General features: G+C 48.0%; 60 protein-coding genes and 1 riboswitch (2 of these 61 running past the window's edge). Of the genes, 39 read left to right on the top strand and 21 right to left on the bottom strand.

All coding sequences use genetic code 11. The annotated features are described in order from the left end of the window. The 16 genes from RBH92_RS07590 to pgsA all read left to right on the top strand — a co-directional run. Positions 1-316: the 3' end of an EI24 domain-containing protein gene (locus RBH92_RS07590; RefSeq protein WP_307931519.1), read on the top strand. Its footprint begins 416 nt before the window's first position; only the last 316 of its 732 coding nucleotides appear in the window; the start codon falls outside the window, past its left edge; the stop codon is at positions 314-316. Between the two features lie 21 nt (positions 317-337). Next, positions 338-1,159 carry a DUF3025 domain-containing protein gene (locus tag RBH92_RS07585; protein ID WP_307931518.1) on the top strand — a complete coding sequence of 274 codons (822 nt, stop codon included), beginning with the start codon at positions 338-340 and terminating at the stop codon, positions 1,157-1,159. Positions 1,160-1,192: 33 nt separating this feature from the next. Continuing rightward, complete coding sequence (locus tag RBH92_RS07580) at positions 1,193-1,639, top strand: rhodanese-like domain-containing protein (protein ID WP_307931517.1); 447 nt, start codon at positions 1,193-1,195, stop codon at positions 1,637-1,639. Between the two features lie 138 nt (positions 1,640-1,777). Next, the gene (gene ndk, locus RBH92_RS07575; protein WP_307931516.1) at positions 1,778-2,203 is read left to right on the top strand and encodes a nucleoside-diphosphate kinase; all 426 of its coding nucleotides are present in this window, start codon (positions 1,778-1,780) and stop codon (positions 2,201-2,203) included. A gap of 28 nt (positions 2,204-2,231) precedes the next feature. Continuing rightward, positions 2,232-3,332, top strand: coding sequence for a dual-specificity RNA methyltransferase RlmN (rlmN, locus tag RBH92_RS07570; RefSeq protein ID WP_292925349.1), 1,101 nt, complete (start codon positions 2,232-2,234; stop codon positions 3,330-3,332). 32 nt (positions 3,333-3,364) lie between these two features. Beyond that, positions 3,365-4,114: a type IV pilus biogenesis/stability protein PilW gene (pilW, locus tag RBH92_RS07565; protein WP_307931515.1), complete on the top strand. Its 750-nt coding sequence runs from the start codon at positions 3,365-3,367 to the stop codon at positions 4,112-4,114. Next, positions 4,111-5,271 (top strand): RodZ domain-containing protein, encoded by a 1,161-nt coding sequence (locus RBH92_RS07560; protein ID WP_307931514.1) that lies wholly within the window; start codon positions 4,111-4,113, stop codon positions 5,269-5,271. The genes pilW and RBH92_RS07560 overlap by 4 nt, the downstream gene beginning before the upstream one ends. A 33-nt stretch (positions 5,272-5,304) precedes the next feature. Beyond that, a complete protein-coding gene (gene ispG / locus RBH92_RS07555) occupies positions 5,305-6,543 on the top strand; it encodes a flavodoxin-dependent (E)-4-hydroxy-3-methylbut-2-enyl-diphosphate synthase (protein WP_292925352.1) in 1,239 nt (412 codons plus the stop codon). Further along, the gene (gene hisS / locus RBH92_RS07550; protein WP_307931513.1) at positions 6,543-7,823 is read left to right on the top strand and encodes a histidine--tRNA ligase; all 1,281 of its coding nucleotides are present in this window, start codon (positions 6,543-6,545) and stop codon (positions 7,821-7,823) included. Before ispG ends, hisS begins: the two co-directional genes overlap by 1 nt. A 15-nt stretch (positions 7,824-7,838) precedes the next feature. Beyond that, on the top strand, positions 7,839-8,474 hold the full coding sequence (locus RBH92_RS07545; RefSeq protein WP_307931512.1) for a YfgM family protein: 636 nt from the start codon (positions 7,839-7,841) through the stop codon (positions 8,472-8,474). 8 nt (positions 8,475-8,482) lie between these two features. After that, positions 8,483-9,709 carry an outer membrane protein assembly factor BamB gene (gene bamB / locus RBH92_RS07540; RefSeq protein WP_307931511.1) on the top strand — a complete coding sequence of 409 codons (1,227 nt, stop codon included), beginning with the start codon at positions 8,483-8,485 and terminating at the stop codon, positions 9,707-9,709. Between the two features lie 88 nt (positions 9,710-9,797). Beyond that, on the top strand, positions 9,798-11,195 hold the full coding sequence (gene der, locus RBH92_RS07535; RefSeq protein WP_307931510.1) for a ribosome biogenesis GTPase Der: 1,398 nt from the start codon (positions 9,798-9,800) through the stop codon (positions 11,193-11,195). 163 nt (positions 11,196-11,358) lie between these two features. Then, positions 11,359-12,003, top strand: coding sequence for a uracil-DNA glycosylase (locus tag RBH92_RS07530; RefSeq protein WP_307931509.1), 645 nt, complete (start codon positions 11,359-11,361; stop codon positions 12,001-12,003). Between the two features lie 177 nt (positions 12,004-12,180). Next, positions 12,181-12,369, top strand: a complete 189-nt coding sequence (locus RBH92_RS07525; RefSeq protein ID WP_292925358.1) for a tautomerase family protein — start codon at positions 12,181-12,183, stop codon at positions 12,367-12,369. Between the two features lie 5 nt (positions 12,370-12,374). Continuing rightward, complete coding sequence (uvrC, locus tag RBH92_RS07520; RefSeq protein WP_374049925.1) at positions 12,375-14,192, top strand: excinuclease ABC subunit UvrC; 1,818 nt, start codon at positions 12,375-12,377, stop codon at positions 14,190-14,192. A 30-nt stretch (positions 14,193-14,222) separates the two neighbouring features. Next, on the top strand, positions 14,223-14,801 hold the full coding sequence (pgsA, locus tag RBH92_RS07515; protein ID WP_307931508.1) for a CDP-diacylglycerol--glycerol-3-phosphate 3-phosphatidyltransferase: 579 nt from the start codon (positions 14,223-14,225) through the stop codon (positions 14,799-14,801). Between the two features lie 701 nt (positions 14,802-15,502). On the opposite strand, the gene RBH92_RS07510 is transcribed toward pgsA, so the two are convergent. Beyond that, complete coding sequence (locus RBH92_RS07510; protein WP_307931507.1) at positions 15,503-16,399, bottom strand: hypothetical protein; 897 nt, start codon at positions 16,397-16,399, stop codon at positions 15,503-15,505. 522 nt (positions 16,400-16,921) lie between these two features. Between RBH92_RS07510 and RBH92_RS07505 the strand changes: the two genes are divergently transcribed. The 4 genes from RBH92_RS07505 to RBH92_RS07490 all read left to right on the top strand — a co-directional run bounded on the left by RBH92_RS07505 (position 16,922) and on the right by RBH92_RS07490 (position 20,180). Beyond that, the gene (locus RBH92_RS07505) at positions 16,922-17,530 is read left to right on the top strand and encodes a hypothetical protein (protein WP_307931506.1); all 609 of its coding nucleotides are present in this window, start codon (positions 16,922-16,924) and stop codon (positions 17,528-17,530) included. Between the two features lie 222 nt (positions 17,531-17,752). Next, the gene (locus tag RBH92_RS07500) at positions 17,753-18,976 is read left to right on the top strand and encodes a bifunctional alpha/beta hydrolase/OsmC family protein (protein WP_307931505.1); all 1,224 of its coding nucleotides are present in this window, start codon (positions 17,753-17,755) and stop codon (positions 18,974-18,976) included. A gap of 7 nt (positions 18,977-18,983) precedes the next feature. Then, on the top strand, positions 18,984-19,385 hold the full coding sequence (locus RBH92_RS07495) for an RNA-binding S4 domain-containing protein (protein ID WP_307931504.1): 402 nt from the start codon (positions 18,984-18,986) through the stop codon (positions 19,383-19,385). Between the two features lie 9 nt (positions 19,386-19,394). Further along, positions 19,395-20,180 (top strand): aldolase, encoded by a 786-nt coding sequence (locus RBH92_RS07490; protein WP_292925365.1) that lies wholly within the window; start codon positions 19,395-19,397, stop codon positions 20,178-20,180. A 74-nt stretch (positions 20,181-20,254) separates the two neighbouring features. Here RBH92_RS07490 and RBH92_RS07485 read toward each other — a convergent pair whose 3' ends face one another. Then, complete coding sequence (locus tag RBH92_RS07485; protein WP_307931503.1) at positions 20,255-21,232, bottom strand: isoaspartyl peptidase/L-asparaginase family protein; 978 nt, start codon at positions 21,230-21,232, stop codon at positions 20,255-20,257. Between the two features lie 106 nt (positions 21,233-21,338). Further along, positions 21,339-21,851, bottom strand: a complete 513-nt coding sequence (locus RBH92_RS07480; protein ID WP_307931502.1) for a protein tyrosine phosphatase family protein — start codon at positions 21,849-21,851, stop codon at positions 21,339-21,341. Between the two features lie 139 nt (positions 21,852-21,990). Here RBH92_RS07480 and RBH92_RS07475 point away from each other — a divergent pair, with 139 nt between their 5' ends. Further along, entirely contained in the window at positions 21,991-24,675 is a 2,685-nt protein-coding gene (locus tag RBH92_RS07475; protein ID WP_307931501.1) for a cation-transporting P-type ATPase, read from the top strand. 62 nt (positions 24,676-24,737) lie between these two features. Here the strand turns inward: RBH92_RS07475 and RBH92_RS07470 are convergent, their stop codons facing one another. From RBH92_RS07470 to RBH92_RS07445, 6 genes are all read right to left on the bottom strand, one after another. After that, on the bottom strand, positions 24,738-26,063 hold the full coding sequence (locus RBH92_RS07470; RefSeq protein ID WP_307931500.1) for a cytochrome c peroxidase: 1,326 nt from the start codon (positions 26,061-26,063) through the stop codon (positions 24,738-24,740). A 541-nt stretch (positions 26,064-26,604) separates the two neighbouring features. Continuing rightward, entirely contained in the window at positions 26,605-27,276 is a 672-nt protein-coding gene (gene trmB / locus RBH92_RS07465) for a tRNA (guanosine(46)-N7)-methyltransferase TrmB (protein ID WP_307931499.1), read from the bottom strand. Between the two features lie 30 nt (positions 27,277-27,306). Continuing rightward, the gene (locus tag RBH92_RS07460) at positions 27,307-28,128 is read right to left on the bottom strand and encodes a thiazole synthase (protein WP_307931498.1); all 822 of its coding nucleotides are present in this window, start codon (positions 28,126-28,128) and stop codon (positions 27,307-27,309) included. Between the two features lie 42 nt (positions 28,129-28,170). After that, complete coding sequence (thiS, locus tag RBH92_RS07455) at positions 28,171-28,374, bottom strand: sulfur carrier protein ThiS (RefSeq protein WP_292925372.1); 204 nt, start codon at positions 28,372-28,374, stop codon at positions 28,171-28,173. A 491-nt stretch (positions 28,375-28,865) separates the two neighbouring features. Beyond that, positions 28,866-30,377, bottom strand: coding sequence for a YifB family Mg chelatase-like AAA ATPase (locus RBH92_RS07450; protein ID WP_307931497.1), 1,512 nt, complete (start codon positions 30,375-30,377; stop codon positions 28,866-28,868). Positions 30,378-30,633: 256 nt separating this feature from the next. Then, complete coding sequence (locus tag RBH92_RS07445; protein ID WP_307931496.1) at positions 30,634-30,900, bottom strand: accessory factor UbiK family protein; 267 nt, start codon at positions 30,898-30,900, stop codon at positions 30,634-30,636. A gap of 224 nt (positions 30,901-31,124) precedes the next feature. Between RBH92_RS07445 and RBH92_RS07440 the strand changes: the two genes are divergently transcribed. The 4 genes from RBH92_RS07440 to RBH92_RS07425 are packed head-to-tail and all read left to right on the top strand — an operon-like array spanning position 31,125 to position 34,540. After that, the gene (locus tag RBH92_RS07440; RefSeq protein WP_307931495.1) at positions 31,125-32,129 is read left to right on the top strand and encodes an aminoglycoside phosphotransferase family protein; all 1,005 of its coding nucleotides are present in this window, start codon (positions 31,125-31,127) and stop codon (positions 32,127-32,129) included. Between the two features lie 19 nt (positions 32,130-32,148). After that, complete coding sequence (gene murU / locus RBH92_RS07435) at positions 32,149-32,859, top strand: N-acetylmuramate alpha-1-phosphate uridylyltransferase MurU (RefSeq protein ID WP_307933940.1); 711 nt, start codon at positions 32,149-32,151, stop codon at positions 32,857-32,859. An 8-nt stretch (positions 32,860-32,867) separates the two neighbouring features. Continuing rightward, positions 32,868-34,175 (top strand): Xaa-Pro aminopeptidase, encoded by a 1,308-nt coding sequence (gene pepP, locus RBH92_RS07430; RefSeq protein WP_307931494.1) that lies wholly within the window; start codon positions 32,868-32,870, stop codon positions 34,173-34,175. After that, positions 34,172-34,540 carry a hypothetical protein gene (locus RBH92_RS07425; RefSeq protein ID WP_292925377.1) on the top strand — a complete coding sequence of 123 codons (369 nt, stop codon included), beginning with the start codon at positions 34,172-34,174 and terminating at the stop codon, positions 34,538-34,540. Before pepP ends, RBH92_RS07425 begins: the two co-directional genes overlap by 4 nt. 24 nt (positions 34,541-34,564) lie before the next feature. Here RBH92_RS07425 and lgt read toward each other — a convergent pair whose 3' ends face one another. Beyond that, on the bottom strand, positions 34,565-35,395 hold the full coding sequence (lgt, locus tag RBH92_RS07420) for a prolipoprotein diacylglyceryl transferase (RefSeq protein WP_307931493.1): 831 nt from the start codon (positions 35,393-35,395) through the stop codon (positions 34,565-34,567). Between the two features lie 94 nt (positions 35,396-35,489). On the opposite strand from lgt, the gene ilvD reads away from it, so the two are divergent. The 3 genes from ilvD (at position 35,490) to RBH92_RS07405 (ending at position 38,217) form a co-directional block, all read left to right on the top strand. Further along, positions 35,490-37,163, top strand: coding sequence for a dihydroxy-acid dehydratase (gene ilvD, locus RBH92_RS07415; RefSeq protein ID WP_307931492.1), 1,674 nt, complete (start codon positions 35,490-35,492; stop codon positions 37,161-37,163). A gap of 223 nt (positions 37,164-37,386) precedes the next feature. Beyond that, positions 37,387-37,698, top strand: a complete 312-nt coding sequence (locus RBH92_RS07410) for a c-type cytochrome (protein WP_307931491.1) — start codon at positions 37,387-37,389, stop codon at positions 37,696-37,698. 102 nt (positions 37,699-37,800) lie between these two features. Next, positions 37,801-38,217: an OsmC family protein gene (locus RBH92_RS07405; RefSeq protein WP_307931490.1), complete on the top strand. Its 417-nt coding sequence runs from the start codon at positions 37,801-37,803 to the stop codon at positions 38,215-38,217. Positions 38,218-38,305: 88 nt separating this feature from the next. Here RBH92_RS07405 and RBH92_RS07400 read toward each other — a convergent pair whose 3' ends face one another. The 8 genes from RBH92_RS07400 to RBH92_RS07365 all read right to left on the bottom strand — a co-directional run bounded on the left by RBH92_RS07400 (position 38,306) and on the right by RBH92_RS07365 (position 44,252). Beyond that, entirely contained in the window at positions 38,306-38,668 is a 363-nt protein-coding gene (locus tag RBH92_RS07400) for a hypothetical protein (protein ID WP_307931489.1), read from the bottom strand. Between the two features lie 164 nt (positions 38,669-38,832). Beyond that, positions 38,833-39,780 (bottom strand): lipoyl synthase, encoded by a 948-nt coding sequence (gene lipA, locus RBH92_RS07395; protein WP_307931488.1) that lies wholly within the window; start codon positions 39,778-39,780, stop codon positions 38,833-38,835. Beyond that, positions 39,777-40,385, bottom strand: coding sequence for a lipoyl(octanoyl) transferase LipB (gene lipB, locus RBH92_RS07390; RefSeq protein ID WP_307933939.1), 609 nt, complete (start codon positions 40,383-40,385; stop codon positions 39,777-39,779). The genes lipA and lipB overlap by 4 nt, the downstream gene beginning before the upstream one ends. A gap of 66 nt (positions 40,386-40,451) precedes the next feature. Further along, positions 40,452-40,718 carry an HP0495 family protein gene (locus tag RBH92_RS07385; RefSeq protein ID WP_292925385.1) on the bottom strand — a complete coding sequence of 89 codons (267 nt, stop codon included), beginning with the start codon at positions 40,716-40,718 and terminating at the stop codon, positions 40,452-40,454. A gap of 23 nt (positions 40,719-40,741) precedes the next feature. Further along, complete coding sequence (locus RBH92_RS07380) at positions 40,742-41,608, bottom strand: D-amino acid aminotransferase (RefSeq protein ID WP_307931487.1); 867 nt, start codon at positions 41,606-41,608, stop codon at positions 40,742-40,744. 29 nt (positions 41,609-41,637) lie between these two features. After that, on the bottom strand, positions 41,638-42,759 hold the full coding sequence (locus RBH92_RS07375) for a D-alanyl-D-alanine carboxypeptidase family protein (protein WP_292925387.1): 1,122 nt from the start codon (positions 42,757-42,759) through the stop codon (positions 41,638-41,640). A gap of 92 nt (positions 42,760-42,851) precedes the next feature. Next, complete coding sequence (locus RBH92_RS07370) at positions 42,852-43,397, bottom strand: NUDIX hydrolase (protein WP_307931486.1); 546 nt, start codon at positions 43,395-43,397, stop codon at positions 42,852-42,854. 36 nt (positions 43,398-43,433) lie between these two features. Continuing rightward, positions 43,434-44,252, bottom strand: a complete 819-nt coding sequence (locus tag RBH92_RS07365; protein WP_307931485.1) for a DUF2914 domain-containing protein — start codon at positions 44,250-44,252, stop codon at positions 43,434-43,436. Between the two features lie 120 nt (positions 44,253-44,372). Between RBH92_RS07365 and ligA the strand changes: the two genes are divergently transcribed. Further along, positions 44,373-46,400 carry an NAD-dependent DNA ligase LigA gene (gene ligA, locus RBH92_RS07360; protein ID WP_307931484.1) on the top strand — a complete coding sequence of 676 codons (2,028 nt, stop codon included), beginning with the start codon at positions 44,373-44,375 and terminating at the stop codon, positions 46,398-46,400. 15 nt (positions 46,401-46,415) lie between these two features. On the opposite strand, the gene RBH92_RS07355 is transcribed toward ligA, so the two are convergent. After that, positions 46,416-46,991, bottom strand: a complete 576-nt coding sequence (locus RBH92_RS07355) for a hypothetical protein (RefSeq protein WP_307931483.1) — start codon at positions 46,989-46,991, stop codon at positions 46,416-46,418. Between the two features lie 55 nt (positions 46,992-47,046). Between RBH92_RS07355 and RBH92_RS07350 the strand changes: the two genes are divergently transcribed. The 9 genes from RBH92_RS07350 (at position 47,047) to RBH92_RS07310 (ending at position 55,179) form a co-directional block, all read left to right on the top strand. Further along, positions 47,047-47,619 (top strand): hypoxanthine-guanine phosphoribosyltransferase, encoded by a 573-nt coding sequence (locus RBH92_RS07350; RefSeq protein ID WP_307931482.1) that lies wholly within the window; start codon positions 47,047-47,049, stop codon positions 47,617-47,619. Then, positions 47,613-48,359: an S-methyl-5'-thioinosine phosphorylase gene (locus RBH92_RS07345; protein WP_307931481.1), complete on the top strand. Its 747-nt coding sequence runs from the start codon at positions 47,613-47,615 to the stop codon at positions 48,357-48,359. Before RBH92_RS07350 ends, RBH92_RS07345 begins: the two co-directional genes overlap by 7 nt. Further along, a complete protein-coding gene (gene def / locus RBH92_RS07340) occupies positions 48,349-48,882 on the top strand; it encodes a peptide deformylase (RefSeq protein WP_307931480.1) in 534 nt (177 codons plus the stop codon). The genes RBH92_RS07345 and def overlap by 11 nt, the downstream gene beginning before the upstream one ends. Positions 48,883-49,140: 258 nt before the next feature. Then, positions 49,141-49,241, top strand: a riboswitch (glycine riboswitch). Positions 49,242-49,286: 45 nt separating this feature from the next. Then, positions 49,287-50,378 (top strand): glycine cleavage system aminomethyltransferase GcvT, encoded by a 1,092-nt coding sequence (gene gcvT / locus RBH92_RS07335; protein WP_307931479.1) that lies wholly within the window; start codon positions 49,287-49,289, stop codon positions 50,376-50,378. 33 nt (positions 50,379-50,411) lie between these two features. Next, positions 50,412-50,801: a glycine cleavage system protein GcvH gene (gene gcvH / locus RBH92_RS07330; protein ID WP_292925395.1), complete on the top strand. Its 390-nt coding sequence runs from the start codon at positions 50,412-50,414 to the stop codon at positions 50,799-50,801. 46 nt (positions 50,802-50,847) lie between these two features. Then, positions 50,848-52,200, top strand: a complete 1,353-nt coding sequence (gcvPA, locus tag RBH92_RS07325) for an aminomethyl-transferring glycine dehydrogenase subunit GcvPA (RefSeq protein WP_307931478.1) — start codon at positions 50,848-50,850, stop codon at positions 52,198-52,200. A 30-nt stretch (positions 52,201-52,230) separates the two neighbouring features. Beyond that, a complete protein-coding gene (tpx, locus tag RBH92_RS07320) occupies positions 52,231-52,728 on the top strand; it encodes a thiol peroxidase (RefSeq protein ID WP_307931477.1) in 498 nt (165 codons plus the stop codon). Positions 52,729-52,746: 18 nt separating this feature from the next. Continuing rightward, on the top strand, positions 52,747-54,201 hold the full coding sequence (gcvPB, locus tag RBH92_RS07315) for an aminomethyl-transferring glycine dehydrogenase subunit GcvPB (RefSeq protein ID WP_307931476.1): 1,455 nt from the start codon (positions 52,747-52,749) through the stop codon (positions 54,199-54,201). Positions 54,202-54,243: 42 nt separating this feature from the next. Then, positions 54,244-55,179: a carbohydrate kinase family protein gene (locus RBH92_RS07310; protein WP_307931475.1), complete on the top strand. Its 936-nt coding sequence runs from the start codon at positions 54,244-54,246 to the stop codon at positions 55,177-55,179. A gap of 118 nt (positions 55,180-55,297) precedes the next feature. Here RBH92_RS07310 and RBH92_RS07305 read toward each other — a convergent pair whose 3' ends face one another. Together RBH92_RS07305 and RBH92_RS07300 are read right to left on the bottom strand one after the other, a co-directional pair. Next, positions 55,298-56,146 carry an endonuclease/exonuclease/phosphatase family protein gene (locus tag RBH92_RS07305; protein ID WP_307931474.1) on the bottom strand — a complete coding sequence of 283 codons (849 nt, stop codon included), beginning with the start codon at positions 56,144-56,146 and terminating at the stop codon, positions 55,298-55,300. A 299-nt stretch (positions 56,147-56,445) separates the two neighbouring features. After that, positions 56,446-56,778 carry a hypothetical protein gene (locus RBH92_RS07300; RefSeq protein ID WP_307931473.1) on the bottom strand — a complete coding sequence of 111 codons (333 nt, stop codon included), beginning with the start codon at positions 56,776-56,778 and terminating at the stop codon, positions 56,446-56,448. Between the two features lie 49 nt (positions 56,779-56,827). Between RBH92_RS07300 and RBH92_RS07295 the strand changes: the two genes are divergently transcribed. Then, on the top strand, positions 56,828-56,903 hold the beginning of the coding sequence (locus tag RBH92_RS07295) for an IS30 family transposase (protein WP_307931472.1). The gene runs 920 nt beyond the window's last position; 76 of the gene's 996 nt are visible here — the first part of the coding sequence; its start codon is at positions 56,828-56,830; the stop codon falls past the right edge of the window.

The raw sequence follows: 56,903 nt of genomic DNA, 5'->3' as shown, positions 1-56,903 counted from the left end.
ACTTATATGGCTGGTAACGTTACCATTGTGGGCGGTAGGTGCAGGAATTGTTGTGCCTTTTGTAGCAGCTTCGTTTATGAATCAACAATTGTTTCGATATGATGCGCTATCGGAACATGCGAATAAGCAGGAGTTTAGTAAAATCTGTGCTGAGAATAGATACTCTTTATGGGGTTTAGGATTGTGTACAAGCTTGATACAATTTATACCATTCCTGAATTTGCTTGCTCCGATTTTTACCGCCTTGGCATTTATTCATTTTGGACTAGGCCATTTAAAGATATTACGCGCTGAAAGGAATAAAGCGCTGTGTTGAGTTTTCAGTGGGGCGCTGATTATGCAGTATTGGGATTCAAATTTTGTAAATCGGTCTGCAATCTTTGAACCTTTTTCATTTTTGAGAAAATATCTCACCGACTTTTCATGCTGGCCATCTGTACACGATCTGAATAACTTATGTACTTTGAGAAATCAGATTATCGTTACTCACTCAGGAAAGCCGGTCAATTTTGTTTCCCAGCAATTCGGCAAACAAAACCGGGAACAGAAATACGAATCAAGAATATATTTGTCAGGTCATATACAAACAAGAGCTCAAAATTGGCATGATTTTTTTAATGCTCTAGTGTGGCAAGTGTTTCCGCAATCGAAATCGATACTCAATCAAATTCATTATCGAGCACAACTCACTGAATCAAAGAGTAATATTAATAAACGCTGTGCGATAAGGGATGCCGCCACATCCTTCGATGAATCGGGAGTAATCGTTATAAGCAGTAATCGAACACTGATTCAATTATTAGAGCATTTTCAATGGAAAGAATTATTTTGGCGGCATCGTAAAAGCATTTTGTCATCAATGCGCTTTTTTGTTTATGGTCATGGATTGTATGAAAAGGCATTGAATCCTTATTCGGGAATGACGGGTAAAGGGATTATTTTTAGGGTTGAAAACGATTACTTCTCTAAAACGCTACCGGATCAGCTACTGTCTGCTGATAAAATGCTTGAGTCTTTTTTATCGCAAACTTTGTTATCAAGTTCAACTTTGACACCTATACCGCTATTAGGTTACCCAGGCTGGATTCGTGATAATGAAAATGAAGCTTATTACGACAATAAAGAATATTTCCGAGATCAACGAAGATTCAATGGATAATCATAAAGTTGAAAAATTCTACACAATAAAGAAATGATGACCGGAAAAACAATAGTCAATATATTCGTATCTTGTTTGCTATTTCTGTTAATAAGCATCCAAGCGGGCTTGACTCGGGCAAATGCTGAAGCCCCTGAATTTGTCGCAGGCGCACGTACGATCAATACAGTAACTGCGAAATGGCTTTTCGATAAAGGATATTTTTTTCTGGATGTGAGAGGGCTGGAAGATTTTAAAGCTGGGCATATACCCGGAGCATTCCATCTCCCTATCAAAAGCGATTTTATTGAGCAGAATTTGATTGCCATTGCAAAAAAGGAACAACCTCTCATCATATATTGTAATGGAATTAATTGCTTAGGTAGTTCGGTAGCGGCAAAAAAAGCGGTGGAGTGGGGATGGAATAATATTTTCTATTACCGGGAAGGTATTCCAGCGTGGCGGCAACATGGCTATCCGCTTCGTGCAACGTATCCTTAATTCGCTCTGCAAGTAGTGTTTTTTATTTCTTGGGAAGAATAACTGAATCGAACCTTAAAGATATTTCACGTTTTTGCGGATCGAGAGCAGATTTTGTTAAAATATCGTTTTTAATTTACTAATTTTCTGGAGAATTTAATGGCAATTGAAAGAACGCTGTCGATAATCAAACCTGATGCTGTTGCAAAGAATGTCATCGGCCAAATCTATTCACGGTTTGAATCCAATGGTTTAAAGATAGTCGCAGCACGTATGATGCATTTATCCCAATCCGAAGCCGAGCAATTTTATGCAGTGCATAAAGAGCGTCCTTTTTTTCGCGACCTTGTCAGTTTTATGATATCCGGACCCATTATGGTGCAAGTGCTGGAAGGTGAGAACGCTATTAAAAAAAACCGTGATTTGATGGGCGCAACAGATCCTAAAAAAGCGGAAAAAGGAACGATCCGCGCAGATTTCGCCGACAGCATTGACGCCAATGCAGTTCATGGCTCAGATGCTCCGGAAACAGCAGCGATAGAAATCGCTTGCTTTTTCCCGGTTTTAAATATCTTTTCCCGTTAAGCAATACCCTCGCATTTATCAGTCAATAGTGGCAATCAATCTACTAGACTACGACAGTCAAGCACTCGCTGATTTTTTTATAAAAATTGGCGAGAAACCCTTTCGCGCAAAACAGTTACTTCGATGGATCCATCAATTCGGCGTGGTTGATTTTGCCGTAATGAGCGATTTAGCCAAGGGGTTAAGGGAAAAGCTGTCAACCACTGCAGTCATTGAGTTGCCGCAGATCATTGCGGATCATGTCGCCGAGGATGGAACCCGGAAATGGTTGTTGTCGGTTGGCGCGAATAATGGCATCGAGACAGTTTTCATTCCGGAAGCAAATCGGGGTACTTTGTGCGTCTCAAGCCAAGTGGGATGTGCTCTGGCTTGCACATTTTGTTCGACTGGCAAACAAGGTTTCAACCGGAATTTGACGGTTGCGGAAATCATCGGGCAACTATGGATTGCGAATAAAACACTGGCAACGGCTGATGACAGGGGTTTGTCTCACACCTATAAATCTGTTACCAACGTAGTGATGATGGGCATGGGTGAGCCTTTAGCCAACTTCGAGAATGTTGTGACTGCACTGGATTTAATGTTGGATGATCATGCATATGGACTTTCGCGGCGCCGGGTTACGGTGAGCACTTCGGGGTTGGTGCCCGCGATAGACCGGTTGCGTGATCGCTGTCCGGTTGCGCTGGCTATATCTTTGCACGCACCGAATGATGATTTGCGAGATCAGTTGGTACCTATCAATAAAAAATATCCTTTAAAAGAGTTGCTTGCAGCCTGTCAGCGTTATTTGCCCGCTGCGCCGAGGGATTTTATAACTTTCGAATATGTCATGTTAAATGGGGTGAATGATACGATCGCCCATGCGCGTGAACTGGTTAAATTAGTTCGCGATGTACCCTGTAAATTTAATTTGATTCCTTTTAATTCATTTTCTAATTCTGGTTTCGAGCGTTCAACTTCAGAAGCCGTGCGCGAGTTCCGGGATGTGCTGATGCAGGCCGGATATGTAACAACTATAAGAAAAACACGCGGCGACGACATTGCAGCAGCCTGTGGCCAACTGGCCGGCCAAGTCAAAGACAAAACCAAGCGTACTGTTCGATCAACGATTGAGGCAGCTCGGTGAGGAAAATTTTACTCTGGTTTTTTTCATTTTTAATGATTAAGTGGCTTGGCGGTTGTGTGCAACAACCGATTGAAGGTGGATTACTGGTGCAAGATAACTCAGCCAGAGCTTTTCAAAGTGCAAAAATACATACGGAGCTTGCAGCCGAATACTTTTATCGAGGTCAACTGGATGTTGCGATTGAAGAAATCACTGAAGCCCTCAAAGCGCAATCAAATTATGCGCCTGCTTACAACGTGCTGGGGTTGATCAACATGACACTCAATGACAACAATAGAGCTCTTGAGAGCTTCGAGCGAGCGCTTCGGATTGCACCAAAGAATTCTGAAATCCACAATAATTTTGGTTGGTTTTTGTGTCAGCGTGTATCCGCTCGCATGGATAGCGCCATTAATCATTTTTTGGTCGCTGCAGGGGATCCGCTTTACCTGACACCGGAAATGTCCTATACCAACGCGGGAATTTGCGAACTCAAGCGGCAAAAATATAGCGAGGCAAGGTCTTTTTTTAACAAGGCATTATCGCTTCAGCCCGGCTATCTTCCTGCTGAGATTGGATTAATCGATGTTGATTTACAGTCCGGTTTTTTAGCTGAAGCAAAAGCAAAGCTTTTGCTGATGTTACAAAATAATGGGCCGACTCCTGAAAGTTTGTTGATGGCAATAAAGATCGAGCATGCAATGGGAAATCAACTTGCGGCGGATAGCTATTCTTATCAATTACAAAAGCATTTTCCAGAATCCAAGGAAGCGGCAGCAATTCGAGAGGGTAAGCTACAATGACAAATGCAAGGGATGAAACGTTTAATGCACCAGACCACGATTCTCAAAGTGAAAAGAATCAATCGGCTTTTGAGAAGAATGAATTCGCTCACATTACGGAAGAACCAGCCATGACTGTTAACTCATTATCATCCGATTTGAACAAGGCAATTGAAGTTAACAAACCTTTGGAAACATATCGCTATCAACCGACACAAAATGAACTGGATCATCCGCAATTACCCGCCGGCTATGGCGATATTGCGGATGAAAATTTGCTAAATAGCATTGGGCACCTGCTGCGCAATGCCCGGTTATCAAAAAAATTGAGCGTGGAAGATGTAGCGCGGCAGTTACGTCTTTCCGTTCCCCAGATTGATGCCATTGAAAGAGAAGATTTTGAAAAGTTACCGGGACGAACATTTCTGCGCGGTTTTATCCGGAATTACGCGAATTTGGTTCAACTGGATCCTGCGCCTTTATTAAAAATGCTGCCGGAATCGGCACGTATCATTTCGACGCATGAAAATACGCCTTTCAAGAATAAACAAATATCTTTTTCTTCTCAGCGGAAAAACTCCAAGAATAATTCCTTAGTCATCATCAGCATCGTTTTCTTAGTGATCGCGGGTATTTATTTCTTATCCGGAGATAACTTTCTGAATAAGGAATTCAGCAATCAAAATGTTGTGAGCGACGTTAAAATCGAATCAAAAACGGCTTCCGTTGAGATTCCCTTACCTTTACCCGCGGTTACAAAGAACACCACGGCAATTCCTGTTAAGCAGGCCGCGGAATCGGAAAATAGCGGCAACGGTCAAGCAAATTCCTTAAGCGCCTCTATAGAATCAGAAACGCCAGCTTCAATCGATAACCCTGTTACACAACCGGCACTAACGGTTCAAGAACCCGATAATCCTGTCGTGCCATCCGGAAATAAAGATCATTTGGTGTTTAAATTTACAGCAGACTCGTGGATAAGAGTTGTTGACGGTTCGGGATCTTCATTATTGGAGCAACTCAAAAAGGCCGGAAGTGAGCAAACCGTTACCGGCAAAAAACCTTTCTCGATCGTGATTGGCAATGCATCTGGCGTCAATCTGACCTATAATGATAAAACAATCGATATTTCCACTTATAAAAGACAAGACGGAACAGCGCGGTTTAAGCTCGAATAAGTCTTGCTGATAATAAACTGATTACATTATTCTATGTCTGAAAATAGTTTCTCGATAACCCGCCGGCCCAGTGTGGGAGTGCGGATTGGTAACATCACTGTGGGTGGCGGAGCGCCGGTTGTGGTGCAATCCATGACCAACACCGACACGGTGGATGAAGTTGCAACAACCGAGCAAGTCGCGCAATTAGCACGCGCAGGATCCGAGTTGGTGCGTATCACCGTCAACTCGATGGAAGCCGCAAAGGCGGTTGCGGGTATCCGCATGCGGCTTGATGACATGGGATGCCATGTGCCATTGGTCGGCGACTTTCATTTTAATGGTCATAAATTGCTGACCAGCTATCCGGAATGTGCCAAAGCATTGGCAAAATTCCGGATTAACCCCGGCAATGTCGGTCATGGCAAGAAGCGTGATGAACAATTTGCCACACTGATTGAAACAGCTTGCAAATACGACAAACCGGTGCGTATTGGTGTCAATTGGGGAAGCCTCGACCCTGAAATGTTAGCGAGAATCATGGATGAGAACGCCGCTTCCGACGATCCGCAAGATGCGAAATATGTGATGCGTGAAGCATTGATTACATCTGCGCTTGAAAGTGCAGCAAAAGCGGAAGAAATCGGCTTGACGCGGAATAAAATCATATTGTCATGCAAAGTAAGTGGCGTGCAGGATCTGATCATGGTTTACCGCGAATTGGCTGCGCGTTGCGATTATGCATTGCATTTGGGGCTGACAGAAGCCGGTATGGGTTCCAAAGGCATCGTGGCATCAACGGCGGCTTTGGCAGTGTTATTGCAAGAGGGTATCGGCGATACTATCCGGATCTCATTGACACCGGAACCGGGCGGCACTCGTTCGAGAGAAGTGATCGTTGCCCAGGAAATTCTGCAAACGATGGGGCTACGCGCGTTTGTGCCATTGGTCGCCGCATGTCCCGGTTGCGGCCGGACTACAAGCACTTACTTCCAGGAATTGGCGGAAAGCATTCAGGCTTACGTACGGGATGAAATGGTTACGTGGCGTGAGCAATACGACGGCGTGGAAAATTTGACATTGGCGGTGATGGGATGTGTAGTTAACGGACCGGGGGAAAGCAAGCACGCTAATATCGGCATCAGCTTGCCGGGATCCGGTGAAACCCCGGTGGCTCCGGTTTTTGTCGACGGACAAAAAACAGTCACGCTGAAAGGTGAAAATATCGCCAATGAATTCCGCGCAATTGTCGACAAGTATGTCAGCGAAAAATATCCCAGAAAAGCTGTCTGATGGCTAATGGTATCAAAGCAATCCGCGGGATGAATGATATCCTGCCGCATGAATCCTATCTTTGGTTACATTTTGAATTGAAGGTGCAGCAATGGCTTGCTGCATACGGTTATCGTAATATCCGCACCCCTATCGTCGAGCAAACTGATTTGTTTGTTCGCTCGATCGGTGAAGTCACGGATATTGTCGAAAAGGAAATGTATACTTTTGTCGATCATCTCAATAACGATAGCTTAACGCTGCGTCCGGAAGGAACCGCTTCCTGCGTGCGTGCGGTGATTGAACACAATTTATTATATCCGGGGCCGCAGCGGCTTTATTACACCGGCCCGATGTTCCGGCATGAACGCCCGCAAAAAGGCCGCTACCGGCAATTTCATCAAGTCGGCGTCGAAGCGCTGGGGTTCGCAGGCCCCGATATCGATGCGGAATTAATTATTATGTGCGCACGGTTTTGGCAGCTATTAGGAATTTCCGGATTGCGGCTGGAAATCGGCACTTTGGGAAATGCGGAAACACGCGCATTGTACCGTTCCCGGTTGGTCAAATATTTTGAGCAGCACCGCGAAGCGCTCGATGAAGACTCACAAAGGCGCTTACACGCCAATCCATTGCGCATTTTGGACAGCAAAAATCCATTGATGCACAAGCTAATTGAAAATGCGCCTAAGCTGATCGACGACTTGGATGTTGAGTCTTGCGAACATTTTGAAACCTTGCAAAGCATACTTCGCGAGCAAGGTATTAATTTTGAGATCAACTTGCGGCTGGTGCGCGGGCTTGATTATTATAATCGCACGGTATTTGAATGGGTTACTGACAAATTGGGTGCTCAAGGCACGGTTTGCGCCGGAGGACGTTATGATGGACTCATTGCGCAAGTGGGCGGCAAGCCGGCGCCGGCATGCGGATTCGCCATGGGAATAGAGCGATTGCTTGCTTTAATGCAAGATGCGGATAATTCTGTCGATCAGCCTGCTCCCGATATTTATATCGTTCATCAAGGCGAACAAGTTACATATTATGCATGGAAATGTGCCGAGTTCCTTCGGGATGAGGGTTTTAACGTGGTCTTGCACTGTGGCGGAGGCAGCTTCAAAACCCAAATGAAAAAAGCGGATGCATCGGGCGCGTCTTATGCGGTGATTATCGGCGATGAGGAGCTAAAAACCGAAGAAGTAACGCTTAAACCATTACGCGAGGCCATAGCGCAAGCACGCATCAAACTGGCCATTGTTGGTGAAATTATCAGGAAAGAACATTCAAATTTAACGACCTAGAATCAGGAAAATCAGATGGCAACTTATCACGAGGATCAGGAGCGAATCGAAGGACTCAAGGCATGGTGGGGGCAATACGGCACCATGATAACCATTGTTTTGGCCGTTGCACTGGCGACAGTCGGCGCCAATAAAGCCTGGAATTACTATCAACTGCAACAATCGCAACAAGCGGCGGATTTGTATGAACTATTAAAACAAGTTCAAACGTCGGAAGACGCCGCAAAAATTAACGATGCCGCGCAACTGTTGATGGAAGGTTATGCATCCAGCGGCTATGCCTCTCGTGCAGCGCTTATTGCCGCTTTAGCCGACATTCAAGCTGGCAATTACCCGCGCGCCATAAAAAATCTGCAATGGGTGATCGATCATGCCAAAGAAACCGAGCTCCATGATGTGGCGCGTCTCAGAATGTCAGGAATATTGCTGGACGAAGGAAAATATGACGAAGCCATGCGAATTCTGAATGCCGGACATGGTGAAGCGTTTGCCGGATTGTATTTGGATCGCAAAGGTGATATCCAGGTTGCCGCTCAGAAGATTTCCGAAGCCCGGCTCAGTTATCAAGCTGCGATCGACAAGTTGAGCAAAAGCAATAATTATTACAATGTCGTACAGATGAAATTGGATGCATTGGGTGAATCCGAATAATCAAAACAGTGGCTGCTTCGTTGAATTTCACTAAACGCTGGCTACAATTTTTTTTCTGGTTTCTTTTTGTAGCATTGTCTCCAGGTTGCAGCAGCACGATCAATCCGTTCGATATGCGCATTATCGAGAATTTGAGCACGGGGATATCCGATATGTTTGTCTCCGATGAAGTAATCGTTTATGACAAGGAAGAACTCGCCGCCTTAAAAGCGGCCGACAAAATCCCAGCGAAATGGAAAAATAAAGTCAGTGAAAATGAAATCGCCTCTTTTTATCCGGTTTACGAAAGCGGCATGGTGTATATCGCTGATGAAGGTGGTAAGTTAACGAAATATGATGCGGCCACCGGTAAACAGCTATGGCAAATCAAAACCAAAAGCAAATTTTCTGCGGGTGTCGGTAGCGGTGAAGGTTTGATTTTAGTCGGAACCTCTAAAGGTGAGGTGCTTGCCTATAATGAATCAGGCCATATGCTATGGCAATCGACGGTTACCAGCGAAATTTTAAGCCCGCCGCAGGTACAAAATAACATTGTTGTGGTTCGTGCCGTCGATGGCCGAATCTTCGGGCTTGATGCGATTGATGGCAAACGTAAATGGATCTATCAAGGTGCAACGCCGCCGCTGACGGTGCGCAGCACAGCAGGAATCACTCTGGCGCATGGCGCGGTATTTGCAGGCTTTCCTGGCGGGAAAATGATTGCCATGAGTTTGTTTAATGGCAATATCGGATGGGAAGTAACTGTTTCGCAGCCACGAGGCGTTACAGAGCTGGAACGTATGACGGATATTACCAGTTCGCCAGTAGTTAACAACCGGTTTGTCTGTGCGGTCGCATATCAAGGACGCCTGGCATGTTTTGCCATAAATGACGGCACACAAATCTGGTCCCGGGAATCATCCAGCAGTGCCGGTTTGGTAATGGATAACGATTACGTTTATGTCACAGAAGAGAAGGGAGTCGTTGCCGCGTATGATTTGCTCAGCGGTGCCAGCATGTGGAAGCAAAGCCGCTTAGGCAGTAAGAAATTAACCAAGCCAACGATTAAAGATCAATATATTGTAGTCAGCGATGATCAAGGTTTTGTGAATATCCTGCGCAATTATGATGGTACTTTGGTTGCTCGTTCCGCTACCGATGGCAGCATGATTCATAATGCGGCCGGTTTGTTGCCTGACGGTGTTGTGGTTCAGACAGCAAAAGGCGGCATCTACGCTTTTAGCACACAGTTCTAAGGAATCCACATTGAAAATTTAATTCACAGCGGGCTGTGAATTTTGAAACCGATGCCATGTTGCGTATGATCACGCACAGCAATTAATAATGAAACCTATACTTGTTTTAGTTGGCCGTCCAAATGTCGGAAAATCAACGCTTTTCAATCGTCTGACGCGTACTCGTGACGCCATTGTGGCCGATATTCCCGGTTTGACGCGGGATCGGCATTATGGCACCGGCCGGGTGGGCGATAAACCGTATTTAGTCATGGACACCGGTGGTCTCGAACCTGAGGTGAAAGACGGCATTATGCATGCAATGGCGAAACAGACGCTGCAAGCCATTGACGAAGCCGATAAAGTATTATTCATCGTGGATGGCCGCCAAGGAGTAACGGCGCATGATCGGATGATTGCGGAGCAATTGCGTAAATCCGGTCAAAAAATAGTACTGGTGGTCAATAAAACCGAAGGCATGGCCACTGCCGTTGTCACTGCAGAATTTTATGAATTAGGTTTGGGTGATCCTTGCGCCATATCGGCCATGCATGGCGATCATATCCAAGAGCTGGCGGATTTTGTGCTTAGCGATTTCCCCGATGTCGCCGAAGAACATTCGAAAGATAAACATCCCAAAATCGCCATTGTCGGCCGTCCGAATGTCGGGAAATCAACGCTGATCAACTCATTGCTAGGGGAAGAGCGTGTTATCGCATTCGATCAACCCGGCACAACACGCGATAGCATTTATATCGATTTTATACATCGAGACAAGCAATACACACTCATTGATACGGCCGGAATACGTCGTCGCGGCCAGGTGCATGAAGTTATCGAAAAATTCTCGGTCATTAAAACGTTACAAACGATTGAAGACGCTAATGTCGTGGTTCTGGTCTTGGACGCCCGGCAGGAAATCTCCGACCAAGACGCGCATATTGCAGGGTTTATTCTCGAAACGGGCCGCGCATTGGTTATCGCTGCGAATAAATGGGATGGACTCGATGATTATCAACGCGACAGTATTAAGCGTGAGATCAATCGTAAACTGGCGTTTTTAAGTTTCGCCGAGTTGCACTATATTTCCGCATTGCATGGCACCGGTATCCAAAAATTAATGCCAGCGATCGACAAAGCGTATGCGGCTGCAATGGCCGATTTATCAACACCTAAGCTAACCCGTGCTTTAATTGCAGCGGTTGAGAAGCATCCGCCGCCGCGCGGGGGAATGTCGCGGCCTAAACTGCGCTATGCGCATCAGGGCGGTTCCAATCCACCCTTGGTGATTGTGCATGGCAGTATGCTCGATCACGTTCCTGAAAGTTACCGGCGCTACCTGGCGAATACTTTTCGTGAAGTTTTTCAGTTGCATGGCACACCATTGCGCGTCGACTTTAAAGTGGGAACCAATCCTTACGCCGATAAAAAACCGGCGCCGCCAACACCAGAAGAACTTCGTCGTGCGCATAACCGGCGGCGGCGTAATCGTAAAAAATATGGATAATATTCATTTAAAAATAAGTATCTATAGTACTATTTTAATGTTAATTATCAAGAAATAGGCTTGATTGTCAGGCGATAGTCAATGCCATTTTCTGACTCAGCATTCATCAAACCAGTAAATCTCCGATTAAGAACACGAATTATTTAAGTGTTATCACCATCTGATGGATATTACCGACTGTAAACAATGCACGCGTTTATCCAATTTTTTACAATCGGTTAAGTCCAAATATCCGGATTATCACGCACGCCCTGTCGCAGCTTTCGGAGAGGCAATGGCAAAATTGTTAATTGTCGGTTTGGCGCCTGGGATGCATGGGGCAAATCGCACGGGACGGCCTTTTACCGGAGATTATGCAGGAATTTTATTGTATAAAACCTTACACCAATTCGGTTTCGCAACGGCTTCCGAGTCAGTTTCAGCATCCGATGATTTACGATTGATTGATTGTCGTATTACTAATGCAGTCAAATGCTTACCGCCTGAAAATAAACCAATTCCTCAGGAAATCAAACAGTGCAATCGCTACCTATCCGTTGAGTTACGGCAATTTGCGTACAACGGCGGTTTAGCCGTCTTGGCTTTAGGCACTGTTGCGCATCAGGCGGTGTTGATGGGATTGCAGTTGAAAGCGAAGGATTACCCATTCGCGCATGGCGCGATGCATCCATTGATTCTTGACAATCAGACCGGGCAGAGGCTACGACTTTATGACAGTTATCATTGCAGCCGCTACAATACGCAGACCAAGCGGTTGACCGTAGAAATGTTTGAGCAAGTGTTTTCACGGATTGTCGCTGATTTTTAACTAAGGAAATACTGATTAATTCGGCGAACGAGAGGAAGTATGAGGCGCACGGAACGCAGCAACCGAGACATATCAACAAGATAGGCGAGGATGCGAGTGCCGCGTAACGAAGTGATTCGCTCGTGCAGTTAATTAATTAGCGTTTTCCTAACAATCATTTCAAAGGAGAGCTTACCGATGCCGTACGTCAATATTCGCGTGGCTGGAACACTAACACGCGAACAAAAACAGCAAATTGCGACAGAAATCACCGATACGCTGGAGCGCATCGCAAAGAAACCAAAATCCTACACGTATATCTGTTTTGATGAACTTCCGGATGAGAATTGGGCGGTTGCGGGAAAACTGTTAAGTAGTGAGGACTAAATCGCTTGAGTAATACCGGTTTTGACGCCAAGGAATTTTGCGCAAACCTGCCGCTGCAACCCGGTGTCTATCGCATGATCGATGCCAAAGGGGAAGTGATTTATGTCGGCAAGGCAGTCAGTCTCAAGAAGCGCGTCTCTTCGTATTTTCAGAAAACCAGCCTGGCGCCCCGAACGCAGCTGATGGTATCTCATGTGGCCGCCATCGAAACCACGGTGACGCGCTCGGAAGCCGAGGCGCTGCTGCTGGAAAATAACCTGATTAAAAGCCTCAAGCCGCGTTTCAACATTCTTTTCCGGGACGATAAAACCTATCCGTATGTCATTCTGAGCGGGCATGAATTCCCCCGCCTTGGTTTTTATCGCGGTACACTCGATAAAGCGCATCAATATTACGGGCCGTATCCCAATGCCGGGATCGTGCGTGAAAGTATCCAGTTATTGCAGAAAATTTTCCGGTTACGTACCTGTGAAGATAGCGTATTCAATAACAGAACCCGGCCATGCTTGCTGTTTCAAATTAAACGCTGCAGTGGTCCGTGCATCGGTCAAATCGATCGGCAGTCTTATGAAATCGACGTTAAAAACGCCGCTTTATTTTTACAAGGCAAGCAAACCGAAGTGATGGAAGTAATTCATGACAAAATGCTTCAAGCATCTGAGCGGATGGAATTTGAGCAGGCCGCGATTCTGCGAGATCAAATTCAAGCGCTACGACGGATTCGTGAAAAGCAATTTGTTGATAATGGCAAGGCACTGGATGCGGATGTCGTAGCTTGCGCGGTATCACCGGATGGGACCGGCAAAGTTTGTGTCAATCTGGCAATGATCCGGGGAGGACGGCATTTAGGCGATAAAAGCTTTTTCCCGCAAAATGCCGACGACTACACCGCGAGTCATGTGGTTGAAGCTTTTCTCGCGCAGCATTATTTGAATCGTACCACACCGCCTTTGATCATTTTGAGTGAAAACATCGAGCGGGATGCACTGCAACAATTACTCACTGAACAATGCGGGCATAAAATCATTATGCAATCCAACCCAGTCGGTGAGAAGCGCGCGTGGCTCAGTATGGCAACTGAAAATGCGCAATTGGCACTAAAGCAAATGATGAACCGCCAGGCAAGCCAGGAAAAACGTTTGCTGGCATTGCAACAAGTTCTGCAAATGCCTGGAATCCAGCGCATCGAATGCTTTGATATCAGTCACACGCTGGGAGAAGCAACGGTGGCGTCATGCGTCGTTTATGACAATTGCGCCATGCGCAATAATGAATATCGACGCTACAATATTGAGAACATCACGCCGGGTGACGACTATGCCGCGATGCGCGAGGCATTGACACGGCGGTATCAAAAAATCGTCAGTGGAGAAGGGCAACTGCCAGATCTAATTTTGATTGATGGCGGCAAAGGTCAAGTCACAGCGGCTTTAGAAGCACTGCACGAGCTGGGTATATCCGATGCCAATCTGGTCGGAGTCGCCAAAGGTGAAGAGCGGAAACCCGGATTGGAACAACTGATTTCTCCAGCATTTGAAAAGCCGTTACAATTACCCATTGAACATGCTGCTTTACATTTGATTCAGCAAATCCGGGATGAAGCGCATCGCTTTGCAATTCAAGGGCACCGCGGACGGCGAGGGAAAGCCAGAACCAGTTCCAGTTTGGAAAATATCGAAGGCGTTGGAGCCAAGCGCCGGCAAAAATTGCTAGGCCGCTTCGGCGGATTAAAAGGTATTCTGACCGCGAGTATTGAAGAATTACAGCAAACGGACGGCATCAGCCGCAAATTGGCCGAAAAAATCTATCGAGAATTGCATTGACTTCATTTATCCAATTTAAAGTCTCAACTCATGCCTTATAACTTGCCTAATTTACTGACTCTATTGCGTATTCTTGCCATTCCGCTGTTTGTCGGTATTTACTATGTACCGCATACTTGGTTAACTCCTAGTCAACAAAATCTTGTTGCAACCCTGATTTTCGCCGGAGCAGCGGTTACCGACTGGCTTGATGGGTATCTGGCGCGTGTTTTGAATCAAACTTCCGCATTTGGAGCATTTCTGGACCCGGTTGCCGACAAACTAATGGTATCCGCAGCACTCATCGTATTAGTTTATTTGGGCAGACTGGACGCGCCGATTGCGCTTATCATCATCGGGCGGGAAATTACCGTTTCAGCTTTACGTGAGTGGATGGCGCAAATCGGGCAATCTAAAAGCGTTGCCGTTTCATTCCTAGGAAAAATCAAAACCACATCGCAAATGATTGCAATCCCATTGTTGTTGTATCATGAAAATATTGGAGAACATTTTGATCCGCAAGAAATCGGCACATGGCTAATTTATATTGCAGCTTTGTTAACACTTTGGTCGATGTTTTATTACCTAAAAGCTGCAATGCCGCAAGTGTTCAAGAGTCAAAAGAAATAAAGAATGGCGGATTCGAGTAGCAAGGGGGGATGTAAATAATTGAGTGGCGTGATACCGTGAAGCTGGAAGGAAATTTCTTGAAGGAAATCGATCCATTAATCGATGGAACTCGATAGCGAAAGAGATCGCAGTTCATTACGCACCGGTATGATGCGAGCATTACGCAACGTCCGTGCAAACCAAAACCCGGCCTGCTTATGAAGTGTGAATGGCCGGGAAGCCCAGGATGATCGGAAAGTTCTCTGCTGCTTAATTTTCAAGGTTTAATTTTTTAAGGGTTATTTTTCTAAGTGCGGCAATTTGTCACATTGCTTATCGCCGTGAATTCTCTGACAATTATGAAATTAATAGCGTGTGAGCCTAAAGTTTGGCATTAAATTTTCTATCAATATTTCATGAATATTAATAGTTTAGACGTATTATTATAATCCGGTTGGCTTTCGGAGCATTCGTTTGATCTGAAATGCCCTGGCGCTGATTAAACAACAAATTTCCCTCCTGAAAATTGCCCAGGCGATACCTAACACGTCATCCGGGCAATTTTTTTTCAGCAATTTAGAGGGGGAGCGGTTGCACAAACGATTCGATTGCCGGCATTGTGTAAGCGCTTTTCGAGAAAGCCTGTAACAGTAGCTTGAAAACTGATTAATCCCGGTGTTAATCGTGAATCCGAGGTTAAAAGGATAATGAGTGTTAGCGGGTTATCGCATCCGGTGTTGAAAGTAATCTTCAAAATATGAACGGATATCGATCGGTTGCCGCAGCGTCGTATGGATTAACTGCAATAATGCAAAATCCCGTAGATTGATCAATTGATGTTGTTCAATCATTTTTAAAGTATGCGGTCCTTCTCCGGAAATATCACCGAGCTCTCCTTTTGCAATTTTACGGCCTAACGCATGGTGGTGCGAGTTTTCACTGGTAGCCGTGGTGATGAGATCGCCTAGCCCTGATAATCGATAGGGACTATCGGGTTGTCCTCCCATCTGTACGACGATCCGTTGCAGTTCATGCAGCGCTGCGGTCACCAGATAACCGCGCACATTAGCACCCAGCTTCAATTCATCGGCCATGCCGAATGCCATCGCATAAACATTTTTCAGAATCACTGCCCAGCTGATGCCTTCGATATCATCCGTCGGTTCCAGATATAACCTGGTGTGCGCAAAACAGGTTTGTAATGTCTTGAGTGATGCAGAATCTCGGCTTCCTAATTGAGCGAAAGCATAGCCGCCGGCAAGGATTTCTTCAGCGATCATGGGGCCGTACAGTAAAGCAAAGGGCTGATTCTTCGGCAAATTCTCGGAAAAGATCTGCGCTGCGGTTTTCCCCGTCTCATCCAATCCTTTGGCGACACTGACGCAGATGCAGTTCTTTTTCAGATAAGGCGCGATCAATTGAATGATTTCCCGGTGCGGATTGACGGGGAGGCAAAACAATATTACATCGGCTTGCGGTACCGAATGCTCTAATTCCACTGGTATAAATTTTACGGGAGGATACTTATCCCAAATGGCAAGCGAATGATGCTTCTTAAGCAAAAATTCCATGGCATGGCCGATTTCACCATAGCCTAAGATAAGAATATTAATAGGCATTATGAATCGAGCAGCGGTAATCAATGCAAAACGGCATTTTTATCAGAAAAAAGTTTAATTCCATCTCAGAGATGTTGGATAATTAGTAAATTAGTTTAACAATCAATTGTAACTATCTGTAAATATATGGATATAATACATGCGACAATTTGTCGCATTGCAAACAAGAATCATTAACTCTATGATAGTGGCTTATAAAGATATAGGCTTGTTACATAACTGCCAGTGAATCAGCAAAACCGATATTATCCGGAAGGAAAACATTCAATGCCACATTCAACCCGATATCAAATCGCTATTCTTCAGTTAATTCTGGTGATGTTCAAGGCATCTCCCGGTGCAGATAATTTAAAGATTCTCGCATCGCAACTGCGGATAAATCAATCGCTGACGAACCTGGCACAAAGACTGGCAAATAGCGCGTTGTTTTTAGATAATAATTATAGGGACTTGAATTCCGAAGTGTTTGCATACAGATTTGTGGATAATTTGTTTGGAGACCATGTTGCAAATGCCAACAAAATGCTTATTTGCGATTTTATTGTAAATCAAACGGCAGCCGGTGTACCGCAGGACCAATTAATTTCCGAAGTAACTAACGCTTTGTCGGCAATTCCGGCATCCGATCGTAATTGGGGGCAAGCTGTCATACAACATAACATCAATGGTATTAATAAAATTCTGGAATATTTATTAGCCGATACCTTCACACCTAACAACCGGTCCATTGTGAAGGATCATATGATCATGCAAGTCGCAAGCGGTAAAACTTTGGGTGAAACAATCATTTGGGCGATCGATACGGTGGCAAGCGTTGATCTTGATAATGTCGTGTGGGGCGGTGCTGCCAGATTATTTAGGAACCGGGTGGAAGTTTCAAAATATTATTCGATGGATATGGCTGGCACCTCGATCGATTTTTTGACTACTCAAGAGATTCTCGCGGCAGTTTCCGATGATCGCGAAACGGTACTTTCAGCCAAGGCAATCATAGATTCCCGGCTGAAAAACAGTGCAACTTCTTTTACGCCGATCGATTTTCAACTCTATCAAACAATCAGGAAAATCAGTGACAGTCCATTGTCAACGACGCATAAAAACTCAATTCCGACCGAATTAATGGCTGGCTAAGATGCAATCGCCGGTTATGCGCAAGTGCTGGAAATCCTAAAGCCGTATATTAAAAATATTGATTGAATTTGATCGGTAGAATTGATTAATCGGTTGTAATACTCCAACTTCTTGAAGATATTCCTGATCCTGTTAGCAATGTCAGAAAATCATACGCTTTAAGTTATTTTTGATACCATTCACAGTATCCTCAATTTTGTGATTGGTTATTAATCGAAGCTCATGCCGCGTATCGAAGCAAAGTTCCAAAATTCACAAGGCGAACTGCTATCAGGTTCGCTGGAATTGCCCGTTGGCGTCGTACAGTCCTACGCAGTGTTCGCGCATTGCTTTACTTGCTCAAAAAACAATCTTGCAGCGGCACGGATTGCCCTGGCACTCGCAGATCATGGGATTGCAGTATTGCGTTTTGACTTTACAGGTTTAGGTAGTAGTGAAGGGGATTTCGCCAATTCTAATTTTTCCTCCAATTTACAGGATTTGATAGCGGCTGCAGGTTTTCTGGAAAAGCACTATGCAGCCCCAACCTTGCTGATTGGGCATAGCTTAGGCGGTGCTGCGGTTTTAGCGGTTGCGCGCGATATTGCTTCGATTAAAGCCGTAATCACCATCGGTGCACCGGCTACGGCAACGCACATTAAGCATTTGTTCGGAGATTCGTATGAACAATTCAGCAAGGAATCAATCGTTTCAGTCCAATTATCAGGAAGAAGCTTTAACATAAAACGCCAATTCATTGATGATTTAGAGAAATATAATTCTTTAGAACATATTGGAGCGCTAAAAAAAGCCTTGCTGATTCTCCATTCACCGGTGGATACAGTGGTTTCTATTGACGAAGCCGCTAGAATTTACAGTGCCGCCAAACACCCTAAAAGTTTTATATCCCTCGATCGCGCCGATCATCTTTTGTCCAATCCTTTAGACTCGCGCTATGTTGCGGAAGTCATATCGGTCTGGGCAAAACGCTATTTCACCAGCGAGTCATTACCGGGCGAGTCGAAAGAACAATCCATTGCGGAAGGCGTGGTTGTTGTCCGGGAACGCGATCGGAAATTTACTCGTGAGATTCTGACGCACCGCCATTGCATAATCAGCGATGAACCAATCACATTGGGCGGTTCGGATCTGGGGTTGAATCCTTATGAACTTTTACTGGCAGCTTTAGGCAGTTGTACTTCGATGACGCTGCGCATGTACGCCAATCATAAGCAAATCGATCTTCAGGATATCCGGGTTGAATTACATCACAGCCGGGTTCACGCGGATGATTGCGCGGATTGCGAACAACAAAAAGCTTTCATCGACGTGATGACACGCTTGATACACCTGACAGGAAATCTGACTGACCAACAGCGCAGCCGGTTGCTGGAGATTGCCAATCAGTGTCCGGTCCATAAAACACTGCAAGGAAAAATCCGGATCGATACCAATCTATTAGATTAAGAAGATCATGCAATCATCAGATAATGTTGAGAAATATCGTATCGATAAGTGGCTGTTTGCAGCCCGTTTTTTTAAAACACGCTCGTTAGCTGCAGAAGCCATCGACCGGGGGCGAGTGACGGTCAACGGTCAGCGGGTTAAGCCGGCCAAAGTGCTTGCGGTAGGGGATCGGTTGATAATTCGCAATAATAATTATCAATTTGAAATTGAAGTGTTGGATCTATCGAACAAAAGAGGATCCGCAACGATTGCGCAGCAATTTTACCGGGAAACCGAGGAAAGCCGTCAACAGCGAGAAGTGTTGGTCGCCCGTCTGAAAACCCAGCCGCAGCCGTTTTACACCAAAGGCCGTCCGACTAAGCGTGACCGCCGCGAAATCGAGCGTTTTATCTCCAATCATCATGAATGATCGACAATTATGACCAATGATACTTTCAATTTAAGCAAAGAACAGCTGATTCAACAATCGTTCGTGCAAATGGATCAACATTTGCAAAGCGCTGATTACTCGAAAGCGCAGAAACTGGCGCTGACTTGCCGAATTTTATTCGATAACGGCCACGATTCCGGATTGGCGGGACAAATCACGGCGCGTGGGGATACCCCGGGAACTTACTTGACGCAACGTTTGGGATTCGGTTTTGACGAAATTTGCGCAAGCAATCTGTTACTCGTGAATGAGGATCTGGAAGTTTTGCAGGGCGATGGCATGGCAAATCCAGCCAACCGGTTTCATTCATGGCTGTATCGTGCCAGACCCGATGTGCAGTGCATTATCCATACGCATGCAGTCCATACTGCGGCACTCAGTATGCTGGAAGTGCCTTTGGAAATCTCGCATATGGATAATTGTGTCTTGTATGACGATATCGCTTTTTTGCCCAAGTGGCCGGGTATCCCGGTCGGCAATGAAGAAGGGGAACTGATTTCCAAAGCCATCGGCAACAAGCATGCTTTGATGTTAGCGCATCACGGGTTGCTGATTGCCAGTTCGAGTATTGAAGAAGCCTGCATATTAGCGCTTGCTTTCGAACGCGCAGCGCGTATGCATTTGCTTGCAGCCTCGGCGGGTAAGATCCAGCCGATTGATCCCGGCCTCGGACGGGAAGCGCGCGACTGGATTTTGCGCGGTCAACGCAGCGCGGTTGCTTTTGCCTATTATGCGCGGCGTACCTTGCGTAAAGGCGTTGATTGTTTGCAATAACCTCAGATAGGACTCGAACAACGGGCTGCTGGCTTACTGCCGGCAGGTTAGTGTTTCATAAATGAATTGATGTTTTAGATATCGGGTTCGCCAGGAAAAATACCGGTCCATGCGATGCCATCATTACTGATGGTGCCTCGATGCATGCCGCTGGTATTGAATTGCATTGCATAGTCGCCCTTCACGTTCAGCAGAATTAAACCGCCGTCACCGCCGATCTTTGAAACTTCCGCTAACGTATTGTCGGCAGCTTCGCGAAGCGGTTTGCGCAGCATCATGACTTGCGCAGCTGTTTGGTAGGCTGCGGCGGCGCGAATGAACATTTCCCCGGTACCGGTTGCTGATACCGCCACCGAGCGATTGTCGGCATAGGTGCCAGCCCCGATAATCGAGGAGTCACCCACACGTCCCCGCCGTTTGTTGGTCAACCCGCCGGTTGATGTACCGGCGGCGATATTGCCATGCCGATCCAGTGCGACTGCACCGACGGTTCCATGCTTTTCATCAGTGCTAACAAATGGAATATTGGAGTCGGCATCGTGGTCGCGCAGCACTTGTTCTTTTGTAAGTGCTTTTTGCAATTGTTCCCAACGATGCGGAGTATGAAAATAATCGGGATCGACGATCTCCAGGCCTTGCTCTGCAGCAAATGTGTCCGCACCGCGGCCAATCAGCATGGCATGCGGGCTTTTCATCATAATCGCATGTGCCGCACGTATAGGGTTGCGAACTGTCGTGATGCCGGCAACGGCGCCTGCTAAACGCGTAGCGCCTTCCATGATCGAGGCTTCCAATTCGTTTTGCCCCTCATGGTTAAAAACTGAACCTTTGCCGGCATTAAAAAGAGGCGAATCTTCCATGACCACGATGGCTGCGATTACGGCGTCGATACAGCTACCGCCGCCGCTAAGCACCGCATAACCGGCGTTCAATGATTGTGTCAGTACCTGGCGGTAAACGGCTTCACGTTCGGCAGTCAACCGGCTGCGATTGATGGCTCCAGCACCGCCATGGATTACCAGCCGAAATGGAACATCATCGGGAGCAGTCATGGGTGGCCGGCTTCAATTCAGAGAGTTGAAGTAACACACACTGGCAACCAATAGCAGCAGGGTAATTGCGATGTGAATTGTAATGATCCGTTGTTATCGATGTACTTTAATTACTCAGGGACTCTCTAAGTTTCTCCTCCATCGGCGGCCGCAATCCCGATTTACGCGCAGCTTCAATGGCGGTTTCCGGGTCCATTCCTTGACTGATTTGATATCTGGCCCACATGGCGCTGGCACGATTGCCCGATCCGCAGTGAATGAGCACTGGCCGTTGTGCCATTTCAATGGCTTTGGTAAAGGTAGTCAATTGCTCGTTGCTAATACCGGCAACGGTCATTGGAATGTTAATGTAGTTCATGCCGGCGCGATCAACGAGTGATTTTTCTTCCGCAGTTCCTTCATTGGCGGTGCGCATGTCGATGACGGTCTTAAAACCTGTCGCAGCCAACGCTGGAACGCCTCCCTCACTGATAAGTCCGGATATGGCGATTTGATCGTTAATGCGGCTGTAATTTTGTACTGCGCTGACTTGGTGACCAAAAGGCGTGCGCCCGGAAGCCTGCGTGGTTCCGGCAAACGATAGGGCAATTAATGCCATCAACGTGATAAAGTATTTCATGAAAAACCTCATTGCAATGTTAAGGAAAAAATCACTACTCCTCAGAATTGTAGCTGCACTCAATATCTGAGTACAAATTATTCGAATCCTTGGTTAATCGATTACAAAATTGTAGGTCCATGCGGAAATTATTTTATAAATGATCAATTGGCATAGTCTCTCAGCGCAGCAGGTTTTACAGACATTAGACACTAATGAGGCGGGACTATCGCAAGCGGAAGCGGAGCAGCGCATTGAGCGATATGGTGTAAATCGCTTGCGATCACCCAGTTCGCCAGGTTTTTTCATTCGTTTTCTTCTGCAGTTTCATAATGTTCTCATCTATATTCTGTTAATTGCTGCAGCAGTTACTGCGTTTATCGGACACTGGACTGATAGTTGCGTGATTCTGGCGGTGGTCATTATTAATGCGGTGATTGGTGTGATTCAGGAGGGTAAGGCCGAGAGAGCGCTGGCTGGTATTCGCAGCATGCTGTCAATCAATGCGTCTGTGTTGAGAGACAATCACCGCAGACAAATTTCAGCAGAAGCGCTGGTGCCTGGTGACATCGTATTGCTGCAATCGGGTGACAAAGTCCCTGCCGACATGCGGTTGTTCAGTTGTAAGAATTTGCGGGTCGATGAAGCAATTTTGACCGGTGAATCACAAGCCGTTGAAAAGGGAATTGAATCAGTTTTGGAATCGGTTGCAATCGGCAATCGCGATTGTATGGTGTATTCCGGTACGCTGGTGGTTTTTGGACAGGCTACCGGGGTTGTGGTCGGAACCGGTCATCACACCGAGATCGGGCGTATCAGCACGATGCTGGAGCAAGTCAATAAACTGTCGACACCGTTACTTAGAAAAATTGCGGAGTTCGGATTTCGATTGGCTGCTGTCACGCTCGTGTTGGTTCTGACTGTTATTCTGTATGGTTTGCTAGCACACGATTATGGCATTGATGAGCTGTTTATGGCGGCGGTGGGTATTGCGGTTGCCGTTATTCCGGAAGAACTTCCGCCGATTATGACCATTACGCTTGCGCTTGGTGTGCAACGCATGGCGCGCCATAACGCCATTATCCGGCATTTACCCGCAGTCGAAACGCTTGGATCGGTAACGGTCATTTGTACCGATAAGACCGGTACATTAACGCGGAATGAGATGACCGTGCAGCAAATCTTTACCGCAGATGATCGGTTACAGGTAAGCGGAGTAGGTTATGCACCGGAAGGGAGCTTCAGTTCGGATGGACGGGGAATTTTGATTGCAGAGCATGCAGATTGTATGGATCTATTGCGAGCCGGTTTATTATGCAGTGATGCAAAACTGCAGTTACAGGAAGATCAATGGATTGTCGACGGCGATCCGACGGAAGGCGCGGTGATTGCGGCAGCAATGAAAGCAGCGCTAAATCCGGTTCATGTGAGCGAATCATTACCCCGCACGGATGTTATTCCTTTCGAATCCGAACACCGCTTGATGGCGACCTTGCATCATTCGCATGACAACCAGGGTGTTATCTTTGTCAAAGGCGCTCCCGAAACGATACTGGCTTTGTGCAGCCGGCAACGAAGTCAGGGAAACAATTGTGCGCTTGATCTGGCGTATTGGAACAACACCATTCAGGAAGCTGCATGTTCTGGGCTACGGATGTTGGCGATCGCACAGCGCGCGGCGGAGCGGGATCAACAGATACTCCGGTTTTCCGATGTTCGGTCAAACTTTACATTACTGGGAATGGTCGGCATGACCGATCCGCCGCGTGAAGAAGCGGTTGCGGCTGTGAATCAATGTCATTATGCCGGTATTCGCGTCAAGATGATTACCGGAGATCATCAGGCGACAGCCAGTTCGATTGGCGCAAAACTCAATCTCGGTGATGGTCGTACAGTTCTAACCGGTGTTGCGCTGGATACGATGGATGATAAGGCATTGCGGCAAGCGGTTACGAACATCGATGTTTTTGCGCGTACCAATCCGGAGCACAAATTGCGTCTCGTTGCAGCATTGCAAGCGAATGGAGAAATCGTGGCGATGACGGGTGATGGTGTGAATGATGCGCCAGCTCTGAAACGGGCCGATGTGGGTGTTGCCATGGGACAAAAGGGAACTGAAGTAGCCAAGCAAGCCGCAGAAATGGTGCTCGCGGATGATAACTTTGTATCAATCGTGCACGCGGTGGAGGAAGGCCGTACTGTCTACGATAATATCAAAAAGACTATGGTCTATGTGCTTCCTACGAATGGCGGTGAAGCCGGTCTCATCATTCTGGCTATTTTTTTGGGCATAACGCTGCCTATTACTCCTGTCCAAATATTATGGATCAACATGGTTACGACTGTGACACTGGCTATTGCACTATCCTTTGAACCTCCGGAGGCGGATGTCATGCATCGGCCTCCACGCGATCCTGATGCTCCTCTGTTATCCGGTTTCTTGGTTTGGCGTATTGTTTTTGTTACATTATTGATGATCGGCGGCGGGTTTGGACTCACGATGTGGGAAACAATGCAAGGCTCCAGCATCGAATTCAGCCGGACGGTTTTAGTAAATTTGTTTGTCGTTTGTGAAATTTTATATTTGTTTAATTGCCGTTATCTGCTGGCTTCGGCGATGTCGATCGAAGGTTTTCTCGGCAATCGTTATGTTCTGATATCTGTCGGTATATTGATATTACTTCAAATTCTTTTTACTTACCTGCCTGTTTTTCAGTTAATTTTTGGAACAGTTGCGCTTGATGCCGATGCTTGGACAAGGATTCTTTCTGTCGGCTTAGTGTTATTCTTAATTATTGAATTTGAGAAATATTTATTACGACGCGGTGGCATGAAAGAATTATAGGGGCAATCGGCTCGGATTTCATCGAGTGATTGCCCCCATTAATTAGAGAGAAAGCGTTGGTTTTATAAAGCTGCAAGGAACGCGATCAGATCGGCTTTCTCGCTTTCGGTTAGCCCGATATTGAAGCGCGTATTGTAAAACTCGACAACTTCATGCAAATCTGCGGCAGAACCATCATGGAAGTAAGGCGGGCGTGATGCGACTGAGCGCAGGATGGGCCCTTTGAAACGGCCGATATCTTTCCACTTGCCGGTGATCAGGGCTCGACCGGGGTCGGTTGTTTTGATGATTTCGTTGGTTGTTTTATTTTTCAGCGTATACAAAGGCATATCCGGTGTACGGCGCGATTCGTCCGCGACACCGATATCCAATGGCATCGGTGTTGAATGATTCCCTGAATTAGGCGTGTTATGGCAGGTTGTGCAAGTACCAGGTAATACATTGATGTTTAAATCATCGTTAATCCCTTTAACGCCGCTGATTAAAATTGGCTTGGTATTGAAGAGCGCTTGACCGCGGGCAATAGCGGCACGGGCATTTTTGGCGCTGTTGGGTGATTTATTCGGTTTAATGTCGTTCCATTCGTTATAAAGCGTCATAACGATGGGATTAAAAGAGTCGTGAGTTATGTAGTCGCCAGCCAAAGTGTCATTAATGCCAAAATGATACTGTTGTTTTGCCAGTTCCTTAGGGCCGCCTTTAGCTTTTTCTGCCGTCAGGTTTCCGGCTTTGTCATCATGGATCTGCGCAGTAAATAAACCGAGTTCAAATGCCACGATCGCATCACGCTCTTCATCGGTTAAATCTTGAAGTGCTTCGGCGTGACCTAAAGTGGCGTGGCTGGCTTGAGTACTCAGATCAAACGATACCGGCGAGAAGCAAGTCGAAGTGTTATAGATACAATCACTGGAACCCGGCATTTGCGTTGTTTCTCGGCCGTCCCACATAACGGTGCTGAGGAATTTAAGATTGGTGGTCGGCATTGGACGTCGGAATAAAGATAATTCTGTTTCACTCGCATAACCATACGGATCGTCTGCTTCGACCAGCTCGAATTCAGCATCTGCAGGGATACCGATGCCAACCCGAATATTACCTTTGCTCAATAACATGCTGTATGCTTCGCGGCGTTTTTCTACGGAAGATACATCGGCAATCGGTGAATTGGCGCCGTCAACCAAGCGGAACAGCGGATCGAGTCCCTTGGTTTTGTTAAAAATCTTTTGCACACCTTCTGGTGTAATGGTCCATCCTTGCGTGGGGATATGACACGAAGCGCAACTGCGGCCATTAGAACCTAAGCTTTTGAAAAAAGGATTTTTTAGATCGATAAAACCTGCGGTGCTATAAGTCGCATCTTCGCCATGTTTGTTTTTTGATTTAAACATGTTTGGCAGTCGATCGCTTTTGTCTTCGTGGTCATCTTTCGCAAAAACTGGTGAAGACAGCATTAAAAATAATGCAGAAATTATTTGTATGCCTGATACCACTTTGTTTCTCATTCAAGGTCCTCCGGTTTTAAAAAAAATGAGCTAAATTTTTTTAAAATTTAGCTCGTCGGTGTTTCGGTTATCCACCAAAATGCTGGCGGTGCACAGTCCAATAAAAGTATGATTGACTTACTATAGTCAATATATACTGGGTTTTAGTCTAATCATAATCGCCGTCAGAAGCAGTGAGAAAAATCACAAAAGTATCAAGATCGCAAACGGATTCTGTTTTTCACTAGTGGCATTGGTATGAATCATTCTCTGTTACGTTGGCGATTCATTCTTGAATCACGCGGCTTTATTGAAAGGGGTTTTATTTTTTTGTGTGAGTTATTTAGATGAAAATAAAGTCTTGGGAAAAACTCCACTGAGAAAATATCAAGCAATAACGAGGAGATATAGATAGAAGATTGATAAAGAAAATTTTCGGAAATAGGGATTAATATTTGCAATAAAGCAGATCCCATACACCATGTCCGGATTTCAATCCGCGATGCTCAAACTTGGTGATTGGCCGGTAATCAGGACGCGGAGCGAAATCCTTGGCGGTATTGCGAAGCTGCCGCTCTTGATTGAGAACTTGTAAAATTTGCACAGCGTAATTTTCCCAATCGGTAGCGACATGAATATAACCACCCGGTTTGAGATGGGTGCATAAGCGTGAAACAAATGCTGACTGGATTAACCGGCGTTTATGATGGCGGGCTTTCGGCCATGGATCCGGGAAAAAGATGTGAATGCCATCCAGACATTCCAACGGCAGCATGCGCTGCAGCACTGCAACCGCATCGTGCTGAATAATGCGTAAATTCTTCAATTCATTTTGCTGGATTAGCCTGAGCAAACTGCCGACACCCGGGGTGTGAACTTCGATCCCGAGATAATCATTGGCTGGGTGCATTTTGGCAATGATCGCAGTGGCCTCACCCATTCCAAAGCCGATTTCAAGAATTTTGGGAGCCTGACGGCCAAATACTTGATTTAAATCCAGCAAGTTTTCGCTATAGGGTATGCCATATTGAGGAAGCAAGCTTTCACGAGCACGGCGCTGCGCATCCGATAACCGGCCCTGGCGAAGTACAAAACTGCGAATTGATTGTTGCGGTTGCATGAAACGAAGGATCTGCGATTATTCAAGAGTTCAATCAAGCTTGCTTGCCGGTTTTTTAGATAAAGCTTCGGCATTTACAATAACCCCATCGACAGGAGAACTCGGATTGGCGCTATATAGTTTTTTTGCCATGCGCCCGGCCAGATAAGCTTCGCGGCCGGCTTCTACCGCCTTCCGCATCGCCGATGCCATTAAAATGGGATTATTGGATGCGGCGATAGCGGTGTTCATCAGCACGCCATCACAACCAAGTTCCATCGCGATAGTAGCATCCGAAGCCGTGCCGACACCGGCGTCGACCAAAACCGGAATGTTTGCGTTTTCAATAATGATTTGCAGATTCCAAGGATTCAAAATGCCCATGCCGGAACCAATGAGAGATGCTAACGGCATCACGGCAACACACCCTAGTTCTTCCAATTGCTTGGCGATGATCGGATCGTCGGAGGTATACACCATGACTTGAAATCCTTCTTTCACCAAAATTTTCGCAGCTTCGATAGTTCCTAATACATTGGGGTATAGTGTTCTCGGATCGCCTAGCACTTCCAATTTTACCAAGCTGTGACCATCGAGCAATTCTCGCGCTAGGCGCAATGTCCGGACAGCGTCATCAACGGTATAACAACCGGCGGTATTCGGCAGCAACGTGTATTTGGAGGGCGGCAATACGTCCAAAAGATTTGGTTCGTTGGTGTTTTGTCCAATATTGGTGCGCCGGATTGCAATGGTTATTATTTCAGCACCGCTCGCTTCGACCGATATGCGAGTTTCATTGAAATCTTTATATTTTCCTGTGCCAATAAGTAAGCGGGATGAATAAGACTTACCGGCAATAACTAAATTGTCCATAACTATGCTATTGAATATCGAAGTATATTGTGGAGTCGATCATTAACCGCCACCAACAGCGACGACGACTTCGATGTGATCGCCATTAACTAACAATTCCTCTGAAAAGCGGCTGCGTGGCACGATTTCGCCATTACGCTCGATAGCAATGCGCTTACCCTTTAATGAGAGGTGATCGACTAATTGAGCCACATTGATTGGTGACTCAAATTGCTGCAGTTGTCCGTTAATTGAGAGTTGTACCATGGGTGATTAAACCGGGATTGAAATTTTCAGTGTACTGAATGCGCTGCTTCGGTTAGCAGATTTTATCATGCGAGAGATCGTAAATTTTGATAATTTGATTGACGAATTGGTTTTCTGACGAATGCCAACAAAGCAGTGGTATCGCAAATTCAGACAATCCGTTAAGTGGTAAGCCAAGAAGATGTACTGCCAGGCAGTTTTTCTGTCAGCGGGAGAGCTTGCGCTGATCCGCAGAGTGCTCGTATTATACCCACGCTAATGAAGCGAATGAGGATTTATGCGATTGTATCGCAAGCTCGGCACCAGTAAGCGGCATCAGGCGCATCCAGTCTATCCGTATACTGCCAGCATGTCATAGCGATTGTAGACACCAGGCATCTAAAGATATGGCGCAACAGCTTGCAGAAGAGCCGGTGTCAGGTTCAGAATGAAAGATCGAAGGATTAATATCAGGTTTTATAATCAGAGTTTTAAAAAATGCAATATAAAACCTATTGCTTATCCAACCTGCGATACTGAATCGCTTCTGCAATATGCTGATTGGTGATTTTTTCACTCCCGGCCAAATCCGCAATGGTCCTCGCCAGTTTCAAAATTCGATGATACGCACGCGCCGATAAATTCAAACGGTTGATGGCGTGTTTCAGCAGATTCTCGCTGGCACTGTCGAGTGCGCAGTGCTGATCGATTTCTTTGACGCTCAGGTTGCTATTGGTTTTTCCTTGCCGGTTCAGTTGTAATTGATGAGCTTTCTCTACACGCTGCCGGATGGTGCGGCTTTTCTCACCGGTAATTTGCTGTTTCATTAGTTCCTGCTGCGGTACTGCCGGAACTTCGATTTGCATGTCGATGCGGTCGAGTAATGGGCCGGAGATTCGTCCGCGGTAGCGGGCGATTTGGTCGGGGGTGCAATGACAACGCCCTGAAGGATGGCCCAAGTAACCGCAGGGGCAGGGATTCATCGCAGTGATCAGCTGGAAACGTGCAGGAAATTCAGCCTGACGAGCGGCACGGGAGATGGTGATTTTGCCGGATTCGAGCGGTTCACGCAGGACTTCTAGGACTTTGCGGTCGAATTCCGCGAGTTCGTCGAGAAACAACACGCCGTGCATGGCGAGTGAAATTTCACCGGGGCGCGGGTGGCTGCCGCCGCCAACTAAAGCAACCCCTGATGCGGTATGGTGCGGGGCGCGGTAGGGGCGTTTTTTCCAGTTCTCGATATTGAAGCTGCCGAATGCGAGCGATTGGATCGCAGCGGATTCCAGCGCTTCGGCTTCGGTCATCGGCGGCAAAATGCCGGGAAAGCGGGTTGCCAGCATCGACTTGCCGGTGCCCGGCGGGCCGATCATCAGCAGACTGTGGCCGCCGGCGGCTGCAATTTCCAGCGCACGCTTCGCGTGTGCTTGGCCTTTGACGTCATCGAGATCGGGATAGCTGGCGTCTTGCTTGCCGGTGGCATTTCCGGCGCCATTCCGATAAATCGGTAATGGTGTTTGTCCGGTCAAGTGGGCGCAGATTTGCAGCAATGATTGGGCGCCATAGATCGTCGCGTTATTGACCAGCGCCGCTTCTGCGGCATTCTGTTGCGGCAGTACGAAGCTGCGCCCGGATTGCGAGGCGTTATAGGTCATTGCCAAAGCACCGTGAATCGGGCGCAATTCTCCGGTCAATGCCAGTTCTCCCGCCCATTCGTATTGATCTAGGCGATCGTCTGGGATTTGTCCAGTGGCTGCGAGTATTCCCAACGCAATCGGCAAATCGAAGCGGCCGCTTTCCTTGGGCAGATCGGCAGGGGCCAGATTGACGGTAATGCGTTGCGGCGGGATCTTGAATTGCGCGTTTTGCAACGCTGAACGAACACGGTCTTTGCTTTCCTTCACTTCGGTATCGGGCAGACCGACGATGGTGAAACTGGGTAAACCGTTAGCGATGTGCGTTTCCACCGTCACCAGCGGAGCTTGAATACCCGATAGCGCCCGGCTATACAGAACGGCAAGCGACATTGGCTTGACAACTAAGAAAATGCTGATTAATTGCCCGCGTAAGCGATTCGCTGCTTTGGGAGGTGCTCAGAAATTTGTCTATCGTTATGAGATGTCTCATTTCTTGTGCTCCGGCCGCCTTGCATTCCGTTTGCTCGGCGAATTAATCAGTGTTTTCCTGGCTCGGGCAGGCGGCGTGATTGAAAAGAATCGAAGGGCTACTCATTGCGGAAGCGCTGCAGAGCCCTTCGTTGAGTCTTTGAACTGATGTTTTGAGTTAATTCGTTGATTCGGGGTTGGTTGCGGGCGGGTTCAGCCGTGCTTCGAGTTCGGCCACTTTCGCTTCGAGAATAATGAGTTTTTCTCGCGTGCGCTGCAATACTTCTTGCTGGATATCAAATTCATCGCGAGTCACCAGATCCATTTTTGAAAATACACCTGATAACAGCACTTTGACGTTCTTCTCGATATCCTTGGCAGGGCTGTTCTGCATGATTTCGCTGACTTTGGCATTGATTTCGTCGATGACATTTTTGTTTAACATGATTATTCTCCTTATTGATGAATTTACCAGTTGATCAGCAAATATAGGCTACGTGATAAAATTCGCAGTGGCCCGTCTTTATAAACACTGATTATCTACTGTTATTGAACAAGGTTCCAGTAGTAAGGTGCGATTGTTATTTTGCCACGCGCATTGCAATCGCTGAATAGATGCACCCCCTTAGCTGCTGGTTTTTTATAACGGTTAATCGCCCGGATACATAAATGGAACGTTTACGCTTGCTTGAAAGTTGGTTGAAAGAACAATTCCCAGCGAAGTCTTTTACGCTGCAACCGGCATCGGCGGATGCCAGTTTTCGCCGGTATTACCGCGTTACCTTCGAAGATCGGTCATTGATCGCGATGGATGCGCCGCCGCAACATGAGGATTGCACGCCGTTTTTGCGCGTCGCGGAAATTTTGGCTGGTTGCGGTGTGCATGTGCCGGCGATCATGGCGCGGAATCTGGATTGCGGATTTTTATTACTATCGGATCTTGGTAATACAACTTTTTTGCAAGCTTTGGCTGAAGAACCTGATCGTGTTAATGAGTTATACAATGCAGCCACCGATGCGCTGGTCAAAATGCAGTTGTCGCACCATGCAGAAAGTTTGCCGCCGTATGATGAGACGTTGTTGCGAAGGGAACTCGATTTATTTCCGGATTGGTATATCGCCAGACATTTGCAAGTGGAATTGACCAGTGACCAGTTAGAGGTGCTGAACACAGTCTTTGCCAAAATTCTGCAAAACAATCTCGCGCAGCCAAGAGTTCTGGTTCATCGGGATTATCATTCCCGCAATCTCATGCTAACAACGCCCAATCCCGGCATTATTGACTTCCAGGATGCGGTATCGGGTCCGATTACCTACGATTTGGTTTCGTTGCTGAAAGATGCGTATATTCGCTGGGAAGAGGAACGGATATTGGATTGGGCGATCCGTTACTGGGAAAAAGCGCGTAAAGCCGGTTTACCGGTTAGCGCTGACTTTGCGGCTTTTTACCGGGATTTCGAATGGATGGGGGTGCAACGTCATCTGAAAGTGCTGGGGATTTTTGCCCGGTTGAATTACCGCGATGGAAAAGCCATGTACCTGAACGATATGCCGCTGGTGATGGAATATTTACGCAAAGCCTGCGAACGCTATATTGAATTGAAACCATTGCTGGATCTGCTGGATGAAATACATCCGGCCATGCCGGACCGGACCATTGGCTATACCTTCTGAGCGGCCTTCCTATAAAGCGATGATTCTTGCCGCCGGGCGCGGCGAGCGCATGCGTCCGCTGACCGATAATGTGCCGAAACCCTTATTGAAAGCGGGCGGTAAAGCGTTGATCGAATATCAGCTCATTAATCTGGCGCGCGCCGGGTTTGTTGATATCGTGATCAATCATGCATATTTGGGTGAAAAGATCGAACAAGCCTTGGGGTCTGGCGAGCGTTATGGTGTTAATATCCAATATTCTCCGGAAGCGGTGGTTTTGGAAACCGCCGGCGGGATTGCCAATGCATTGCCGTTGCTGACCGGGCAGTCCGGTAACGTACCGTTTTTGGTAGTCAACGCGGATATTTATTGTGAAATGGATTATGGATTACTGATTCCGGTCTTGCGTGCGATGCAACATCAATCCAGCCAGTTTCTGGCGCACTTGGTGCTGGTTGATAATCCGGCGCATCATAGCGAAGGCGATTTTGCAGTGCGGGATGGTTTGGTAACACTGGCAGAAGCGGGTCGATTGACATTCAGCGGTATCGGCGTTTATCAGCCGCAATTATTTCAGGATATCGAACCGGGGCGGGCCGTGAAACTGGCGCCGTTGCTGCGGCATGCTATGGCGGAAGGGAAAGTCGGCGGGCAGCATTATTCCGGACAATGGATCGATGTGGGCACCCCGGAAAGACTGAAGATACTTGATGAACAACTGAGCTTTAATAGTAAGCTCAATGACACTTAAATGTAACTATGACGCAAATGCAACCGTTTATCGCGCGCCGCAAGCTTTTTTCCGGAAAAATGCAGAATGGCGTTGCGATCATTCCCACGGCTCCGGAGCGGATACGCAATCGGGATGCGCATTATCCGTATCGCTTTGATAGCTATTTTTATTACTTAACTGGTTTTCGCGAACCCGAGGCAGTGCTGGTGATTATCGCGGCAACCGGCCAGGAACCGGCAAAGCATATTTTGTTTTGCCGTGAAAAGAATCTGGAACGCGAAATTTGGGATGGCTATCGTTTCGGGCCGGACGCGGCCAAAGAAGTTTTTGGTTTTGACGAAGCCTATCCACTTGCCAAGCTCGACGAATTGCTTCCGGGTTTGTTATCCGGTCAGCTTGCGGTTTATACAGCGCTGGGGCAGGATCCAAACTGGGATCAGCGCGTTACCGGCTGGTTGAACCGCGTACGGGATTTAGCGAGAACCGGCGTCACCGCGCCGCGGGAGATTTACGATTACCGGGCCATACTCGATGAAATGCGGTTGATAAAAAGCACCGATGAGTTGCAAATCATGCAGCGTGCCGCGGATATTTCGGCGCAAGCCCATCAACGCGCGATGCAAGCGGTGTGTCCGGGAATGCGGGAATATGAGATTGAAGCCGAGTTGCTGCACACTTTTTACCGGCATGGCGCGCAAGCGCCGGCGTATACTTCGATTGTCGCCGGCGGCGCCAATGCGTGTATTCTGCACTATGTCCAGAACGATGCCGAACTCAAATCGGGGGATTTGTTATTGATCGATGCTGGATGTGAATTGAACGGCTATGCTTCCGACATCACCCGGACATTTCCGGTCAACGGCAAGTTTACTGCAGCACAACGCGATGTCTATCAGTTGGTTTTGTCGGCTCAAGCGGCTGCGATTGCCGAAGTGAAACCGGGCAGCCGCTGGAACGATCCGCATCAAGCAGCGCTGCAAGTGCTCGCGCAAGGGTTTATTGATCTGGGGTTATGCCGGGGTAGTGTCGACGAGGTGCTGGAATCCGAAGACTATAAACGGTTCTATATGCACCGCACCGGACACTGGCTGGGTATGGACGTGCACGATGCCGGCGAGTATAAACAACAAGGCGAATGGCGCGAGCTGCAGCCGGGTATGGTGCTGACGGTGGAACCGGGCTGTTATATCCGTCCGGCGGATAATGTTTCCGAACATTTCTGGAATATCGGTATCCGCATCGAGGACGATGTGGTGGTAACGCCGTCCGGGCATGAATTGTTAACGGAGGCCGCGCCTAAAACCATCGTTGCCATAGAGGAGCTTATGCAATGAAAGACGAAGAGAACAAGATAATTATCCACCGGATTTCCAGCTATCAACAGGATGAATCCGGAGAGTATCGCCGCGTGCCGGTTTCTCCGCTGAATCGCTGGCTTACTTATGCCATTATGATTCCGGTCATCGCCTTGTTGGCGGTGCTCGGTTTTTTCTTTTTTGCCGCATTTCTGGCGCTACTGGCGGTCGCGGTGGTGGTAGTAGGAATCCGTTTCTGGTGGTGGCGTAGAAAATTCGAAGCTGCTAGGCAATCCCATTCCGAAGAACCGCACCGGCAGAGCGATAATGAGCAAACGGTGATCATCGAGGATGCGCAGATCATCGAGGAAACCGAAACCGATCGTACCGGGAAGAAACAATAGTGTCGCCTGCAAATCGTTGAATAACTATTTGCGTTGACGCTTCGGTGCCGGTTTTTTATGATTCTGCGGAGCGGTCATTTGACGCCGTGACCACAGCAGGGCGGCGATACCGGCAAGAATCATCGGAATCGACAGCCATTGTCCCATCGTGACACCTAACGTCATCACCCCCATGAAACCATCTTCCGGTTCGCGGAAAAATTCCGCAATCGAGCGGAAAACACCATAGCCAATCATGAACATACCGGTGACAGCACCGGTTGCGCGCGGTTTGGACGAATAAATCCAGATAATGATGAATAACAAGACGCCTTCCAGCGCGAATTGATATAACTGCGATGGGTGGCGGGGCAATTCGTCGACATGCGGGAATATCATGCCCCACGGCACATCGGTGGGGCGTCCCCATAATTCGGCATTGATGAAATTACCGATCCGGCCTGCTGCCAATCCTGGCGGAATCAATGGAGTGACAAAATCCGTAACCGCAAGCCAGGATAATTGATATTTTCGAGCGAGCACGATCATGGCGACGAAGACACCCAGAAATCCCCCATGGAATGACATGCCGCCTTCCCAGATAGCGAATATTTGTAATGGATGTTCCAGGTAATAGCCAAACTGATAAAACAATACATGGCCTAGTCGTCCGCCGAGGACTACTCCCAACATACCGTAAAATAAGGCATCATCCAGCATTTCATAGGTAAAGATCGCGTGCGGGTGGTGTTTGATGCGATATCGCCCCAGCAAAATGAATAATGCAAAACCCAGTAAATACATCAATCCGTACCAATGGATCGAAAGCGGGCCCAAGGAGATGGCTATAGGATCAATTTGCGGATGAACGAGCATAGTTTCGGCCTTATTTACGGTAAAATACCGCCTATTATAGCAAGCGCGGTTGCGCGCGCTTTTCTTATATTTTTCTTCTCACTCAGGAGCAAGCATGCCAGACAATAAACGGAGCCAGATTATCACCCAAGGGACACAACACGCACCTAGCCGCGCCATGTTACGCGCGGTTGGTTTCAGCGATGGGGATTTTAACAAACCGATTGTCGGCGTGGCTAACGGTTATTCGACGATTACGCCGTGTAATAAGGGACTGAACGACTTGTCGCTAAAAGCCGAATCGGCGCTGCGGCAAGCGGGCGCGATGCCGCAGATGTTCGGCACTATTACGGTATCGGATGGTATTTCGATGGGTACCGAAGGCATGAAATACTCGCTGGTGTCGCGCGAAGTGATCGCCGATTCGATAGAAACTTGTGTGCAGGGTGGTAGCATGGATGGCGTGATCGCCATCGGCGGTTGCGACAAGAATATGCCGGGCGCGATGATCGCGATAGCACGGATGAATGTACCGGCGATTTTTGTTTATGGCGGCACGATCAAGCCAGGGCATTATAAAAACCAGGATCTGACGGTGGTCAGTGTATTTGAAGCGGTAGGGCAGCATAGCGCGCATAAGATCGACGACGAAGAGTTACTCCAAATCGAACGTCATGCTTGCCCCGGCGCCGGCTCATGCGGCGGCATGTTTACCGCTAATACCATGTCATCCGCGTTCGAAGCCATGGGGATGAGCCTGCCGTATTCTTCCACGATGTCGGCAGAGGACCAGGATAAGCTCATCAGTGCCGGTGACTCGGCCAAGGTCTTGGTCGATGCGATCAAGAAACAGATCCTGCCTCGCGATATCATTACCCGCAAATCGATTGAAAATGCCGTTGCCGTGATCATGGCGGTTGGCGGTTCAACCAACGCTATTTTGCATTTTCTGGCAATCGCGCATGCAGCCGGGGTTGAGTGGCATATCGACGATTTCGAGCGGATGCGCGCCAAAGTGCCGGTGCTGTGCGATCTGAAACCTTCCGGGCGCTATGTCACGGCGGATTTGCACCAAGCGGGCGGTGTGCCGCAAGTGATGAAAATGCTGCTCAATCATGGCCTGTTGCACGGCGATTGCATCACCATCAGCGGACAAACGATCGCGGAAGTTCTGAAGGACATCCCCGATACACCGCGAGCGGATCAGCAAGTGATCCGCCAGTGGGACAATCCGTTATACGCGCAAGGCCATTTGGCTATTCTGAAAGGTAATTTATCGACGGAAGGTTGTGTTGCAAAAATCTCCGGCATCAAGAATCCGAAAATCACCGGTCCCGCGCGCGTGTTCGATTCGGAAGAGACCTGCATGGCGGCTATTATGGCGCGTAAAATCCAGCCGGGCGATGTCGTGGTGATTCGCTACGAAGGCCCGAAAGGCGGTCCGGGCATGCGAGAGATGCTGTCACCTACTGCCGCATTGATCGGTGAAGGGCTGGGTGATTCTGTCGGTTTGATCACCGATGGGCGTTTTTCCGGCGGCACGTATGGTATGGTGGTTGGACACGTCGCTCCGGAAGCTTATGTGGGCGGTGCGATTGCATTGGTGCAAGAAGGCGATTCCATTACCATCGACGCGGAACAACGATTGTTGCAACTGAATGTGCCGGATGATGAGCTGGCGCAACGCCGGACTGCCTGGCAACCGCCGCAACCGCGTTATTCGCGCGGGGTGCTGGCCAAATACGCAAAACTCGTTTCCAGTGCCAGTTCAGGCGCTATAACCGGTTAATTTATTATTTTTTATATTGCACGCCGGAACTTAATTATTTGCGGAAAAGTCTCACCAACGCTGTATCACCGGAGCTAGCAGCTGGTTCAGTAAGGTCAGTAAGGGTATCGGTTATAAACAACAAGTTTGATGCTGATGATTACAAACTTACAGGAATTGCTGCAAGTCTCTAAAGTTCGGGTTAGAATAACAACCCCTTTTATAATTTTAATAAGGAAGAGAAATGAGAAAAGTTTTAATTGGAGCAGTTGCTGCATCTGCTTTTTTATTAGTCGGTGTTGCACAAGCTGATGCTGATCTGGCGAAAAATAGTGGTTGCTTGAATTGCCACAATGTGGATACCAAATTAGTTGGTCCAAGCCTCAAAGATATTGCTGGTAAATACGCAGATCAAGCGGATGCTTCTGCTTATTTGGCAGATAAAATCCTTAAGGGAAGCAACGGTGTTTGGGGTCCAATCCCAATGCCGCCAAATGCTAATGTTAGCCCGGAAAACGCTAAAGTATTAGCTGATTTTATTCTGACACTGAAGTAAGCTTTTCAGAATTCAGAAAAGCCGACGCTTAACAGCGTCGGCTTTTTATTTGCACGGCTTTTTCTTGTTAGTGGAAATTTCTATAGAATCCTTAGAAAAAACATGAAGACTCGAATCAAATGGAATGGAAATGTAAGTTTTCTAGCCGAATCGGGAAGCGGTCATTCAGTATTGATGGATGGCGCACCGGAAGCTGGCGGGCAGAATCTCGGGCCGCGTCCGATGGAAATGCTGTTGATGGGCTTGGGCGGGTGCACGACTTTCGATGTGGTATTGATCCTGAAAAAAAGCCGGCAAGACATTACCGATTGTGTGGTGGAAATTGAAGCTGAACGCGCGCCGGTTGATCCGAAAGTATTTACCCGCATTCATTTGCACTTCATTATCTCCGGGAATAATTTGAATCCGCAGACGATTGAACGTGCCATCAATTTATCCGCTGAGAAGTATTGTTCGGCTTCTATCATGCTAAAGCAGACAGTAGCAATAACTCACGATTTTGAGATTGTTGATGTTTGAAGTCGCGTTTGCGGGTGTTTGGCACTGATCCTTTTGTTATTAAAGAATCAGTGCAAGATTCAAACAGAAGTTAAATGATTGTCCGTCATTAACGGGTTGTCAATGGATGATCTTCTTTCTTTTCCGCTTCCGTAACTGCACTGTCAGCTTCACCGTCACTGGCTAGTTTACTGCCGATATAACTGCCGGCCGCGGCTCCGGCCAAGGCTGGCATAGCCGATTGCAGCAATGAAGGTTTTTGCGTTGAAGCATTCGCGGCAGGCGCCGCTGCATTTGCAGCCGGTGCTTGAGCTGGTGCGGACTTGGCAGCAGGGGCCGCGGTTTTATTGGTTGGTGCAGGCGCGGACTTTGCGCTGAAACCACCTTTACCAACACCGCCTTTAGCTTTCTTGGCGTATACGTTAGTCGAAAACATCAGCGAGATAATAATCAGTAAAAGTATTTTTTTCATAAAATTCAAACCTGGAATATTCAATAGTTGTTTAATCGAAGCGCAATCGGGAATTCCTAACTTCCGCTGACATTGCAAACGAAAAGAACCCGATGCGCTATCATTTTGGAAATTTTTCCGAATCTTGTCAATTTGACGAAGTTTGTTGGATTTCTCAATCGGCGTTATTTCAATAGACCGGATTCATGCGCTTGCAAATCCGCATGATAACTGGAACGAACCATCGGACCACAGGCAGCGTGACTGAATCCCATCTCGATTGCGGCGTTCTCAAGCGCTTTAAAGCCATCCGGCGTGACATATCGCATGACTGGTAAATGACCGATGCTGGGTTGCAGATATTGGCCGATTGTCAGCATTTCGACTTGATGTTCGCGCAAATTGCGCAGCACTTCCAGAATCTCTTCGTCCGTTTCGCCCAAGCCGAGCATTAATCCGGATTTGGTTGGAATATGTGGAAACAATGCTTTGAAGTCTTTTAGAAGCTTTAATGAATGCATGTAATCCGCGCCAGGACGGCATTGTTTATAGAGCCGCGGTACTGTTTCGAGATTGTGATTCAATACATCCGGCGGACTTGCAGCCAGTTTCTCCAACGCGATTTCCAAACGCCCGCGGAAATCGGGTACTAAAATTTCTATCCGGGTAGTCGGTGAATGCGTGCGGATGGCTTGAATACAATCCGCAAAATGCTGGGCCCCGCCATCCCGCAGATCGTCGCGATCGACGCTTGTGATCACCACATATTTCAGCCGCATGGCGGCAATTGATTGCGCCAAGTGCAACGGTTCATTGGCATCCGGCGGTTTGGGACGGCCATGCGCAACATCGCAGAACGGGCAACGGCGCGTGCATAAATCGCCCAGGATCATGAACGTTGCGGTACCTTTGCCAAAGCATTCGCCAATATTGGGGCATGATGCTTCTTCGCAGACGGTGTGCAGCTTATGCTCGCGGAGCAAGCGTTTGACTTCATAATAATTTTCGCTGTTGGGAGAACGGACCCGGATCCACGAAGGTTTGCGTAATAATTCGGCCCGGGATTGCGGAGCGATCTTGATGGGGTTGCGGGCTGTTTTATCAGCGCCTTTTTGGCGAGTATCTGCGGTCATGTTGTGCGATCACCTATGTTCTTAAGAAGATTTTGTTGTAAAGAGTTTGCTAGTTTAGAACCAAGAATTTCCAATCCATCGGCAATGCCCAAGTTTTTAGTTTGCGTGACTTGTAGCCCCTGATAACCACAGGGATTAATGTATGAAAATGGTGTCAGATCCATATCCACATTGAGCGCTATGCCGTGATAGCAATAATTTTTCTTGATTTTTAAACCCAGCGATGCGATTTTGGCGTTACCGATATAGACACCAGGCGCGTCGTTGCGGCCAGCGGCAATCACGTGGTAATCCTGCAATAAATCGATTACGGCTTGTTCCATGTTCCGGACTAGCTCGCGAATGCCGAGTTTCAGCCGGCGCAAATCCAGCAATAAATAAGCTATCAACTGTCCTGGCCCGTGGTAAGTGATTTGCCCGCCTCGATCGGTCCGGATTACCGCAATTCCATGATCATGCAATAGATGCTCCGGTTTTCCGGCAATACCTTGCGTGAATACCGGCGGATGCTGCAACAACCAGATTTCATCTGGTGTTTGTTCATTGCGGTGGGCGGTGAAGTCTTTCATGGCTTGCCAGGTAGTTTGGTAATCGCATAATCCCATGGTTTTGACGATGAATTGTTGAGGCTTGTGCACGGGAAATTATGTGTATATCAGCGGCGGCAACGATCACAAAACGACCGCGATCAAGGGGTGGCTGGATAAAGCTTGATAGAGTGCATCGAGTTGATTGCGGGAGGTGGCGCGAATGGTGCAGGTGATGCTTAAATAAGTGCCATTTTTGCTGGCACGAACAGACATGGTTTCTGCATCAAAATCCGGCGCATGATAGCGGACGATAGCCAACGCCGTTTGTGTGAACTCGTGCTGCGCTTTTCCCATGATTTTTATCGGAAAATCACAAGGATATTCGATTAGAGAGGGTTGATCAGACATTGCGGATTATCAGTGATACTTTATCAATCATCGCTGCCGCACGAACGGCCGCGCATGTGCGTGGCTTTGTAATCCTGATAAAGTGTGTGCAGCCGTGCAAAAAGTTCACCGGGTTTGCCGCCGCCAACCGCTTGATTGTCGAGCAGGGTAATCGGCATAATTTCCTTGGTGGACGATGTTAAAAGAATTTCATCCGCTTTGCGGATTTCGTGTTCAGAAATTTGCCGGATCTCATGCGGAATGCCGTTTGCCGCCGCCAATTCCAGAACAACATCGTAAGTGATTCCCGGCAACATTAAATGACTTTTCGGCGGCGCTAACAAAACGTTATTACTGACGATAAAAATATTGCTGGCGGCGCCTTCGGTCAAAAAACTGTCGCGGATCAGGATCGTTTCAAGCGCGTGCACATCGACGGCAAGCTGGCGCAGCAAAACATTGGGTAACAACGAAATTGCCTTGACATCGCAGCGTATCCAGCGATTATCGATAGCAGTGATAGCGGATGCGCCGCTGGCGAGTAATTCCACCGGCGGCGGAAGCAATGGGTTGCTCATGATAAAAACGGTTGGCGGCACATTCACCGGAAAAGCATGATCCCGCTTAGCGACACCGCGCGTAATATGCAAGTAAATATATTGATCTTCGCCGTTATTCTTGGCAATGAGCTGTTCAAGCAAATTTTTCCATTCGGCATTGCTGAATGGATTTTTTAAGCGGATGCCGTCCAGACTATGTTGCAGGCGATTGAGATGCTCTTCAAGCCGGAAAGGTTTGCGCGAATAAGCCGGTATGACTTCATACACGCCGTCACCAAAAATGAAACCGCGATCGAGAACCGGAATATAGGCTTCTTCAAGCGGAACGAACTTGCCATTAAGATATATCATGCGAGAATTTTTATCGATTTACGATGAAATTAATTGAACAGCAATTTTACACTATCCCAGGCGCGTCCAATGAAATTAGCGGTATCAACATTTTCCAGCGAAACCAGCGGATAAGTTTCGACGACTTTATCGTCCAGCGTGAATTTGACCGTGCCGACTTCTTGCCCCATGCGGACGGGAGCGATTAATGGTTGCTTATACTCCATAGTGGCTTTTAATTTATCGGCTTGCCCTTTGGGTAAAGTGAAATAAACATCGCGATCGAATCCGGCTTTCAGTTCGTTTTGAGCGCCTTTCCATAAATGGATCGTAGCTAACGAATCGTTCTTTTTATATAAATGCAAAGTGTCGTAGAACTGGAAACCGTAATTGAGTAAACGCTGGCTTTCGATGCTTCGGGCATTGGCCGAATTGGCTCCAATAATCACTGAGATCAAGCGCCGCTTGTCGCGGGTGGCGGAGGTGATCAAACAATAACCGGCCGTCTTGGTCCAGCCGGTTTTCATGCCATCGACATGCGGATCCAGCCACAACAAGCGATTCCGGTTGGGTTGCGTGATGTTGTTATAGGTGTACTCTTTTTGCGAATAGAGTGGATAAAATTCCGGAAAATCACGGATGATCGCGGTTGCCAGCAGAGTTAAATCGTAGGCTGTGGTGTAATGATCCGGATCGGGCAGTCCGGTGGAATTGGTAAAATGCGTATTCTTCATGCCTAGCCGTTCGGCCTCGGCATTCATCAGCTTGGTAAAGTTTTCTTCCGACCCGACAACCGCTTCTGCGAGCGCAATACAGGCATCGTTGCCGGATTGCACAATCATGCCGCGGATTAACTCATCCACTGTTACCGGTTTATTCGGTTCGATGAACATGCGGGAACCGATCATGCGCCAGGCATTCTCCGAAACCGGAACCGCCTGCTCCAGCGAAATTTGATTTTGCTTCAAAGCTGAAAATACCACGTAAGCCGTCATGAGCTTGGTCAAAGATGCCGGTTCGATCCGTTCATGAGCATTTTGACCGGCCAATACTTGCCCTGTCTGAAAATCCGACAACAGATAGGATCTGGCGGCTATTTTAAGGTCTTGCTGCTGAGCAGATGCCGATGAGATGGTGAGGCACACAAGTATCAGTAGGAATAAATGCTTCATAAGGGTCTGAAGTCTACAAAAATAAACATTATAGCTTGCCATCCGAGAATCTAAAACTTTCGATTTTATGGTTATCAATACAAAGGGATAACTCAGGAATTGCTGCGGGGTTTGTCGATGATTCCCATATGAAATCCTAATTCTCCCTGCCTGCGCTCTTCGAAATATCGTTTCAACGGGTCATGGATGACGCGAAAAGCCATCTCATCCCACGGTATCTCCAGCTCACTGACAAGTTTGACTTCCAGGCTTTCAATGCCTGGTTTGAAATCAAGATCCAAGAGCCGCGCGCGGAATAGAAAATACACCTGGCTGATATGCGGTAAACTGTAGACCGTGAACAGATTCCCGATTTCAACCCGGGCATTGGCTTCTTCAAGTGTTTCACGCGCAGCCGCCTGGGCTAAAGTTTCATTATTTTCCATAAAACCGGCGGGGAGCGTCCACCAGCCGCGGCGAGGTTCAATGGCGCGTTTGCAAATCAAGACTTTATCCTCCCATTCGGGGATACATCCGACAACTATTTTGGGATTCTGATAATGAATCGTGTTGCAAGCCGTGCAAACATAGCGCGGTAAGCTATCGCCCTCGGGGATCGTCAATTCGACGGAAGCGCTACAATTGCTGCAGTATTTCATAACCAATCCTTACATGCGTTCTTTCTGCGGCAGGGATCAACGCGGTATGACATTAAATTCCCGTGCTGCCAATTGATTTTCCCGCTCGTCGATCAACTCGACACGCCATGAACCAAGCCGTCTATGATCCAGTTGCTTGCTGGCATGGGTGCGCCAATTGTTGTTCAGAACCTGCAACCGTAGTTGTGAATCCAGCTTGTTATTGTAGTACCAATCGATCCGGATATTTCTTCTTTGCTGATTTTTTAAGTGCACGTAGAAATAAATTGGCTTGGTTTCATCGGGTTTCAAATAAACAGCATCGATGGAATCAACCGGCTCTCTCGAGACAATGGCGCTACTCAACTGCGCTCTGAGCACCATGGAATGATCCGATGACAGGTGGGGCTTCGGTTGATTTGCGGTTTTAGGGGCTGAATTGACGGCAACAGGTTGTGACGGCGTAACATTGATTTCCGGTTTTCTACGCGGAACGGCGATCGAACGACCCGTGGCACCGATGGCCCCGGAATCCACGGGAATCGATTGAATCGTTTGCTCAGCATTGGTTTCATCGGATTCCGGTAAGGGGGGGTCCACTGGTATATCAAGTTCCAGCGGAATATTTTCAGAAGCAGCGGTATTCGCGGTCTCTGTATTGACCGGATCGCTAGGGGGCGATTGACTGGCGGAATTGCCAAAAAACAAATAACCCAGCAAAGCGAGTGCGGTCAGGAATAATACGACTGCAGCGGCAATTTTTCTCCAGTCCAATACTTGTTCATAAACGATCTCGGGTTCCGGATAAATTTCCTCGATGGCTTGCGGCGGTTGTTGCTGAATTTGAATACGGATTTTCAGGGTATTGTTGCTCATAGCGCGAATATCAGGACGGGCGGATAAACTGGGTCGGTTTTTGCTGGAGTGCGCAGTATAAAGGATTTTCGGTTAAGAACAGAAACAGCATTGCGTGGTGATTCGCTATACTTGGCAGATATGAATGAAAATATTGAAAAAATAAAATTCCATTTACAGCAGTTACGGTCGGAAATCGAGCTTCACAATTATCGCTACTATGTTCTCGATAACCCGGTCATTCCCGATGCGGAATATGACAAACTGTTCCGTGAATTGCAACAGTTCGAACAAGATTATCCGCAGTTGATCACCGCCGATTCACCGACGCAGCGTGTCGGTGCCGCGCCGCTCAAGGCATTTGCGCAAGTGACGCATCGCGTGCCGATGCTGTCATTGAATAATGCTTTCGACGATGCTGAAGTGGAAGCTTTCGATCGCCGGGTGCGCGAAGGCTTGGCCGTCGATTGTATCGAATATAACGCAGAACCAAAATTTGATGGTTTGGCGGTGAGCTTACGCTACGAAAACGGGCTATTTAAAACCGGCGCTACGCGCGGCGACGGTTATACCGGCGAAGACATCACGTTGAACCTAAAAACGATCCGGTCGATTCCCCTGAAGCTGCCGCTGAATGATCCACCAGCAATCCTGGAAGTGCGCGGTGAAGTGTTGATGCTGAAAAAGGATTTTTTGCGGTTAAATCAGCAGCAGCTGGTCAAGGGTGAAAAAGAATTTGCCAACCCGCGCAATGCGGCGGCTGGTTCGTTGCGGCAACTGGATCCGAATATCACCGCCAGCCGCCGCTTGGCCTTTTTCGCATACGGCATTGGAGACGCTCAAGACACGCGTATGCCGAAGACTACGCACAGCGATTTGATGGCTTATTTGAGCTCGCTGCATTTCCCTATCGCCAAAGAAAGTCAGGTAGTGATGGGATTAAAAGGGTTGCTGGAGTATTACCAGACCATTGCCGCAAAACGGGAAAGCTTGCCGTACGATATCGACGGTGTGGTTTACAAAGTCAATGTAATTGCGCAACAGGAACAACTCGGTTTCGTATCGCGCGCGCCGCGCTTTGCGATTGCGCACAAATTTCCGGCGCAAGAAGCGGTAACGAAACTGCTCGATATCGACGTGCAAGTCGGCCGCACCGGTGCATTGACGCCGGTTGCCCGGCTGCAGCCGGTATTTGTCGGCGGGGTGACAGTGACGAATGCGACATTGCATAACGCCGACGAAATTGAGCGCAAGGATGTGCGTATCGGCGACACTGTAATCGTGCGCCGCGCCGGCGATGTGATTCCGGAAGTCGTATCGGTAGTCGTGGAAAAACGTCCGCCGGATGCGCGGCTGTTTGCTATGCCCTCGAATTGTCCGGTATGCGGCGCGAAAGCGGTGCGCTTGCCGGATGAGGCGGTGTCGCGCTGTACCGGCGGTTTGTTCTGCCCGGCTCAGCGTAAGCAAGCGATACTGCATTTTGCGTCACGCCGCGCGATGGATATCGACGGTCTTGGAGAAAAGCTGGTCGATCAATTGGTCGACCAGGCGATTGTGCGGACACCGGCGGATTTGTACCGGTTAGGAATCGCCGCGCTGGCAAACTTGGAGCGCATGGCGGACAAGTCGGCGAATAACATTGTAAAAGCGATTGAAGCCAGTAAACATACGACATTGGCGCGATTCATTTATGCGCTCGGCATACGCAATGTCGGCGAAGCGACCGCGAAGGATTTAGCGGCGCATTTCGGCAACCTGGACCGGTTGATGGCAGCGGATATTGAAGAACTGCAGCAAATTGCGGATATCGGTCCGGTGGTGGCGCAAAGCATCGTGGATTTTTTTGCCGAGGCGCATAACTGCGAAGCCGTCGAGCAGTTACGCGCCAGCGGTGTGCACTGGGATGAGCATGCCGGCAGGCCGGCTGCTGTCTACTTGCCGTTGCAGGGGAAAACCTTCGTTCTGACCGGCGCGCTGCCGCACATGAGCCGCGATGAAGCCAAGGAAAAAATCGAAGCGCAAGGCGGAAAAGTCAGCGGCAGCGTCTCTAGTAAAACGGACTATGTCGTCGTCGGTGCCGAACCCGGCAGTAAATATGATAAAGCGGTCAGCCTGGGTATCACGATTCTGGATGAAGATGGTTTATTGAAGCTGTTGGATCATTCGTAAGAATACTGATCGTGCTTACAGTTGATTATCCTTGGATAAACTGAAAGTGCCGGTAAGTTCGCCATTGATGTTGTATTCATAAGTTCCGGCAGGCAATCCATAAACTTGCAGCGGCACGATTTTTTCAAAAGGCACCAGTGCCATCGTACACAAAGTTCCGGGAGGAATTAATGCATGATGCATGGCAATTTCAAATTTGTTGCTTTGCATGCGTTGATTGATTTGACCAAAACCTCCGCAGCCACTCGGAAAATTACCGCTGACTTTCAATAACACTTGAACAGGGAAAGACTCGATAACAATGGTTTCCACTTGATCAAGATAAACACCTTGCCCCGGAACGATCAAGGAATCCCGGAAATTTGTTAGCGTCCAGGTATTGGCAGCGGCATTGAATTGCAGTTGCACGTCTTGATAACGCCCCGCTTGAGCGGGCGTATCCACGCGTGGAATGATTAATTCTCCATCCTGATACAGCGGGTGCTCGATATCCGGTGTGGATCCGGAAAAAACCGGATTCATGAACCCAAAAGAACAAACTGTTGCTAAAAAAAACAGATAGAATCGATGCATGTCTTGATCCTCCATCATTCGATCATTGCATGATAGCATGATACAAATTGACATATTCAGGTTCAGTAATACGATGCTATTGTCTCACCAACAAGCCTTGCAGATTCTCGATAACGCAGAATTGATCCATTCTGAGCAAATCGTTGCGCAAACCTTGCAGCGCCTGGCAGCGGACATCACCGCTGAATTATCACAGCAGCAACCTTTGGTTTTATGCTTGATGGGCGGAGCGGTGGTATTCGCCGGTCAATTACTGCCGTTGCTCAAATTTCCACTCGACTTTGATTTTGTCCATGTGACGCGTTATGGCGATGCGTTGCACGGCGGCGAGATCCAGTGGCGAGTGAAGCCTCGGGAAAATCTCAAGGACCGGGTTGTATTGGCGGTGGACGATATTCTGGATGAAGGCGTAACGCTGGCGGCGCTGCGCGATTATGTATTGGAAAAGGGCGCCAAAGCATTTTATAGTGCGGTGCTAGTGGAAAAGGAAACGGGAAAACCGAAGCCGATCGCGGCCGATTTTGTGGGGATATCGGTTCCGGATCGCTATGTTTTCGGTTTTGGCATGGACATTCATGGCGCTTGGCGCAATTTGCCGGCCATTTATGCTTTGAAAGACAGCATTGGAAACAACAAAGAATGTTAGCAATCATTGGTGGTAGCGGCCTTACGCAGTTATCTTGCTTGGAAATATCGCATCGGCAAATCATTCGCACGCCGTATGGCGAGCCTTCCGGGCCGCTAACTTTCGGCAAGCTGAATGGCGAGGATATTGTATTTTTGGCGCGGCACGGCCATGGGCACACGATTCCACCGCATGCGATCAATTATCGCGCCAATTTGTGGGCATTGCATTCGCTGAAGCCCGCGCATGTCATCGCGGTGGCATCGGTCGGCGGCATCCGTGCCGATCTGACGCCGGGTAAATTGATCTTGCCGGATCAGATCGTCGATTACACCCATGGGCGCAATTTCACGTTTTTCGATGGCAAAGATCAGCCGGTAACGCATATCGATTTCACTTGGCCGTATTGCCAGCAAACCCGCGAGCTATTGCTGCAAGCAGCGAAGCATGCCGGGCAAACCGTTGCCGACGGCGGTGTTTACGCAGCGATGCAGGGGCCGCGCTTGGAAACGGCGGCGGAAATCAACCGCTTGGAGCGCGATGGCGCGGACATCGTCGGCATGACCGGCATGCCCGAAACTGTGCTGGCACGGGAAATCGGTCTCAATTATGCGACACTGGCGGTGGTCGCCAACCATGCCGCGGGACGCGGAACCAATAAAAATGCAATCCCGCTCAAGGAAATTTATGTTGTGCTGGAACAAGCGATGATTAAAGTCAGAAACATTCTGGAACATTTGGTGAGGTGTCATGGCCATTAAACCGGTACTCAAAATGGGCGAACCGTTGCTGTTGCAAACCGCCAAACCGATCGAACAATTCGATACGGCCGAATTGCATGCATTAATCCGGGATATGGAAGATACGATGGAATCGCTAAACGGCGCCGGTCTGGCCGCGCCGCAAATCGGCGTAAGTCTGCAAGTCGTCATTTTCGGCTTCGACCATAATCCCCGTTATCCACGCGCCGAGGAAGTGCCTTTCACGGTGCTGATTAATCCGAAACTCATGCCGCTGTCGGACGGCAAGGAAGACGATTGGGAAGGTTGTCTCAGCGTGCCCGGCATGCGCGGCGTAGTTCCGCGATACAAGCAATTGCGTTATCAAGGTTTCGACCAGTACGGAAAAACTATCGACCGCACCGTCAGCGGTTTCCATGCGCGTGTTGTGCAGCATGAATGCGACCATCTGCAAGGGATTTTGTATCCCATGCGAATCCAGGATTTCCGGCAATTCGGGTTCACCGACGTGTTGTTTCCGGGACAAGCGGTGATGGATGATTGAATTCAGATTTCTTATCGATCGATTTGATTCTTTAGTGGATCAATGACGCTTGTTTGCTATAAAGTAAAAGAGGTTTTTGGCAATATGCGAAATTTACCAAAGCACCTTGTCTAAACCCTTGTTCGTCAGGTATAGTTCGCCTTTGCCAAATCAATCCAAGCAGAAGAGTGCGCTATTCAGTAGCGCCGCCGAAGGCGTAACCTCCCCGGAATCGCTCAGGCAGGGTCAAACTCTGTTTGTTCCTTAAGAACTGCTTGCGACAGGCGATCTGGAGAGCGCCGGAACTTTTTCCGGCCACCGAAGGGGCACACGGATTCAATTCTGTCAATCTCTCAGGTAAAAAGGACAGAGGGGCACGCGGCCATTTCACTTATGAATGGCGCTTTATTTTTGGGAGAAAAACCGTGCTGAAAATGACACCCCTGAATCAAACCCACCGCGATATGAACGCCAAAATGGTCGATTTCGGCGGCTGGGATATGCCGTTGCATTACGGCTCGCAATTGGATGAACACCACAAAGTCCGCCAGGATGCCGGCATGTTCGACGTGTCGCACATGCTGCCGGTGGATATCAAAGGCAACGATGTGCGCGGTTTCCTGCGCCAACTGGTCGCCAATAATGTCGATAAATTAACCGTTTCAGGAAAAGCATTGTATTCCTGCATGCTGACCCCGCAAGGCGGCATCATCGACGATTTGATCATTTATTTTTTATCGGAAGATTGGTTTCGCATCGTGGTTAATGCGGGTACCGCGGATAAAGATCTTGCCTGGATGCTGAAGCAGCGCGATGCGCTAGCGCCAAGCCTGGAAATCACGCCACGCCGGGATCTGGCAATGGTGGCGGTGCAAGGTCCGAACGCGCGCGCCAAGGTGTGGCAAGTCATCCCCAATTCGCAAGCGGCGACCGAGGAATTGAAACCGTTCCAATCGGCGATCGTTGGCGACTATTTTATAGCCCGTACCGGCTATACCGGCGAGGACGGATTTGAAATCATGCTGCCGGCTACGGATGCGCCCGTTTTCTGGAAAGCGCTGCATGCTGCCGGCGTTGCGCCTGCCGGATTGGGTGCACGCGATACACTGCGGCTGGAAGCTGGAATGAATTTGTACGGTCAGGATATGGATGAAAGCAAAAATCCACTGGAATCCGGCTTGGCATGGACCGTCGATTTGAAGTCCGAGCGCGACTTCATCGGCAAGCAAGCATTATTGAGCACCAACATTGCGCAGCAACTGGTTGGTTTGGTGTTGACCGATCGTGGCGTTTTGCGTGGTCATCAAGAAGTAATCGGCGAGAAGGATGGGGTCGAGTATAAGGGTGAGATCACCAGCGGCGGTTTTTCACCGACCATGAATCAATCGATCGCGTTGGCGCGTATTCCGGTGCAAATCGCAGTCGGCGACGAAGTTAGCGTAGTGGTGCGCGATAAGAAGTTGCGCGCTAAAGTGGTAAAATATCCGTTCGTGCGTAACGGCAAAGTTTTGGTTTAAACATTTACACGTAATTTTTTCTGGAGCGAATTTATGAGTATTCCAACAAATCTGAAATATAGTAAATCCCATGAATGGGTAAAACCTGAGGCCGACGGCACGGTGACGGTTGGGATTTCCCATCATGCCCAGGAATTGCTCGGCGATATGGTGTTCGTTGAATTGCCGGAAGTTGGAAAAGTACTGAAACAAAAAGAAGAATGTGCAGTTGCCGAATCTGTTAAGGCTGCCGCCGATGTATATGCGCCAATCTCCGGCGAAGTGATTGCCGTTAATTCACCGCTGGTTGATGAGCCCGGAAAAATTAATGAAGACGCCTATTCTGCTTGGTTATTCAAGATGAAACCCAGCAATCCGGCGGAAATCGATGGTTTGTTGGACGCGGCCGCTTATAACGAGCTGGTTGAAAGCGAAGACCACTGATTCAAGTTGTCTTAGTCAATTATTTTTAAGTTTATCGAGTTAGATCATGCCGTTTATTCCTCATACCGAAGAAGATATCGCTGAAATGCTTGCCAGCATCGGCGCCAAGTCAATCGAAGAGCTGTTCGACGAAATTCCCAAGGAATTGGTCAGCGGCGAATTAACCGGTGTTCCATCCGGTCTCAGCGAAATGGAAATTGCCCGCTTGATGATGGAGCGCGCCCATAAAGACGGTTTCTACCAGAATTTCATCGGCGCCGGTGCGTATGAGCATCACATTCCGGCCGCAGTATGGCAAATCACCACGCGCGGGGAGTTTTATTCTTCGTATACGCCTTACCAAGCGGAAGCCAGTCAGGGCACTTTGCAATTGCTGTACGAATACCAATCAATGATGGCGTCGCTGACCGGCATGGACGTTTCCAATGCCAGTATGTATGACGGCGCCACCGCGTTGGCGGAAGCGGCATTGATGGCAGTGCGTGCGCACAAAACTTCTCGCAAGATTTTGATTCCTAAAACCGTGCATCCGGTTTATCGTCAAGTCGTGCGGGCGATCGTCAGCAATCAAAAAATCGAAGTGGTTGAGTTGCCGTACGATACCAAAACCGGTCAAGCCGATCTGGCTGCGATCAGCAAGGCGGATTATGGCGATTTTGCCGCGTTGGTGATTCCGCAACCGAATTTCTTCGGTGTGCTGGAGCAAGTCGATGAATTAACCGATTGGGCGCATAGCAAAAATTCGTTTGCCATCGGCGTGGTTAATCCGACTGCACTGGCGATGCTGACACCGCCCGGAGAATGGGGCAGCAAAGGAGCCGATATCGCAGTCGGCGAAGGTCAGCCATTAGGCATTCCGCTATCCAGCGGCGGTCCGTATTTCGGTTTCATGGCCTGCAAGAATGATTTAGTGCGTCAAATGCCGGGGCGTATTATCGGACGTACCACCGATTTGGACGGCAAAGAAGGTTTTGTGTTGACCTTGCAAGCACGCGAGCAGCATATCCGCCGCTCGAAAGCGACCTCCAACATTTGTACCAATCAAGGTTTAATGGTCACTGCAGCAACGATTTATATGTCGCTGATCGGCCCTGAGGGATTACGCCGGATTGCGGCGCAATCGCATGCCAACACCTTGGAATTGGTTGAACAAATGGAAAAAATCAGCAGCGTGAAACGTACTTTCAGCGGCGCAACCTTCCATGAAGCGGTGCTGACGTTGCCAAAATCGACTGCTGGGGTGTTAGCTCAACTGAGACAGAACGGTATTCTAGGCGGATTTGATTTGCAAGCGCATTATCCGGAATTAGGCAATGCGTTGCTGGTTTGTGCAACGGAAACGAAAACCGCTGGTGATTTGCAAAACTATGCAAACGCAATGAAACAGGCACTCGGCTAATTTCATCTTACCATCATTAAAGGAAACAACATGGTCACTCTGAAAGGTAAACCCATCAAAATCGAAGGTACTTTTCCCAAAGTCGGGCAGCAAGCGCCTGCTTTTTCTCTGGTCAATAGAGATTTGCAAGACGTCACGCTGGCAAATTACGCCGGCAAGAAAAAAGTCTTGAGCATCCTACCTAGCCTCGATACACCGGTATGCGCGCTGTCGACACGCAAATTTAATCAGCAAGCCAGTAATATGGAAAATACTGTGGTGTTGATCATTGCAGCGGATCTGCCGTTTGCAATGACGCGCTTCTGCGATTCCGAAGGACTCGATAAAGTGATTACATTGTCCACCATGCGCGGTGCTAACTTCATGAAAGATTATGGTGTTTTCATCTCTGACAGTCCGTTTGGCGGCATCACGGCGCGTGCAATCATCGTGCTGGATGAAAACGATAAAGTGATACACGCCGAACTGGTTCCAGAAATCGCTGACGAGCCTAATTATGACGCGGCCATGGCTGCATTAAAGCAATAATTTTTTTAAACACACATCATGCTGATATTCGAACACTCGCGCAAAGGGCGTCTCAACTATTCTCAATCCCCGGCGAAAACGGCGGGCAAATCGTCAATTCCGCAAAACTTATTGCGCAAATCGCCGGTGTTGTTGCCGGAAGTTTCCGAGATGGATACCGTGCGCCATTACACGCGGTTATCGCAAAAGAATTTTTCCATCGATACCGAGTTTTACCCGCTGGGTTCCTGCACGATGAAATATAATCCGCGCGCGTGCAACTCGCTGGCAATGTTGCCGCAATTTTTGTCCCGGCATCCGCTGGCGCCCGAAGATACCGGTCAGGGTTTTCTGGCATGTATGTATGAGTTGCAAGAAATTCTGAAATCCGTCACCGGAATGGCGGGGGTCAGTTTGACACCAATGGCTGGCGCCCAAGGCGAATTGATCGGCGTGATGATGATACGCGCGTATCACGAAGCGCGCGGCGATTTTGCCCGTACCGAGATTATCGTGCCGGATGCGGCGCACGGCACCAATCCTGCAACCGCGGTCATGTGTGGCTTCAAAGTGGTTGAGATCGCGACCGACAAAGACGGCAATGTTGATTTGGATGCTTTGAAAGCGGCTGTTGGTCCGCAAACTGCCGGATTGATGCTGACCAATCCGTCGACGCTTGGCGTATTCGAGAAAAATGTCGCGGAAATGAGCCGTGTCGTGCATGCTGCCGGCGGTTTGTTGTACTACGACGGCGCCAATTTGAATGCGGTGCTGGGTAAAGTCAAACCGGGCGACATGGGGTTTGATGTGATTCATATCAACCTGCACAAAACCTTTTCGACACCGCATGGCGGCGGTGGCCCCGGTTCTGCACCGGTGGGCGTAGCCGAACGTTTACTTCCGTTTATGCCGGTTCCGTTTGTTGCGAAAGATGGCGATCGTTACCGTTGGGTAACGGAAAAAGACAAACCGCAGACGATCGGGCGTTTGTCCGCGCATATGGGTAACGCGGGTGTATTGCTGCGCGCCTATATTTATGTCCGTTTGCTCGGGATCAACGGCATGCACCGCATTTCTGAATTCGCAACCTTGAATGCGAATTATCTGATGGCGGAATTGCGTAAGGCGGGCTTTGAAATTGCCTATCCGAATCGCCGCGCCAGTCACGAGTTTATTGTCACCATGAAGGACATTAAGGATAAAACCGGTGTGACCGCGATGAATCTGGCTAAGCGTCTATTGGATAAAGGCTATCATGCGCCGACCACCTATTTCCCGCTGCTGGTGCCTGAGTGTTTGTTGATCGAACCGGCGGAAACGGAATCGAAAGAAACATTGGACGCATTTGTGGTTTCGATGAAGGAGATTCTGCAGGAAATCGAATCGCAACCGGACATGGTCAAAGGTGCCCCGCATACCATGTCGGTGCGTAAACTGGACGATGTTAAAGCGGCGCGAGAACTTGATCTGGCTTGGAAGCCTGCTGGCGCTTGATTAATAAAGTTCGTCATTCAATCTTAATTTTGATCTAAATCCATGCGCACTTTAATTTGTGGTTCCATTGCATACGACAACATTATGGTCTTTCCGGATCATTTCAAAAATCATATTCTGCCGGAAAAAATTCATGTCTTAAACGTCGCATTTTTGGTTCCGGAAATGCGGCGTGAGTTTGGCGGATGCGCTGGAAACATTGCCTACAATTTAAAAATGCTAGGTGGTGAACCGGTCATGATGGCTACGGTTGGCGATGATTTTGCCCCGTACAAAGCGCGCTTTGAGCAATTAAACTTGATCCAGGAACATGTGCAGCACGTTCCTGATACCTTTACCGCGCAAGCTTTTATTACCACCGATCTAGCGGATAATCAGATCACGGCGTTTCATCCAGGTGCGATGAATTTCTCTCATCTGAATTCGGTGAAAGAGACACGGGATATTCGCTTAGGTATTATTGCACCGGATGGCCGCGACGGTATGATGCAACATGCGCGGGAGTTTTATGAAGCTGGAATTCCTTTTATTTTCGATCCGGGGCAAGGATTGCCGATGTATAACGGCGAAGAGCTTCTCGATTTTATCGGTAAAGCTGATTATATTGCGGTGAATGACTATGAAGGCCAGATGTTGCAAGACCGGACCGGGCGTAATTTAGAAGACTTCGCGAATCATGCCAAAGCATTGATTATTACTTTGGGTGCGGAAGGGTCGATTATTTATGCCGGTGGCAAGCAATATGAAATTCCTTGCGTCAAACCAAAGGCAATCGTCGATCCGACCGGTTGCGGCGATGCTTATCGGGCCGGTTTGTTGTACGGTATTGTCAATGGCTTCGACTGGCAAACGGCCGGGCAATTGGGGTCGTTAATGGGTTCGTTGAAAATTGCTCAACGCGGCGGGCAAAATCATCAATTTACCCGCGATGAAATCGGTCAACACTACTTTGAGAATTTCGGTAACCGGATTTTTTGAAGAGATTCGACAGTAACCAAGTACCAAACGCCGGTTAACTAGACCAATTCAATCGAGAAACAAAGGCGTGAGTACCGCGCAATGAAAAATGAGTCGCGCGCGTAGTAAATCAATACCTTCAATTTAATTCCACCCAAACCGGTTGATGATCGGAAGCGGTTGTTTCCGCATCACTGCCATGTTGTTTTAAATGTTTCACTAATCCATCGGTTATTAGCACAAAGTCGAAGCATTCCGGTTGATCGACAAAATCAACCGGATGAATTCCGACAGTGGGTGCATGTGGCACCCATGGATTTAATAGAGACCAAGTATCATGAAATGCCGGTGTGTCATCATCGAATGGCGCCAGGATCTGCGCATGTTCGGGTGCTGTTGCTGGAAAATTCAGATCGCCGCATAAAATCGCTTCTTTGGGTCTGGGAAATACTTCGAATGTACCACCTCGTTCTTCTGGTAACGATTTGCGATGCGACATGCTGCATGCCTCTTGGTGTAAATACCGGATGGCATCGATCTGCATTTCACGTTGCCGCTGCGAATAATATTCCAAATGTGTGGTCATGATGCGAATCGGGCCGATGTTTGTCGCCACCACGGCTTCTACCAGTACGCGCTGCATGCTGGGTGTGGATAGTTCCGCTTGCCAAGGCAAGAGATGCCGCCATACTTGACCGACCGGGAAGCGGCTGAAAATGACGTTACCGAATTGGCTGCGGCCACCATGCCCATCCGGGACGTCGGTTCCAATCCCGTAAATCATGCAATAATCAGGAAGTGACGCCGATAGAACGGCTATTTGATCGTCACCACGATTTCCTGGTAAACCGGGGAAATTAACTGCGACTTCCTGCAGGCAGATGATGTCGAAATCATCTAATTGATGAATGGTTTGAGCGATGTGCTGAAGATCGACATCTCCATCCATGTTGCGCCCCCATTGAATGTTCCAACTGAGCAGTTTCATTATTTTCTCCGATGCGCTGTATATACCCTGCAACTTTAAACCGCTGAAGGTACGAGGGTCGCACCGGTCAGCGGCGCGAAGGGTATGCCCCGAAAGGGGCATGCCGTCCCGAACCTAACCACAGAAGGGACATCGTCCCTGACTTCCTCATACTGCAAAACAGAATTTAAAATTGAAAAATCAACAAGTGGCGCTTATCCAGCGCTAGTGTGCCGTTACTATTGAAGGGGATCAAGCACTTTACAGCATTAAAATTATGACTTTTAGACTGGTGAGCAGAGCTACGAGAAATGCGACTATCAACAATTGCCTAGTTTTTTTCTTTTTATTCCAAGGGCTTTCATAAAAGCCTTTGCGATAAATATGAAAAAAATAAATAGATATGGCATCATATTAGCTCCTATTTGTTGCGCAGCTATTGGCCGTAGCTGCACCGGTTTAAAATAGGTTGTCCCAATCAAAAGCCATTGCTTGTGTAATAAAGCAGTGGCTTTTGTACAACCGCGATTAAATATATCACATAAAAATAGCTTCTCACTTAACGCAATACGCAATAATTTTTTGCGTTGCGCCGTAAAACCTGGTGGATTCAAAATTGAAGTGCAACTTTTGTAAGGAAGTTTAGGAAGCAAGCTGCGGTAGTATCGGAGCTTCTTAAACGACCAAGTAGAAGGAGCACAGATGAAGCACTACAAGCAGCTCACCAGCGAGCAACGATACCAGATTTCCGGCTTGAAGAAGGCGGGTTTGAACCAAT

Origin of the sequence: Nitrosomonas sp. sh817 (genome assembly GCF_030908545.1) — a bacterium.
Lineage (GTDB): Bacteria > Pseudomonadota > Gammaproteobacteria > Burkholderiales > Nitrosomonadaceae > Nitrosomonas.
This window is presented reverse-complemented; position numbering and strand designations above follow the sequence as displayed.

Excerpts from the sequence above, each read along its gene's own strand:
- RBH92_RS07470 (WP_307931500.1), bottom strand. The coding sequence starts at position 26,063 with ATGTTTAAATCAAAAAACAAACATGGCGAAGATGCGACTTATAGCACC.
- RBH92_RS07525 (WP_292925358.1), top strand. The coding sequence starts at position 12,181 with ATGCCGTACGTCAATATTCGCGTGGCTGGAACACTAACACGCGAACAA.
- RBH92_RS07310 (WP_307931475.1), top strand. The coding sequence starts at position 54,244 with ATGCGCACTTTAATTTGTGGTTCCATTGCATACGACAACATTATGGTC.
- RBH92_RS07370 (WP_307931486.1), bottom strand. The coding sequence starts at position 43,397 with ATGAAATACTGCAGCAATTGTAGCGCTTCCGTCGAATTGACGATCCCC.
- RBH92_RS07440 (WP_307931495.1), top strand. The coding sequence starts at position 31,125 with ATGGAACGTTTACGCTTGCTTGAAAGTTGGTTGAAAGAACAATTCCCA.
- ligA (WP_307931484.1), top strand. The coding sequence starts at position 44,373 with ATGAATGAAAATATTGAAAAAATAAAATTCCATTTACAGCAGTTACGG.
- RBH92_RS07480 (WP_307931502.1), bottom strand. The coding sequence starts at position 21,851 with ATGAAATACTTTATCACGTTGATGGCATTAATTGCCCTATCGTTTGCC.
- RBH92_RS07460 (WP_307931498.1), bottom strand. The coding sequence starts at position 28,128 with ATGGACAATTTAGTTATTGCCGGTAAGTCTTATTCATCCCGCTTACTT.
- trmB (WP_307931499.1), bottom strand. The coding sequence starts at position 27,276 with ATGCAACCGCAACAATCAATTCGCAGTTTTGTACTTCGCCAGGGCCGG.
- RBH92_RS07500 (WP_307931505.1), top strand. The coding sequence starts at position 17,753 with ATGCCGCGTATCGAAGCAAAGTTCCAAAATTCACAAGGCGAACTGCTA.
- RBH92_RS07485 (WP_307931503.1), bottom strand. The coding sequence starts at position 21,232 with ATGACTGCTCCCGATGATGTTCCATTTCGGCTGGTAATCCATGGCGGT.
- RBH92_RS07445 (WP_307931496.1), bottom strand. The coding sequence starts at position 30,900 with ATGTTAAACAAAAATGTCATCGACGAAATCAATGCCAAAGTCAGCGAA.
- RBH92_RS07505 (WP_307931506.1), top strand. The coding sequence starts at position 16,922 with ATGCTTATTTGCGATTTTATTGTAAATCAAACGGCAGCCGGTGTACCG.
- RBH92_RS07375 (WP_292925387.1), bottom strand. The coding sequence starts at position 42,759 with ATGAAGCATTTATTCCTACTGATACTTGTGTGCCTCACCATCTCATCG.
- RBH92_RS07380 (WP_307931487.1), bottom strand. The coding sequence starts at position 41,608 with ATGATATATCTTAATGGCAAGTTCGTTCCGCTTGAAGAAGCCTATATT.
- RBH92_RS07475 (WP_307931501.1), top strand. The coding sequence starts at position 21,991 with ATGATCAATTGGCATAGTCTCTCAGCGCAGCAGGTTTTACAGACATTA.
- RBH92_RS07510 (WP_307931507.1), bottom strand. The coding sequence starts at position 16,399 with ATGCCTATTAATATTCTTATCTTAGGCTATGGTGAAATCGGCCATGCC.
- RBH92_RS07450 (WP_307931497.1), bottom strand. The coding sequence starts at position 30,377 with ATGTCGCTTGCCGTTCTGTATAGCCGGGCGCTATCGGGTATTCAAGCT.
- RBH92_RS07400 (WP_307931489.1), bottom strand. The coding sequence starts at position 38,668 with ATGAAAAAAATACTTTTACTGATTATTATCTCGCTGATGTTTTCGACT.
- def (WP_307931480.1), top strand. The coding sequence starts at position 48,349 with ATGGCCATTAAACCGGTACTCAAAATGGGCGAACCGTTGCTGTTGCAA.
- RBH92_RS07425 (WP_292925377.1), top strand. The coding sequence starts at position 34,172 with ATGAAAGACGAAGAGAACAAGATAATTATCCACCGGATTTCCAGCTAT.
- lipB (WP_307933939.1), bottom strand. The coding sequence starts at position 40,385 with ATGGGATTATGCGATTACCAAACTACCTGGCAAGCCATGAAAGACTTC.
- ilvD (WP_307931492.1), top strand. The coding sequence starts at position 35,490 with ATGCCAGACAATAAACGGAGCCAGATTATCACCCAAGGGACACAACAC.
- RBH92_RS07580 (WP_307931517.1), top strand. The coding sequence starts at position 1,193 with ATGATGACCGGAAAAACAATAGTCAATATATTCGTATCTTGTTTGCTA.
- RBH92_RS07560 (WP_307931514.1), top strand. The coding sequence starts at position 4,111 with ATGACAAATGCAAGGGATGAAACGTTTAATGCACCAGACCACGATTCT.
- RBH92_RS07585 (WP_307931518.1), top strand. The coding sequence starts at position 338 with ATGCAGTATTGGGATTCAAATTTTGTAAATCGGTCTGCAATCTTTGAA.
- RBH92_RS07385 (WP_292925385.1), bottom strand. The coding sequence starts at position 40,718 with ATGTCTGATCAACCCTCTCTAATCGAATATCCTTGTGATTTTCCGATA.
- gcvH (WP_292925395.1), top strand. The coding sequence starts at position 50,412 with ATGAGTATTCCAACAAATCTGAAATATAGTAAATCCCATGAATGGGTA.
- lipA (WP_307931488.1), bottom strand. The coding sequence starts at position 39,780 with ATGACCGCAGATACTCGCCAAAAAGGCGCTGATAAAACAGCCCGCAAC.
- RBH92_RS07365 (WP_307931485.1), bottom strand. The coding sequence starts at position 44,252 with ATGAGCAACAATACCCTGAAAATCCGTATTCAAATTCAGCAACAACCG.
- ispG (WP_292925352.1), top strand. The coding sequence starts at position 5,305 with ATGTCTGAAAATAGTTTCTCGATAACCCGCCGGCCCAGTGTGGGAGTG.
- gcvPB (WP_307931476.1), top strand. The coding sequence starts at position 52,747 with ATGCTGATATTCGAACACTCGCGCAAAGGGCGTCTCAACTATTCTCAA.
- ndk (WP_307931516.1), top strand. The coding sequence starts at position 1,778 with ATGGCAATTGAAAGAACGCTGTCGATAATCAAACCTGATGCTGTTGCA.
- RBH92_RS07545 (WP_307931512.1), top strand. The coding sequence starts at position 7,839 with ATGGCAACTTATCACGAGGATCAGGAGCGAATCGAAGGACTCAAGGCA.
- thiS (WP_292925372.1), bottom strand. The coding sequence starts at position 28,374 with ATGGTACAACTCTCAATTAACGGACAACTGCAGCAATTTGAGTCACCA.
- pepP (WP_307931494.1), top strand. The coding sequence starts at position 32,868 with ATGACGCAAATGCAACCGTTTATCGCGCGCCGCAAGCTTTTTTCCGGA.
- RBH92_RS07490 (WP_292925365.1), top strand. The coding sequence starts at position 19,395 with ATGACCAATGATACTTTCAATTTAAGCAAAGAACAGCTGATTCAACAA.
- RBH92_RS07350 (WP_307931482.1), top strand. The coding sequence starts at position 47,047 with ATGCTATTGTCTCACCAACAAGCCTTGCAGATTCTCGATAACGCAGAA.
- lgt (WP_307931493.1), bottom strand. The coding sequence starts at position 35,395 with ATGCTCGTTCATCCGCAAATTGATCCTATAGCCATCTCCTTGGGCCCG.
- RBH92_RS07530 (WP_307931509.1), top strand. The coding sequence starts at position 11,359 with ATGGATATTACCGACTGTAAACAATGCACGCGTTTATCCAATTTTTTA.
- pgsA (WP_307931508.1), top strand. The coding sequence starts at position 14,223 with ATGCCTTATAACTTGCCTAATTTACTGACTCTATTGCGTATTCTTGCC.
- tpx (WP_307931477.1), top strand. The coding sequence starts at position 52,231 with ATGGTCACTCTGAAAGGTAAACCCATCAAAATCGAAGGTACTTTTCCC.
- RBH92_RS07495 (WP_307931504.1), top strand. The coding sequence starts at position 18,984 with ATGCAATCATCAGATAATGTTGAGAAATATCGTATCGATAAGTGGCTG.
- pilW (WP_307931515.1), top strand. The coding sequence starts at position 3,365 with ATGATTAAGTGGCTTGGCGGTTGTGTGCAACAACCGATTGAAGGTGGA.
- RBH92_RS07305 (WP_307931474.1), bottom strand. The coding sequence starts at position 56,146 with ATGAAACTGCTCAGTTGGAACATTCAATGGGGGCGCAACATGGATGGA.
- RBH92_RS07345 (WP_307931481.1), top strand. The coding sequence starts at position 47,613 with ATGTTAGCAATCATTGGTGGTAGCGGCCTTACGCAGTTATCTTGCTTG.
- der (WP_307931510.1), top strand. The coding sequence starts at position 9,798 with ATGAAACCTATACTTGTTTTAGTTGGCCGTCCAAATGTCGGAAAATCA.
- RBH92_RS07410 (WP_307931491.1), top strand. The coding sequence starts at position 37,387 with ATGAGAAAAGTTTTAATTGGAGCAGTTGCTGCATCTGCTTTTTTATTA.
- RBH92_RS07405 (WP_307931490.1), top strand. The coding sequence starts at position 37,801 with ATGAAGACTCGAATCAAATGGAATGGAAATGTAAGTTTTCTAGCCGAA.
- murU (WP_307933940.1), top strand. The coding sequence starts at position 32,149 with ATGATTCTTGCCGCCGGGCGCGGCGAGCGCATGCGTCCGCTGACCGAT.
- RBH92_RS07355 (WP_307931483.1), bottom strand. The coding sequence starts at position 46,991 with ATGATGGAGGATCAAGACATGCATCGATTCTATCTGTTTTTTTTAGCA.
- hisS (WP_307931513.1), top strand. The coding sequence starts at position 6,543 with ATGGCTAATGGTATCAAAGCAATCCGCGGGATGAATGATATCCTGCCG.
- gcvPA (WP_307931478.1), top strand. The coding sequence starts at position 50,848 with ATGCCGTTTATTCCTCATACCGAAGAAGATATCGCTGAAATGCTTGCC.